The organism is Kaistella jeonii (genome assembly GCF_000812865.1).
GTDB classification, from domain to species: domain Bacteria; phylum Bacteroidota; class Bacteroidia; order Flavobacteriales; family Weeksellaceae; genus Kaistella; species Kaistella jeonii.
In genome coordinates this window covers 1-57,501 of the sequence record NZ_JSYL01000014.1, presented here as the reverse complement: position 1 = coordinate 57,501, position 57,501 = coordinate 1, and the positions used below count along the sequence as shown (strand labels likewise).

Annotated in this window: 56 protein-coding genes and 2 pseudogenes (1 of these 58 only partly in view); 29 read left to right on the top strand and 29 right to left on the bottom strand. The window is 34.8% G+C overall.

Going from position 1 to position 57,501, the window contains the following annotated elements; genetic code table 11:
* The 8 genes from OA86_RS13860 to OA86_RS13825 form a co-directional block, all read right to left on the bottom strand.
* Window positions 1-137 carry the 5' portion of a hypothetical protein gene (locus OA86_RS13860; RefSeq protein ID WP_039354447.1) on the bottom strand. It extends 121 nt beyond the left edge of the window, so the window shows 137 of its 258 coding nt (coding positions 1-137); its start codon is at window positions 135-137; the stop codon falls past the left edge of the window.
* A gap of 7 nt (window positions 138-144) precedes the next feature.
* Entirely contained in the window at window positions 145-870 is a 726-nt protein-coding gene (locus tag OA86_RS13855; protein ID WP_039354445.1) for a DUF3667 domain-containing protein, read from the bottom strand.
* 2 nt (window positions 871-872) lie between these two features.
* Entirely contained in the window at window positions 873-1,121 is a 249-nt protein-coding gene (locus OA86_RS13850; protein ID WP_039354443.1) for a hypothetical protein, read from the bottom strand.
* A gap of 87 nt (window positions 1,122-1,208) precedes the next feature.
* A complete protein-coding gene (locus tag OA86_RS13845; protein ID WP_082017338.1) occupies window positions 1,209-4,706 on the bottom strand; it encodes a type ISP restriction/modification enzyme in 3,498 nt (1,165 codons plus the stop codon).
* 121 nt (window positions 4,707-4,827) lie between these two features.
* Window positions 4,828-5,172: a DoxX family protein gene (locus tag OA86_RS13840; protein WP_039354441.1), complete on the bottom strand. Its 345-nt coding sequence runs from the start codon at window positions 5,170-5,172 to the stop codon at window positions 4,828-4,830.
* 2 nt (window positions 5,173-5,174) lie between these two features.
* Window positions 5,175-5,519 carry a DoxX family protein gene (locus OA86_RS13835; protein WP_039354439.1) on the bottom strand — a complete coding sequence of 115 codons (345 nt, stop codon included), beginning with the start codon at window positions 5,517-5,519 and terminating at the stop codon, window positions 5,175-5,177.
* A 148-nt stretch (window positions 5,520-5,667) separates the two neighbouring features.
* The gene (locus OA86_RS13830; protein WP_039354438.1) at window positions 5,668-6,087 is read right to left on the bottom strand and encodes a hypothetical protein; all 420 of its coding nucleotides are present in this window, start codon (window positions 6,085-6,087) and stop codon (window positions 5,668-5,670) included.
* A gap of 144 nt (window positions 6,088-6,231) precedes the next feature.
* Window positions 6,232-8,010, bottom strand: a complete 1,779-nt coding sequence (locus OA86_RS13825) for an AMP-dependent synthetase/ligase (RefSeq protein WP_039354435.1) — start codon at window positions 8,008-8,010, stop codon at window positions 6,232-6,234.
* 243 nt (window positions 8,011-8,253) lie between these two features.
* Between OA86_RS13825 and OA86_RS13820 the strand changes: the two genes are divergently transcribed.
* The 3 genes from OA86_RS13820 to OA86_RS13810 all read left to right on the top strand — a co-directional run bounded on the left by OA86_RS13820 (window position 8,254) and on the right by OA86_RS13810 (window position 10,178).
* Complete coding sequence (locus OA86_RS13820) at window positions 8,254-9,402, top strand: acyl-CoA dehydrogenase (RefSeq protein WP_039354433.1); 1,149 nt, start codon at window positions 8,254-8,256, stop codon at window positions 9,400-9,402.
* Window positions 9,403-9,417: 15 nt separating this feature from the next.
* A complete protein-coding gene (locus OA86_RS13815) occupies window positions 9,418-9,783 on the top strand; it encodes a hypothetical protein (protein ID WP_039354431.1) in 366 nt (121 codons plus the stop codon).
* Between the two features lie 140 nt (window positions 9,784-9,923).
* Complete coding sequence (locus OA86_RS13810; protein ID WP_039354429.1) at window positions 9,924-10,178, top strand: hypothetical protein; 255 nt, start codon at window positions 9,924-9,926, stop codon at window positions 10,176-10,178.
* Window positions 10,179-10,202: 24 nt separating this feature from the next.
* On the opposite strand, the gene OA86_RS13805 is transcribed toward OA86_RS13810, so the two are convergent.
* Together OA86_RS13805 and OA86_RS13800 are read right to left on the bottom strand one after the other, a co-directional pair.
* Window positions 10,203-11,351, bottom strand: a complete 1,149-nt coding sequence (locus OA86_RS13805) for a DUF4349 domain-containing protein (protein ID WP_039354426.1) — start codon at window positions 11,349-11,351, stop codon at window positions 10,203-10,205.
* Between the two features lie 336 nt (window positions 11,352-11,687).
* The gene (locus OA86_RS13800) at window positions 11,688-13,283 is read right to left on the bottom strand and encodes a peptide chain release factor 3 (RefSeq protein ID WP_039354424.1); all 1,596 of its coding nucleotides are present in this window, start codon (window positions 13,281-13,283) and stop codon (window positions 11,688-11,690) included.
* A gap of 144 nt (window positions 13,284-13,427) precedes the next feature.
* On the opposite strand from OA86_RS13800, the gene OA86_RS13795 reads away from it, so the two are divergent.
* The 5 genes from OA86_RS13795 to pheS all read left to right on the top strand — a co-directional run bounded on the left by OA86_RS13795 (window position 13,428) and on the right by pheS (window position 16,828).
* Window positions 13,428-13,661 carry a hypothetical protein gene (locus OA86_RS13795; protein ID WP_039354422.1) on the top strand — a complete coding sequence of 78 codons (234 nt, stop codon included), beginning with the start codon at window positions 13,428-13,430 and terminating at the stop codon, window positions 13,659-13,661.
* On the top strand, window positions 13,648-13,974 hold the full coding sequence (locus OA86_RS13790) for a type II toxin-antitoxin system PemK/MazF family toxin (protein ID WP_039354421.1): 327 nt from the start codon (window positions 13,648-13,650) through the stop codon (window positions 13,972-13,974). Before OA86_RS13795 ends, OA86_RS13790 begins: the two co-directional genes overlap by 14 nt.
* Window positions 13,975-13,978: 4 nt before the next feature.
* Window positions 13,979-14,812: a CPBP family intramembrane glutamic endopeptidase gene (locus tag OA86_RS13785; protein ID WP_052257538.1), complete on the top strand. Its 834-nt coding sequence runs from the start codon at window positions 13,979-13,981 to the stop codon at window positions 14,810-14,812.
* An 84-nt stretch (window positions 14,813-14,896) separates the two neighbouring features.
* Window positions 14,897-15,472 (top strand): RdgB/HAM1 family non-canonical purine NTP pyrophosphatase, encoded by a 576-nt coding sequence (gene rdgB / locus OA86_RS13780; RefSeq protein WP_039354417.1) that lies wholly within the window; start codon window positions 14,897-14,899, stop codon window positions 15,470-15,472.
* A 345-nt stretch (window positions 15,473-15,817) separates the two neighbouring features.
* A complete protein-coding gene (gene pheS / locus OA86_RS13775; protein WP_039354415.1) occupies window positions 15,818-16,828 on the top strand; it encodes a phenylalanine--tRNA ligase subunit alpha in 1,011 nt (336 codons plus the stop codon).
* A 98-nt stretch (window positions 16,829-16,926) separates the two neighbouring features.
* Here the strand turns inward: pheS and OA86_RS13770 are convergent, their stop codons facing one another.
* Complete coding sequence (locus tag OA86_RS13770) at window positions 16,927-19,350, bottom strand: DUF5916 domain-containing protein (RefSeq protein WP_039354413.1); 2,424 nt, start codon at window positions 19,348-19,350, stop codon at window positions 16,927-16,929.
* A 109-nt stretch (window positions 19,351-19,459) separates the two neighbouring features.
* On the bottom strand, window positions 19,460-20,221 hold the full coding sequence (locus OA86_RS13765; protein ID WP_039354411.1) for a DUF3108 domain-containing protein: 762 nt from the start codon (window positions 20,219-20,221) through the stop codon (window positions 19,460-19,462).
* Between the two features lie 145 nt (window positions 20,222-20,366).
* Here OA86_RS13765 and OA86_RS13760 point away from each other — a divergent pair, with 145 nt between their 5' ends.
* Both OA86_RS13760 and OA86_RS13755 read left to right on the top strand, forming a co-directional pair.
* Complete coding sequence (locus OA86_RS13760; RefSeq protein WP_039354410.1) at window positions 20,367-21,419, top strand: NAD(P)/FAD-dependent oxidoreductase; 1,053 nt, start codon at window positions 20,367-20,369, stop codon at window positions 21,417-21,419.
* Window positions 21,420-21,466: 47 nt separating this feature from the next.
* Complete coding sequence (locus OA86_RS13755) at window positions 21,467-21,799, top strand: 2Fe-2S iron-sulfur cluster-binding protein (RefSeq protein ID WP_039354408.1); 333 nt, start codon at window positions 21,467-21,469, stop codon at window positions 21,797-21,799.
* A 112-nt stretch (window positions 21,800-21,911) separates the two neighbouring features.
* Here OA86_RS13755 and OA86_RS13750 read toward each other — a convergent pair.
* Window positions 21,912-22,350, bottom strand: a pseudogene (locus OA86_RS13750) (DUF4256 domain-containing protein).
* Between the two features lie 253 nt (window positions 22,351-22,603).
* Here OA86_RS13750 and OA86_RS13745 point away from each other — a divergent pair.
* A complete protein-coding gene (locus tag OA86_RS13745) occupies window positions 22,604-23,623 on the top strand; it encodes an SDR family NAD(P)-dependent oxidoreductase (RefSeq protein WP_052257537.1) in 1,020 nt (339 codons plus the stop codon).
* A gap of 97 nt (window positions 23,624-23,720) precedes the next feature.
* Here OA86_RS13745 and OA86_RS13740 read toward each other — a convergent pair whose 3' ends face one another.
* Together OA86_RS13740 and OA86_RS13735 are read right to left on the bottom strand one after the other, a co-directional pair.
* Window positions 23,721-25,163 (bottom strand): aminoacyl-histidine dipeptidase, encoded by a 1,443-nt coding sequence (locus OA86_RS13740; RefSeq protein WP_039354406.1) that lies wholly within the window; start codon window positions 25,161-25,163, stop codon window positions 23,721-23,723.
* 161 nt (window positions 25,164-25,324) lie between these two features.
* Window positions 25,325-25,930, bottom strand: a complete 606-nt coding sequence (locus OA86_RS13735) for an LURP-one-related/scramblase family protein (protein WP_039354405.1) — start codon at window positions 25,928-25,930, stop codon at window positions 25,325-25,327.
* A gap of 111 nt (window positions 25,931-26,041) precedes the next feature.
* Between OA86_RS13735 and recR the strand changes: the two genes are divergently transcribed.
* The 5 genes from recR to OA86_RS13710 are packed head-to-tail and all read left to right on the top strand — an operon-like array spanning window position 26,042 to window position 30,220.
* The gene (gene recR / locus OA86_RS13730) at window positions 26,042-26,653 is read left to right on the top strand and encodes a recombination mediator RecR (protein ID WP_039354404.1); all 612 of its coding nucleotides are present in this window, start codon (window positions 26,042-26,044) and stop codon (window positions 26,651-26,653) included.
* 57 nt (window positions 26,654-26,710) lie between these two features.
* Complete coding sequence (locus tag OA86_RS13725; RefSeq protein ID WP_039354403.1) at window positions 26,711-27,502, top strand: glycosyltransferase family 2 protein; 792 nt, start codon at window positions 26,711-26,713, stop codon at window positions 27,500-27,502.
* Window positions 27,499-28,059 (top strand): acyltransferase, encoded by a 561-nt coding sequence (locus OA86_RS13720; RefSeq protein WP_039354402.1) that lies wholly within the window; start codon window positions 27,499-27,501, stop codon window positions 28,057-28,059. Before OA86_RS13725 ends, OA86_RS13720 begins: the two co-directional genes overlap by 4 nt.
* Entirely contained in the window at window positions 28,056-29,192 is a 1,137-nt protein-coding gene (locus OA86_RS13715; RefSeq protein WP_039354458.1) for an NAD-dependent epimerase/dehydratase family protein, read from the top strand. The genes OA86_RS13720 and OA86_RS13715 overlap by 4 nt, the downstream gene beginning before the upstream one ends.
* A complete protein-coding gene (locus tag OA86_RS13710) occupies window positions 29,189-30,220 on the top strand; it encodes a WaaS/CpsH family glycosyltransferase (protein ID WP_039354401.1) in 1,032 nt (343 codons plus the stop codon). Before OA86_RS13715 ends, OA86_RS13710 begins: the two co-directional genes overlap by 4 nt.
* A gap of 64 nt (window positions 30,221-30,284) precedes the next feature.
* On the opposite strand, the gene secG is transcribed toward OA86_RS13710, so the two are convergent.
* On the bottom strand, window positions 30,285-30,638 hold the full coding sequence (gene secG / locus OA86_RS13705; protein WP_039354400.1) for a preprotein translocase subunit SecG: 354 nt from the start codon (window positions 30,636-30,638) through the stop codon (window positions 30,285-30,287).
* Window positions 30,639-30,840: 202 nt separating this feature from the next.
* Here secG and OA86_RS15425 point away from each other — a divergent pair, with 202 nt between their 5' ends.
* Both OA86_RS15425 and OA86_RS13695 read left to right on the top strand, forming a co-directional pair.
* Window positions 30,841-32,685: a PAS domain-containing sensor histidine kinase gene (locus OA86_RS15425; protein ID WP_052257536.1), complete on the top strand. Its 1,845-nt coding sequence runs from the start codon at window positions 30,841-30,843 to the stop codon at window positions 32,683-32,685.
* A 15-nt stretch (window positions 32,686-32,700) separates the two neighbouring features.
* Window positions 32,701-33,066 (top strand): response regulator transcription factor, encoded by a 366-nt coding sequence (locus OA86_RS13695; protein WP_039354399.1) that lies wholly within the window; start codon window positions 32,701-32,703, stop codon window positions 33,064-33,066.
* 44 nt (window positions 33,067-33,110) lie between these two features.
* Here the strand turns inward: OA86_RS13695 and OA86_RS13690 are convergent, their stop codons facing one another.
* Window positions 33,111-33,371: a hypothetical protein gene (locus OA86_RS13690; protein ID WP_039354398.1), complete on the bottom strand. Its 261-nt coding sequence runs from the start codon at window positions 33,369-33,371 to the stop codon at window positions 33,111-33,113.
* 164 nt (window positions 33,372-33,535) lie between these two features.
* On the opposite strand from OA86_RS13690, the gene OA86_RS13685 reads away from it, so the two are divergent.
* Entirely contained in the window at window positions 33,536-35,866 is a 2,331-nt protein-coding gene (locus tag OA86_RS13685) for an ATP-dependent helicase (protein WP_039354397.1), read from the top strand.
* A gap of 100 nt (window positions 35,867-35,966) precedes the next feature.
* On the opposite strand, the gene OA86_RS13680 is transcribed toward OA86_RS13685, so the two are convergent.
* From OA86_RS13680 to OA86_RS13670, 3 genes are read right to left on the bottom strand one after another with little or no spacing between them, the layout of a single operon-like run.
* Entirely contained in the window at window positions 35,967-36,860 is an 894-nt protein-coding gene (locus OA86_RS13680; protein ID WP_246008067.1) for a restriction endonuclease, read from the bottom strand.
* A 2-nt stretch (window positions 36,861-36,862) separates the two neighbouring features.
* Window positions 36,863-37,246, bottom strand: coding sequence for a DUF3037 domain-containing protein (locus OA86_RS13675; RefSeq protein WP_039354396.1), 384 nt, complete (start codon window positions 37,244-37,246; stop codon window positions 36,863-36,865).
* A complete protein-coding gene (locus tag OA86_RS13670) occupies window positions 37,233-38,015 on the bottom strand; it encodes a HipA family kinase (protein ID WP_039354395.1) in 783 nt (260 codons plus the stop codon). Before OA86_RS13670 ends, OA86_RS13675 begins: the two co-directional genes overlap by 14 nt.
* Here OA86_RS13670 and OA86_RS13665 point away from each other — a divergent pair.
* On the top strand, window positions 38,009-38,359 hold the full coding sequence (locus tag OA86_RS13665; RefSeq protein WP_126340438.1) for a hypothetical protein: 351 nt from the start codon (window positions 38,009-38,011) through the stop codon (window positions 38,357-38,359). The two genes, OA86_RS13670 and OA86_RS13665, sit on opposite strands and share 7 nt — an antisense overlap.
* Before the next feature lie 75 nt (window positions 38,360-38,434).
* On the opposite strand, the gene rlmH is transcribed toward OA86_RS13665, so the two are convergent.
* On the bottom strand, window positions 38,435-38,908 hold the full coding sequence (gene rlmH / locus OA86_RS13660; protein ID WP_039354393.1) for a 23S rRNA (pseudouridine(1915)-N(3))-methyltransferase RlmH: 474 nt from the start codon (window positions 38,906-38,908) through the stop codon (window positions 38,435-38,437).
* A 30-nt stretch (window positions 38,909-38,938) separates the two neighbouring features.
* Here rlmH and OA86_RS13655 point away from each other — a divergent pair, with 30 nt between their 5' ends.
* The gene (locus OA86_RS13655) at window positions 38,939-39,904 is read left to right on the top strand and encodes a YihY/virulence factor BrkB family protein (protein WP_039354392.1); all 966 of its coding nucleotides are present in this window, start codon (window positions 38,939-38,941) and stop codon (window positions 39,902-39,904) included.
* A gap of 88 nt (window positions 39,905-39,992) precedes the next feature.
* On the opposite strand, the gene nhaA is transcribed toward OA86_RS13655, so the two are convergent.
* Together nhaA and OA86_RS13645 are read right to left on the bottom strand one after the other, a co-directional pair.
* Window positions 39,993-41,159: a Na+/H+ antiporter NhaA gene (nhaA, locus tag OA86_RS13650; protein ID WP_039354391.1), complete on the bottom strand. Its 1,167-nt coding sequence runs from the start codon at window positions 41,157-41,159 to the stop codon at window positions 39,993-39,995.
* A 22-nt stretch (window positions 41,160-41,181) separates the two neighbouring features.
* Complete coding sequence (locus OA86_RS13645; RefSeq protein ID WP_039354390.1) at window positions 41,182-43,386, bottom strand: RelA/SpoT family protein; 2,205 nt, start codon at window positions 43,384-43,386, stop codon at window positions 41,182-41,184.
* A 376-nt stretch (window positions 43,387-43,762) separates the two neighbouring features.
* Between OA86_RS13645 and OA86_RS13640 the strand changes: the two genes are divergently transcribed.
* Window positions 43,763-46,267, top strand: a complete 2,505-nt coding sequence (locus OA86_RS13640; RefSeq protein WP_039354389.1) for a T9SS type A sorting domain-containing protein — start codon at window positions 43,763-43,765, stop codon at window positions 46,265-46,267.
* Window positions 46,268-46,397: 130 nt separating this feature from the next.
* Here OA86_RS13640 and OA86_RS13635 read toward each other — a convergent pair whose 3' ends face one another.
* A complete protein-coding gene (locus tag OA86_RS13635; protein WP_039354388.1) occupies window positions 46,398-46,838 on the bottom strand; it encodes a hypothetical protein in 441 nt (146 codons plus the stop codon).
* A 168-nt stretch (window positions 46,839-47,006) separates the two neighbouring features.
* Between OA86_RS13635 and dacB the strand changes: the two genes are divergently transcribed.
* From dacB to OA86_RS13620, 3 genes are all read left to right on the top strand, one after another.
* Complete coding sequence (gene dacB / locus OA86_RS13630) at window positions 47,007-48,380, top strand: D-alanyl-D-alanine carboxypeptidase/D-alanyl-D-alanine endopeptidase (RefSeq protein WP_039354387.1); 1,374 nt, start codon at window positions 47,007-47,009, stop codon at window positions 48,378-48,380.
* A gap of 17 nt (window positions 48,381-48,397) precedes the next feature.
* Window positions 48,398-49,564 carry a sensor histidine kinase gene (locus OA86_RS13625; protein ID WP_039354386.1) on the top strand — a complete coding sequence of 389 codons (1,167 nt, stop codon included), beginning with the start codon at window positions 48,398-48,400 and terminating at the stop codon, window positions 49,562-49,564.
* A gap of 109 nt (window positions 49,565-49,673) precedes the next feature.
* Window positions 49,674-50,609, top strand: a complete 936-nt coding sequence (locus OA86_RS13620) for a hypothetical protein (protein ID WP_039354385.1) — start codon at window positions 49,674-49,676, stop codon at window positions 50,607-50,609.
* Window positions 50,610-50,694: 85 nt separating this feature from the next.
* Here OA86_RS13620 and OA86_RS13615 read toward each other — a convergent pair whose 3' ends face one another.
* Window positions 50,695-52,308: a M1 family metallopeptidase gene (locus tag OA86_RS13615; protein WP_039354453.1), complete on the bottom strand. Its 1,614-nt coding sequence runs from the start codon at window positions 52,306-52,308 to the stop codon at window positions 50,695-50,697.
* Between the two features lie 115 nt (window positions 52,309-52,423).
* On the opposite strand from OA86_RS13615, the gene OA86_RS13610 reads away from it, so the two are divergent.
* The 4 genes from OA86_RS13610 (at window position 52,424) to OA86_RS13595 (ending at window position 55,327) form a co-directional block, all read left to right on the top strand.
* Complete coding sequence (locus OA86_RS13610) at window positions 52,424-53,446, top strand: glutaminyl-peptide cyclotransferase (protein ID WP_039354384.1); 1,023 nt, start codon at window positions 52,424-52,426, stop codon at window positions 53,444-53,446.
* 21 nt (window positions 53,447-53,467) lie between these two features.
* Entirely contained in the window at window positions 53,468-54,226 is a 759-nt protein-coding gene (locus OA86_RS13605; RefSeq protein WP_039354383.1) for a hypothetical protein, read from the top strand.
* 85 nt (window positions 54,227-54,311) lie between these two features.
* The gene (locus OA86_RS13600) at window positions 54,312-54,926 is read left to right on the top strand and encodes a deoxynucleoside kinase (protein ID WP_039354382.1); all 615 of its coding nucleotides are present in this window, start codon (window positions 54,312-54,314) and stop codon (window positions 54,924-54,926) included.
* 53 nt (window positions 54,927-54,979) lie between these two features.
* Window positions 54,980-55,327 carry an ArsC/Spx/MgsR family protein gene (locus OA86_RS13595; RefSeq protein ID WP_039354381.1) on the top strand — a complete coding sequence of 116 codons (348 nt, stop codon included), beginning with the start codon at window positions 54,980-54,982 and terminating at the stop codon, window positions 55,325-55,327.
* Window positions 55,328-55,345: 18 nt separating this feature from the next.
* Here OA86_RS13595 and OA86_RS13590 read toward each other — a convergent pair whose 3' ends face one another.
* From OA86_RS13590 to OA86_RS16055, 4 genes and pseudogenes are all read right to left on the bottom strand, one after another.
* Window positions 55,346-56,239 (bottom strand): TIGR01777 family oxidoreductase, encoded by an 894-nt coding sequence (locus OA86_RS13590; RefSeq protein WP_039354380.1) that lies wholly within the window; start codon window positions 56,237-56,239, stop codon window positions 55,346-55,348.
* A gap of 12 nt (window positions 56,240-56,251) precedes the next feature.
* A complete protein-coding gene (locus OA86_RS13585; protein WP_039354379.1) occupies window positions 56,252-56,560 on the bottom strand; it encodes a DUF493 family protein in 309 nt (102 codons plus the stop codon).
* Between the two features lie 68 nt (window positions 56,561-56,628).
* Window positions 56,629-57,312, bottom strand: a complete 684-nt coding sequence (locus OA86_RS13580) for a DUF4197 family protein (RefSeq protein ID WP_039354378.1) — start codon at window positions 57,310-57,312, stop codon at window positions 56,629-56,631.
* A gap of 35 nt (window positions 57,313-57,347) precedes the next feature.
* A pseudogene (locus OA86_RS16055) lies at window positions 57,348-57,501 on the bottom strand (IS982 family transposase); the annotation flags it as partial.

Genomic DNA, 57,501 nt, shown 5'->3' with positions numbered 1-57,501 from the left:
CCGGTAAGGTTTGACGAAATAGCCCCAAACTTTTTATCCTGCAACACCTCATTTACGTAAAGTTGTTCCCCCGAAAACCAGGTGTTTGTAATTTTAATGGTGTTGTTTTCATAAGTCGCAGTCCAAATACTTTTCATATTTTTTTTAATTTTTTGTGAGGAGATCGATTGTTATTCCTATTAAACCGATGGCAATGAAGAACGTGATAAATCCTAAGATATAAGACAGAAGGGCTTTAAAATAGTTGCTAATTTTGTTTTTCTCAAAGAAATTTCCAACTGCCCAAGTCAAATAAATCATTCCAATAATTCCAGCAACATTAAGAAGTTTAAAATGAGTAAAACCTTCTATCAATGCAAAAAATGCAAAGATTAACATGGAGATTCCCAAAACGAAACACAGCATGATGAGCAATTCGAAAAAATTGTAACCATATTTTTTGAAAAATACCTTGAGCCAAAGCGCAATAAATCCACCTGTCAAAATATTCATATAGCCGTAATTTCCCTGCATCCACGTTAAGATCTTGACAAAAGCCGAATTTGCAGGCAATCCTTCCTGCTTAATATATTCGTCTTCAATATGGAAATAATGACTGATAATCGTATAAATTAAGGAAGTAACGATGATGAAAATAATGGGTTTTACAAGCCGACTTCGATTTTCCGAAATGTATTTTCTAATACTTTGTCCCGGATTGATGAAAAGTTCTTTCACCGTGTACAAAATTCCCCGTTCAAAATGCAGAACATGTTCTATTTCGTGCATAATATAATGACCGTCAATTCTTTTTAATTTTGCGGGTTCTCCACAATTTGGACAGAAGTTCATGCTTACTTCTGTATCGCAAGTTTTACAATAGTGCGCCATAGTTATTTCAGATTTCTTTCTTTTAAAACGATTTCTAACTCTTTATTTTCTTTTGAATCTTTTATTAATTTATAGGCAAATAGTAGTGGAATTATCGTCAAAAGGCCCCACGTATTTTTTATGACACTATACAAGATAATCCCGCCTAAAAACCCAATAAAACCAGCGTTAACAAGTGGTGATAATTTTTCTTCCTTTGCCTTAAGCATAAGTTCCTCATTGCTTAATTTTAAAAGTTCTTCTCTACTCATTTTTTTTAATCTTAATTTTTTATTCTGAATCCTTATACGCGCAAAAATCCTTTTTTTTGGCTTGATATTTTTCTCTTCGTTAAACCTTTACTCAATCTCAATCTCATCGATCTGCTTCATCAAACGATCGGTTTCAGAGAGGGCGACAATTATTTTTTGGTAGTGCAAAATATCCTCAAACTCCAGGGTTCTTCCTTGCCGGTCTTTGAGCCATTTTCGGGCGGGTTGATAGCCACCGATATAGAAATTCCAGGCGATTTCCGGTACATTGTCGAAGTATTGCGTTTCGTTGATATATACTTTGCCATTTTTCGGAGTACTTGCAGCAAAGTTGGGTTTGCTTAATGTTTCATCGGTGTTCAGAATTGGTATATCAGGTGACAGAATTGGTATATCAGGTGACAGAATTGGTATATCAGGTTGCAGAAATGGTATATCAGGTTGCAGAAATGGTATATCAAGGTTCAGAAATGGTATATCAGGTTGCAGAAATGGTATATCAGATTGCAGAACCGGTATATCAGATTGCAGAACCGGTAAATCAGGGTTTGTAAGCTCAAACTTCAGTTTATTTACGCCATTATCGCCATTGATTGGGTATTGCGTGATATAATTTTCGATGACAGGATTTTCTAAAAGATGCAGGGTGCGAATTTCCCCGCCTAATTGTACGAGTTGCCAAAAGGTGTCTTTGTCTTTTGGATAAGGCACTCTGGGGAAATCTATTTTCAAAAACTCTTTGTATTTCTCCCGATAAGTTGGCGAATGTAAAACCGCGTAGATGTAATCTAAGAGATCTATTGGCGCCAGTTCGACAGGCTCACTGACCGCACTTGTTACTGAGCTTGTCGAAATACTGGTTACTGAGCTTGTCGAAATACTGGTTACTGAGCTTGTCGAAGTACTTTTTTCATTGACAAATTGTAAACCTAATTTATCTGCGATTTCTTTTACGATTTCTGGATTTAGGTTTGGAGTTCTTTCTGATGTTTCTTCGAGAGAAAGTTGACCGGAAGTTTCGGGGTAAAGGTAGAGTGGAAATAAATTACCGCCACCTCGATAATATAAATTAAAGTCAGTTATTGAGTTTGTTAGAAAAGCTAGATTCCAAGGCATATCACCAACTACTTGTCCTTGTCGACCAATAACTAAACCTAAATTTTCTCCATTTAAAAGATGTCGCATAATTTTTCTTACTGTGCGCCAAACTAATTTATCTTCATAAAAAATATGCTTATTTTCAAAAGGTCTATATGTGATTGGGTAAATATATTTTGTTAAATCATTTTCATTTTTGATATTATCATATCCGTCTAAAATATTCCACCCGATCTTTTTCTTTACATTGAATTTTTTATGTAAATATTCAGTATCTCTAGGTGCATTTTGAAATTCTTTATAAAATTTCAATAACTCTTCTTTACTGTCTTTAATTACAAAATTATCGTGTGAAGTAGTCATACCAACACCATTTATCAAAAAAAGTTCTTTTATAGAAATCCCAATATTATAGCTGTCTTCGACTTTGAAATCTTTTTTCACCATAAAATAATCTGGTGCTTTGTTTGGTATTTCCTTATATTGAATTGTCTTTAATGAGTTTGCAAATAGAAAATCATATTTAATATCTCTCTTCCCATACAAATCATAATGAAAAACTTTTCCTAATTCATTTGTTTTTTTCTTTCCAGTTTTAATAAAAATATTGATGGAAACTCCTTGCATAATATCAAATACATTTTGATCCACACTTCCATCAGGAGAAACTTCTTTCTTTTTAGAATTTCCATGCAAGTCAATCGTATAAATTTTATCATAAGTCTTCAATAAATTCCAACGCATTCCACGAAAAGTAGGGTTATCTAAAAATCCATGAGGATTAATAAAAGCCAAAACACCGCTTCTGTTTTTCTCTATAAAATGTTGTCCGTAACGCAGAAACTTTACATAATCATCATTGATCCATTTAGGATTTCTTTCTTTCAGTTTCTCTTTTCCACCCGGTTCTTTTTTATAATCTTCCATCAACTTCATAATCCAATCGCCTTTATTGGCACTTTCCCCAGAATACGGCGGATTTCCAATCACACACATCACCGGAGTATCACGCTTAATATGATTGGCTTCATTGGCTTCTGTACTCAACCAATTCGCAAATAAAGTTCCGGTATCGGGATGATGTTCTTCTAAACTATTGGTCAAATAAACGCGGGTTCGTTGCTCTTTGGTGGCTTTGAAACCGGTTTCCTTTAATAATAAATCCAATTGCAAATGTGCCATTGCATAACTTGCCATCAATAATTCAAAACCATTTAAACGCGGCAACAAATTGTTTTCTACATAGCTGCTCCAAATTCCTTCCTGTCCTTTAAATTTTTGGTGAACGTGTTTGATGACTTCCGCCAGAAACGTTCCTGTTCCCGTTGCAGGATCTAAAATCTGTACTTTATGAACTTCTTTTTCTACCATCTTCCCTTGAAAATCTACCTTGATCTTCGTTTTACTGGTGTCTGCTAAACCTTGGGGTAAATCGAATTCAGTCTTCAAAATATCATCAACCGCACGAACAATAAAATTGACAACCGGTGCCGGAGTGTACCAAACTCCACGTGCTTTGCGGAGACTTGGATCATATTCTGCCAAGAAAGTTTCGTAAAAATGAATGATGGGATCTTCCATCTTGGTCGTCTTGCCATAGTTTTTCAGAATCTCTTCTACGTTACAGGCTAAGAATATTTCCGCCAGATTATCGACGATCCATTTGATGCGATCATCAATATCGGGACCTGCGATATACCCAAATAGTTTTCTTAAAAAGGGATTCGATTTTGGAATGAGTTCCGCTGCTTCCTGTCGGCTAAATGTTCCCAAAGAGGCGTCGTGCAAACGTGCCGCAAACATTCCGTACGCAATGGTTTGTGCATAGACATCTGCAAAACCTTTCGGCGTGATGTCGTGGATCAGAATACTTTTGAAAGCTTCCATTTGCTCTTTCAGCGTGCTGTCTTCGTTGTGGGTTTCGTCACTGGTCAAGGCTTTTTCGATAACATCAGAAAGCAGGCGCGCTTTTCCCGCCATCATCTCGGCCAACTTTTTCGGACTTTTTATATTCTGCCCGATGTGTACACAAAAGTCTTTGATGAGATTTTCAAACGTCGCGAAGTTTTCGGGTAGTGGTACAATTTCAAATTTGTTGTCACCCTGAGCTTGTCGAAGGGCTGCAATGGCTATTTTAGTCACAAACTGCCCATCATGGTACAAATGAAAATCGAGATAGTCTGTGAAAATTAAATTATCTAACGAAGCTTTGTAGCGGTCGAACTGTTCTTTGTTAATAGATTTCTTTTTTCCTTCCAGATCTTTGTCACCAATATCTTTTGCTTCAATAAATCCCACCGGAATATCTTTTTTGGTCAAAATATAATCGGGTGCGCCGCAAGATTGCCGCTTCGGTTCATTGGTCGCTCTGATTTCCGGTACCAAACTTTCTATCAATTGTTGTAAGTCGCCCCGAAAAGTATGTTCAGTCGCGTTTCCTAGGAGATATCTCTGGTTGATGTTGGTGATGTATTTTTCTAAGGTCATTTGTGCAAAGTCTTTATTGGAAGAAAGGGAAGGTATTGTTATTTTTTTTGAGACAAAACCTCCGTTTTTTGAGGAGGTTCTTTTATGCAGTCGTGTTAATTTTTACAACACTCTGCGAATTTTATTGATTGCTTCCTAAGTAAAATATAAAGGCGTTTAAAATCATATAAAATGTGGCCGGTAATGAAACTAATAAACTATCTTTTGATTTAATTCTTGTTAGTACCCCAAACATCATTAATAGCGCAAGTCCACCAGATGAAAGGAGCAAAAGAGGTTTGAAAAATAAACCTACCAGCAAACCAATGGCTCCTAATGCTTCCAGGATAATTACATAAATGCCAAAGCCTTTTAAGTTAAACCGTTCAAATTCTTCCTTCATATTCGGTGAAATAAAATAGGAAATAGAATATCCCGCAAAAGAGAGGCTTGAAATCAAAACACAGGAAACCAGTAAATAATTCATATTTAAATGATATTCATTGAAACCAGTGCGATGAAGGCACATAAAATAAGTAAAACAAGCGAGGGCAAATGTTTAATGAATGGGTTTTTAATTTTGAAATGGAAATACTGTGCAGCGACCATGAATAATCCCATCAAAATAGCGGGTATCGCAACTAAGGTGGGAAACCAAATACCGGCGACTAACAGCGTGGCTAAGGAAACTTTGACGGCTCCTACAAAGGTTCGCGTTAAATCACTGAGTCCGAATTGTTTAAATTCTTTGATAATTACGTCGTATCTGAAAATCCAAACGTAGGCTACAGATGCTGCTACAATAATTTGTGCTAAAATTAGAAGATTTGTCATGGTATTTATTTTAGAGGATTATTTTTTTTTGTCTGATGAATACTGTCTTTTTTGTCCGATAATTAAATGAAGGGGACACTACACCAAAAGTAGTGTTTTGGTACTGAATTCACACCAACTGGGATTACTTTTGAATTGTTCATCAATATTAACTGAACGTCGTCAATATCAAGATAAACGTTAAAATACCGATGACCGTTGTAATAATTCCCATTTTTCTTGACTTTGTCCACCCAACTAAGGCAACCATAGAAAGCAAGGATATAATTCCCAACATAAGAGTAGTTGTTCCAAGCAATCGGTGGTAAGTAAATTCGCTGCTTCCAATTTTTTCAGGATATCCTGGAGTCGTCATCATCATAACACCGGTCCAGGCAAAAATTGAAATCAAAAATAAACCCGCCGCTAAAGTCGAAGTCAATAAAACGTATTTTATAAGTTTGGTTTTCAGTTCAGAAACCAAAAGATTTGCAATCACCAAAATTGAAAAACCTCCCAAAAGTGAAGTGATAAAAACGGTTTGGGTAGAAAGTTTGTTCCAGTACTCGAAGCTAATCTCGGTTATCATATTTTTTTTCTTTATGTTTTTGTGAATAGTCAGCTTTCATTTCCTTTCAATAAACATAAAAACACGGCCCAAAAAAACCGTGCTTTTACAATATTTTATTTTTTAAAATCTCACCGCTCGAAACCCGAAACTCGAATCTCGAAATTAATCCTCATGACCGTACATTTTATTATACAGTTTTAAATATCTTTCTTTCACGGCTTTTCTTTTTAATTTCAAAGTAGGAGTGAGCAGTCCCATTTCGATGGACCAAACCTCCGGCGTGAGTTCAAATCTTTTGATCTGTTCCCAGTTACCGAGTTTCGTGTTTAGATAGTCGATTTCTTTTCCAATCCTTTCTTTTAATTCCGGGCTTTTTGAAATTTCTTCCGTCGTAGTTCCTATATTTAATCCTTTTCTTTCTGCCCAGTTTTTTACAAAATTAAAATCAGGCTGTATAAATGCACAAGGCATTTTTTCGCCGTCGCCCACAACCATTACCTGTTCGATGAATTTGGAAGCTTTTGCCTGATTTTCCAGAACTTGAGGAGCTATATATTTTCCACCCGAAGTTTTAAACATTTCTTTTTTACGGTCTGTAATATGCAAATATCCTTCTTCATCAATATGTCCGATGTCGCCCGTTTTGAAAAAACCTTCCGGTGTAAATGCTTCAGCAGTCTGTTCCTCATTTTTAAAATAACCTTTGAAAACAGAAGGTCCTTTTACTGTGATCTCTCCATCTTCCTGAATTTTCACTTCCAGATTATCCAGAACATGACCAACGGTTCCAATTTTTATTTTGCCGAAACTGTTCACCGCGATAACGGGCGAAGTTTCTGTTAAACCATATCCTTCCAAAATAGGGATTCCCGCATTCTGGAACATTTTATTGAGTCGCGGCGACAATGCAGCTGAACCTGAAACGAGGGTGATAATGTTTCCACCAAGACCGTCCCGCCATTTTGAAAATACAAGCTTGTCGGCAATAATTTCCTGTAATCCAGAAGGTTTTCCTAATTTTTGTTTGGCTTTATTTACGCCAAGTGCCCAAAGGAAAATTTTAGATTTTAAACCACCTGCGCTGGTTCCTTTGTCATAAATTTTATCATAAACCTTTTCGATCAAACGGGGTACAACCGACATGATATGAGGTTGAACTTCTTTAATGTTATCACCCATTTTTTCGATACTTTCAGCGAAGTAGATCGAGTAGCCATTGTATTGATAGAGATAAAAAAGCATTCTTTCAAAAATATGACAGATCGGTAAGAAACTCAGGATCTTCACATCGGTATAATCCATTCCCTTCACGCGCGGAATTCTGGAATTCGATGCGATAACGTTGGAAACAATATTTTGATGCGTCAACATGACCCCTTTTGGTTTTCCTGTCGTTCCAGACGTAAAAATGATCGTAGCTAAATCTTCAGAATTAATGCTTTTTGAAAGATCTTCCACTTCATTTTGCGTAGCTTCATCTTTTCCCAGATCCAGTACTTCTTTCCAGTTTGCAGTTCCTTCAATTTCGTCAAAACTGAAAACGCCTTTTAAAGTCGGAACGTTTTGTTTGATCTTCATTACTTTCTCGAGCAAAACTTTATCTGAAAGGAAACAATATTGCACTTCGGCATTATTAAAAATATAATCAAAATCATCTGGAGCGATACTCGGATAAACCGGTACCGAAACTGCACCAATCTGAGAAATACCCAAATCCATTACCGCCCATTCAGTTCTTGTCGCAGTAGTAATCAGGGCAATTTTATCACCAGGTTTAATTCCCAGTTTTAAAAGGCCGCGTGAAATTTGATTTCCAAGATGAAGATACTCTTTGGTAGAAGTTTTTTCCCATTCTCCTGCATATTTCGTGATGAACATTTCATCTTGCGGATATTTTTGTAATGCTTCATGAGCAAAATCGAAAATTCTTTTTATAGACATAGCTTTGTTTTTCTTTGTTGTGCGTAATATTAAGTAAAATTAATTTGCACTTTTGTAAAAATATCATTTTTATTTTAAACAGCAAAAAGTATTTTTGGTTCTAAATTTTTAAGTAAAAAGCGTATATTTATCATTAATTGTTTACATAATTTTCAATTTTAAGAAATATTCATAGACTTGCATAATTAAATTTTTCACCTTTGAGAAATTATGTAAATTTACAGACAACATATAAACTTTTTTATGAATTTTAATTTATCAGAAGAACAGTTGATGATTCAGCAAGCTGCAAGAGATTTTGCTCAAACTGAACTTTTACCTGGAGTTATAGAAAGAGACAACCAACAGAGATTTCCGCATGAGCAAGTAAAGAAAATGGGACAATTGGGTTTCCTCGGTATGATGGTAGATCCAAAATACGGCGGCGCCGGAATGGACAGTATTTCTTATGTTTTGGCAATTGAAGAAATTGCAAAAGTAGATGCTTCTGCAGCAGTCGTAATGTCGGTAAATAATTCTTTGGTTTGCGCAGGAATGGAAAAATTCTGTAATGAAGAACAAAAATTGAAGTATCTGCAACCACTTGCAAGTGGGGAAGTGATCGGTGCTTTTGCATTGTCTGAACCAGAAGCTGGCTCTGATGCCACTTCTCAGCAAACGACTGCTGTAGATATGGGTGATTATTATTTGCTCAACGGTACCAAAAACTGGATCACCAATGGTGGAAATGCTACTTATTATATCGTCATCGCACAAACTGATCCAGAGAAAAAGCATAAAGGAATCAACGCTTTTATCGTCGAAAAAGGTTGGGAAGGTTTTGCGATCGGACCTAAAGAAGACAAACTCGGAATTAGAGGAAGCGACACGCATTCTTTATTATTTACGGATGTGAAAGTGCCAAAAGAAAACAGAATCGGTGAAGACGGATTCGGATTTAATTTCGCAATGGCTGTTTTAAATGGTGGTAGAATCGGGATTGCTTCTCAAGCTTTGGGAATTGCATCAGGAGCTTACGAATTGTCTTTAAAATATGCTCAGGTAAGAAAAGCTTTCAAAACGGAGATCATCAATCACCAGGCGATTGCTTTTAAACTAGCAGATATGGCGACGTCGATCATGGCGGCGAGAATGTTGTGTTATAAAGCTGCAGTGGAAAAAGATGAAGGAAAAGACATCTCTGAAATCGGTGCAATGGCAAAATTATATGCCTCTCAAGTTGCGATGGATGTTTCGATTGAAGCAGTTCAAATTCACGGTGGTTATGGTTATGTAAAGGAATATCACGTAGAAAGAATGATGCGTGATGCAAAAATTACACAGATCTACGAAGGGACTTCTGAGATTCAGAAAATTGTAATTTCCCGTAGTATTGTTAAAAATTCTAAGTAATAAAATAAACTTCCTATGAAATATTTTTGGGTGATTCTGGTTGCAATTCTGCTTTTATTGAGTGGATTTACGTGGTATAAATATTACTTCGTTTTCGGTGAAGGTGTAAAATCCGGAGTGCTGAATTATGCCGTAAAAAAAGGCAACGTTTTCAAAACGTACGAAGGAAAACTTATTCAGCAAGGTTTTGGAGCCAATTCAAAAACGGGAAGTTTAACGAGTTATGAATTCGAATTTTCTATAGAAGATGAAGCCATATTTAAAGAATTAGAAGTAAACAACGGTAAAACGTTTGATCTGCATTACAAAGAATACCACGGCGTTCTTCCTTGGAGGGGAAATACGAATTATGTCGTAGATAAAGTCGTGAATATGAAATAACGATAAAATAATTGGCTTGGAAACACCAGTAACTCTAAAATACGCTGTTGCAAGTGACAAATAAAAAACAGTAAAAATATTCATTTGAAATAAAAAGAAAATCCTTTCAACTATTTGAAAGGATTTCTTATTTTTAGGCCATGAAAGAATTGATATTAAAAAGAGAGCGTATTTTCCATTTCCTGTCTTTGGGACTCGTTGCAGTTTCTCTGTTTCTAAAAGATCCGTTTCAAAAAATGAGTCTTTTGGTTCTTGGGATTTTAGGTTTGCTGCTTTTATCAGTGTTGAAAAAACAAAAGATTTTAATCATCATTTACGTCGTTTTACTGATCTCTGCTGGAATTTTTTTCTACTACATGACCGGCGGAAAGGTAACTTTACCCAAAGCTTTATAATTTCATATTTTTATATATTTCGACTTATTCCTTTGGCAAATATTTGGAATAATCGGTGGGTTCATCAGTTTTGACTTCTTCAGTTTCAGACTGATTTTCTATCGTTTTTTCTTTATTAAAGGTTTCTGATTGAGCAACATTTTTACCATTATTAAAAACTTTTTCAGCTGCTCTTCTTTTATTTCTACGGATGAAGTACCAAACTAATCCTGCAATGATAAAGAGTGGCCAAAAAGGAAGAATGGCAATCATCACCGTTCCTAAAACTTTAAAGCCATCCATAAAAGCATTTGATGATTTCGATCCAAAGGAATCTGGGGTTTTTGCAGACTCATCTTTATTGAAAGTGTTTCCGCCCAGTTTTTCATTTTGAACCAACGTAATTTCAACATCGCACATTTGTTGGGAAACATAATCGATTCCTTCAGATTCTACTTCTTTTGTTTTTAAATTTCCAATCTGTGAAGAAACGTTTCTGACCAATTGATCGAAATTTTGAAGCGGCACTTTTACCGTTACATATGCTCTTTGAAACCCTTCTTTCTGAATGAGATTTTCAGTCACCAAATCTGCATTATTTTCCCGAATTTTCTGCTGTAAAAGAGATTTTGCAGTTTGAAGATCTTCGACCTCAATTTCAATTTTCGCAGTTTTCACCAACGGATTTTTTTCTACAATCGGTGGAATGACTGTATTATTTTGATCCTGTGATTTTGCATTGTTATTTTGGGAAGGATTTGACGGTGGAGTTTGTCTTTTCATTTGGTTCAAAATTTTATCGGCCGTTCTCGTCAAAACTTTAATCGCGCTTTCACCTTTATTCAAAGCGTCGTTTGCGGAATCGAGTGTTTTTACGACTTCGGTTCCAACCACGACATGTTTCGTTATTTTTTCAATTTCTTTATTAATAGAATCGATTTTCCATCCACCAGATTTGATGGTACTGTCGATCGATTTTTTCTGTCTTTGAATTTCAGGGATGATGACTCTATTAGCAATTCCATCAGAATCGGTAATTGTTTTCGAAATGGAATCTAAAGTTTTGTAACCATTATTCGCCTTCGTGAAAAGACTGTCGGCATGTTTGATGGAATCTGTGGTTTGTTGAATGGTACTTTTATCACAGGAAATTATAGCCGCTGAAATAAAGAGACCTAAAAATATTTTCTTCATTATAATTTTAAATTTTTACAATCGGGTAGAATCAAATAGCATTCCCTAAAAAAGAAAAAAAGACTCTTAAATCAATTAAGAGTCTCTATATCTGTTTTTTGCAAATCAATTTACAAGAATTTTACAAGTCAAAACTTCGAACCACAAAAGTCACAAAAGACAATCGGTATAAAACTATTTTAATTTCACAAAAATGGAATGTAATTTAAGAGTCCTACGCAAGATTTAATTACTTAAATCTAATGTGAACCATTAGAAAGAATTTAAATTACCAAATAACTACTGTGTCAAAAATGCATCAAAAAACCTTTATACCTTTTTGTGTTTCAAACAAAACTAATCCTTTTTAAATTCACTAATGAAATGCAGCTTCACATTCGGGAATTTCTCCTGCGTCATGTGAATCGTGAACGAAGAATCCGCTAAAAATACAGGTTGTCCGTATTTATCTTTCGCCATAAATCTTTGTTTCAATCTCGCAAATTCTTTGAATTCATCAGACTTTTCATCCGCCTCAATCCAACACGCTTTATGAATAGAAAGTGCTTCGTAATTACATTTCGCACCATATTCATGTTCCAAACGGTACTGAATAACTTCATACTGAAGCGCTCCAACGGTTCCGATAATTTTTCGGTTATTCATGTCGAGCGTAAATAATTGCGCTACACCTTCATCCATCAATTGATCGATTCCTTTCGCAAGCTGTTTCGCTTTCAATGGATCATCGTTATTAATATATCGGAAATGTTCCGGAGAAAAACTCGGTACACCTTTGAAGGAGATTTTTTCGCCAGCTGTCAAAGTATCACCAATTCTGAAATTTCCTGTGTCATGTAATCCCACAATATCTCCGGGAAAACTTTCGTCCACGATTTCTTTCTTGTCCGCGAAGAATGCGTTAGGAGAAGAAAACTTCATCTTTTTATTATCTCTAACCAATAAATAATTTTCATTTCTCTTAAAGGTTCCGGATACGATTTTCACGAAAGCCAATCTGTCACGATGTTTCGGATCCATGTTGGCGTGAATTTTAAAAATAAATCCGGTGAAATCTTTTTCTTCGGGTTTTACAATTCTGGTCTCACTCTCTTTCGGTTGAGGTTTTGGTGCGATTTCAATGAACGCATCCAAGAGTTCGCGAACTCCAAAATTATTCAGAGCAGAACCAAAGAAAACGGGTTGCAGATCACCATTTAAATAATCTTCCCGATTAAACGGGGGATAAACTGATTGTACCAGCTCGAGTTCTTCTCTTAATTCTGCAGCAGCTTTTTCGCCGATGATCTCATCAATTTTAGGATCAGTGATGTCATCAAACTTAATGGCTTCACCAACTTTCTGTTTTTTGTCTTCTAAGAATAGCTGAATATTATTTTCCCAGATATTATAAATTCCCTGAAAATCACTTCCCATTCCAATCGGCAAAGAAAGCGGAACCACGGTTAAACCTAATTTTTGTTCTACTTCATCCAACAGATCAAATGCATCTTTTCCTTCACGGTCTAATTTATTAATGAAAACCAGCATCGGAATATTCCGCATTCGGCAAACTTTCACAAGTTTTTCCGTTTGTTCTTCGACTCCTTTTGCTACGTCGATCACAACGATCACAGAATCAACGGCAGTTAAAGTTCGGTAAGTGTCTTCCGCGAAATCCTTGTGACCGGGAGTATCGAGGATATTTATTTTATGATTTTTATATTCGAAAGCCAAAACTGAAGTCGCCACAGAAATCCCTCTCTGTCTTTCGATCTCCATAAAATCGGAAGTTGCTCCTTTTTTAATTTTGTTCGATTTTACCGCACCTGCTTCCTGAATCGCCCCCCCAAAAAGAAGCAACTTTTCTGTAAGCGTAGTTTTTCCGGCATCGGGATGCGAGATAATTCCGAAGGTTTTTCTTCTTTCTATTTCTTTGAGGAGTTCTGACATAATAAATTTTGAGACTGCAAAAATCGTTTATTTTTATCGAAAATGAAAATGCACATCAACTTTGCCTCTATTGAAGCAGGAGTAAAACTCTTTATATTTTGACTTGGTGGTGAAAAAAATTATCTTTGTTTAAAATTTAAGGCAATGGAAAGAGTGAGCTTTATCGAAAAAACAATCAAGATCATTAATCAACTTCCCGAAAATAAGGTAGAAGAGATTTCTGATTTTGCTGCTTTTATTTTGAAAAAATATGAAGAAAGCTTATTGAAAGATAATATTGCTGAGCTTATTGAACAAAGTAAATCGTATGATTTTTTGAGAGAAGACGAAGTGATATATTCGATTTCTGATGTTAGATTAAAATATGGAAATGAATAAAGGAGATATTGTTTTAATTCCTTTTCCATTTACCGATTTGTCGGGCAATAAGTTACGTCCTGCTGTAATTTTATTCTCAAAAGAATCCGATATAATGGTTTGTTTTATTACTTCAAACATGAAATGGCGGGATTTTTCGGATATTGAAATAAAAAAAACCGAAGCTAACGGGCTTAAAGTAGATTCAGTTTTAAAGGTTTCAAAAATTGCAACACTAGATAAATACTTATTGGTGGGAAAATTAGGGATTTTAAATTCTTCTGAAATCGCCGAAATGAATAAAATCTTGGAAAATTTGCTTAAATTAAAATAAATTGATGGATCAAAATTCTCTTAAAAAAAATTATATTTTCAATTGGCAAGGCGCTCTCGCTTTAATTGGCGGAATGATTGTCGGCAGTTCAATTGTCGCCATCGCAAATGTGATCTCTATTTTCGCCTTTAATGAAAATCTGCAGTACAAAGATTTTTATTTATTAATTGCCAATGCGGCGGGATTTTTGGGAGCTATTTTCGCTTTTGATTATTTTATTGCAAGACCACAAACAGGTAGGAAATTAAATTTTAATTTTTCTCCGACCAATTTAATGACTTACCTTTTGATCTTTCCGATGATGTTTGGAATGATGATGATCGGCGAATTTATTACGGCTCAAATTCCTGTTAAAGGACCTGTCTTCGGGAATTATTACGAGTACTTTTCTAAATTAATGGATCAAATGACAAATGATCATGCAACTTTAATTGTACTCGCCGTCATCATGGCGCCGATTTTTGAAGAGATCGTTTTTCGTGGAATTATCCAGAAAGGTTTAATGAATAAAGGCGTAAAACCTTGGAAAGCAATTGCAATCTCAGCGCTCGTTTTTGGATTGGTTCATGGAAATCCTTGGCAATTTGTAGGAGCGGTTTTGCTCGGTTCAGTTTTAGGACTGGTTTATTACAAAACAAAATCTTTGCTTTTATCAATGCTTTTGCATGCTTTTAATAATTTAGTTTCTTCAATTCTCATCTTTTACGGAAAAACGGAAAGTTTTGCAGAAACGTTTCATGTTTCAGAATATCTCATTCTAGGCTTCGGAATTATTTTATTCAGTGTTTTTTATTACCTCTTTATGAAAAAATATCGCGTTCATTATTCTGAAAATTAATTCACTTTGTCAAAGTTAAAATCTTTGACAAAGTTTAAAAAGGAAATTGTTGTAATTTCATCCATCATCCATCATCCATCATCCATGCAAAAAGAAATCCTCATCGCCACTCACAATCAGCACAAAAAAGAAGAAATTCAGCAGATTTTAGGCGATCACTATAAAGTCACTTCTTTAACCGATTACAATATTCACGACGAAATTGTAGAAGACGGATTGAGCTTTCATGAAAATGCGCTTATTAAAGCAAAATATTGTTTCGAGAAAACTGGAAAAGCAAGTCTTGGTGATGATTCCGGTTTGGTTGTCGAAGGTTTAGATGGAAGACCCGGAATTTATTCCGCGCGTTATGCAGGAGATCACGATTTTGCGAAAAATATGGCTAAAGTTCTGGAAGAATTAAAAGGTCAGGAAAATCGAAAAGCTTATTTCGTAACCGTGATGTGTTTGGTTGATGAAAGTGGAACCAATTATTTTGAAGGACGGATTTACGGTAATTTAACGCAGGAAATTCGAGGAGAGAAAGGTTTTGGTTACGATCCTATTTTTATTCCAGAGAACTATGAAATTACTTTTGCTGAAATGAAAGCCGAAGAGAAGAATAAAATCAGCCATAGAAAACAGGTGATTGAAAAGTTTTTGAATTTTATGGAGAATTAGTCATCTTAAAAATGAACCACAAAGGCACAAATTTTTTAAAATATTATCGTTGAAACTTTAAAGATTCAACCATTAAGTTTGATGAAGAATTAAGAATATTAAGATTTCCTTCGGAATCACTAATGTGCACTTTCCAAATCAATAAAAAACTCATGTGACTTATGTGTTAAAAAAATACAGCAACGCTTTTGTGACTTTGAAGTTGAAAAAAAATGTAGTGTAAGATTTTTGCGGTTTAATTAGATATACTTATTGTATTACTATTCTTTAAAATAAATTTAGTTATTCTGCACTAAAATTTTTTAGAGGAAAAATCGTATTTTTGCAATCTATTATAATTTAAAGATGTTAGAAAAGATTGAGGAATTATTGATTGAAGTAGGAAATTTCAGTACGATAAGTAAGGATGAAATCGAACAGTTCCGAATAAAATTCAGTGGTAAAAAAGGTTTGATCAACGATATTTTGGCACAGTTCAAAGAAGTTCCGAACGAACAGAAAAAAGAATTTGGCCAAAAAATCAATATGCTGAAGCAAGCAGTTGAAACAAAGCTGGAAGATCTAAAAGGAGCGACAACTTCTAAAATCATTCTGGAAAAAGAAGATTTAACAAGACCAGGATTTCCTTCCGAACTAGGAACGCGCCATCCAATTAATTTGGTACGAAATAGAATTACAGAGATTTTTAAATCCATCGGTTTTGCAGTTGCAGACGGACCAGAAATTGAGGACGACTGGCATAATTTTACAGCGCTGAATCTACCTGAGTACCATCCAGCAAGAGATATGCAGGACACTTTTTTTATCGAAACTGCTCCGGATATTTTGTTGAGAACGCATACCTCTTCCGTTCAAATCCGATATATGGAAGAAAATGAACCTCCAATTAGAATTTTATCTCCGGGAAGAGTTTTCCGAAATGAAGCTATTTCTTCGCGTTCACACTGCATTTTTCATCAAATCGAAGGTTTATATATAGACGAAAATGTAAGTTTTGCCGATCTCAAACAAACGATTCAGTTTTTCACCACCGAACTTTTCGGAAAATCAAAAATCAGATTGAGACCTTCGTATTTTCCTTTCACAGAACCTTCTGCGGAAGTTGATGTTTACTGGGGTTTGAACTCTGAAACCGATTACCGAATTACAAAGGGAACAGGTTGGTTAGAAATTATGGGTTGCGGAATGGTGGATCCTGCGGTTTTAAAAAACGTCAATATCGACGCCGATAAATATTCAGGTTATGCTTTTGGAATGGGAATCGAAAGAATCGTAATGTTGCTGTATCAAATGAGCGACATTCGAATGTTCTTTGAAAATGATAAGAGAATGTTGGAGCAGTTTAAGAGCCTTTAATTCAATAAAAATTAAAGATTCTATCTGAATCCTTTTAAGATAAATAGAAAAGCTTCCGAAATATTACGGAAGCTTTTTTTTATTAATAACTGAGGAATTTAGCTCTTCTTCTTGAACCAGTTTTTCGCCTGGTTATAATCGATGTAATAAGTAACTTTTAAACTGACCGTATTGTTCATCGGCTCATCAAACAGATTACTGAAATTATTTTTGAAATTAATTTTTGAATAGTTCAGATAGTTTTGCGCGGCATTTTGATAGAGTAGCGTCAACTGACTTCCGGGCGCAAACCACCACGAATAGCGCAGATCAACATTCCAGGAATTGTAAGTTTGGTTGCTTTTTGAAAAATTATTGGTTGGTGAAACACTTCCGTCATCTTGTAAAGTTCCGAAACTTTTGTAATTCACTTCCGTGTAATAATGTCTCAAATTAAAACTAAGTGCCATTTTATTGTTGATCGTGTACTGAGAACCGATCTCATTGATCACGGTATTTCGATTTCGATTTCCGATGTAGATATTGGTGGCATCTTTTCCTGCAAAACCTTGGTCCTGGTTACTGATATTATAAGTTACAGCGTAACTCACAGAATAATGGTCGGAAACCCGGTATTTTAGTGCAATTTCATTATCAAATTGATTTCTTCCAGTCTGATCAAAAGCGTAATAATCTAAACTCAAATTATAAGTAAATTTTTTACGGTTGTCCGAATTGAAATTAATCCATGGATTTACATAAGAAGGAATGGCTAAATATTTTCCGAAAACACGTGGTTCATACAAGTCGTTTTGTCCATTTGGAGTAATTTCTAAACCACCACCGTAGTTTCGGAACTTTTTATCTTGAAAATTAAAGTTTAAATTAACTTTAAAATTTTTAAATAAATCCGTATCTAATCTTCTTGCGTAATCTAAATTTATATTCAGATTAATATTATTGAAATTTTTGGTAGGTTGCAAAAGGCCATAGTGGTAATTTGCGTTGTAATGAATTTTATTTGTTTCACCGGTGTAGCCCAGATCATCGATGTTATAATTTTTCGTGATCGCTTCGAAACCTATTTCATAATTGCTTTTTCCGAATATTTTTTTGACTCCGCCATTAATGTTGGTGCCAAAATTACCAGTGCCATCTTTCACATAACTGCCGCGGAAACCTCCATAGAGATTGTATTTGTTTTTCTTATCGGTCAGATCTGCCAGTAACGCAGTTGCATTTGCATCTCTAAAATTTCCGGCTCTGGTTACATTCGTGTTGATCAAAGAGACTGAAGAATTTCCATTAAATCGCTGATCAAAAACCAAAACATTATAATTTGCTAAAGGTTCGATGGTTTCAAAACGGGTTTGTCCTGTAATATCATTTTTAATTTCTACGTCAGTTTTCTTCGTAACGCCGTTGAAGAAGCCGATTCCCAAACCTTTATTGGTTCGTCCGGAAATTTTGGTGGCGTTTAGTAATTTTACTTTCTGAATGGTTCCTACCAAAGATTCATTTTCTCCGATGTTAGGTTCTCTGGAAGGATAATCTCCAACTCGGCGTGAATAAAATAAGTTGCCTTTGCTGAATAATTCTGTGCCTTCTGTAAAAAAGGAGCGCTTCTCTGAAAACTGCTGTTCGAAGGGTCCTAAATTTAAAATATTATCATCAAAAGCAGTTTGACCAAAATCTGGAATTAAAGTCGTGTCCAAAGTAAAAGCATCGTTAATACCGTACTTAACGTCCATTCCACCATTTATACTGGTTGTTGTTTTGCTGTCGAAATTATTGATGTAAGTAGAAAAATAAGGTAGGAAGGAAAGTCTAGTCGGAGGTTTTATATTTTCAATTCCTTTTAAAACTCCGTCGTACAGATTAAAAGAACCTTTTTTGTTATCGATGAAATTCCACGTCGTTTTTATTTTAGTTCTTCTGATTATTCTCACAAAATTAAGTCCCCATTCCTGAATATCTTTTTTCGGAAAACGTAATTCTGAATAGGGAATTTTCATTTCCACGGTCCAGCCTTCGTTGTCGATTTTTGCTGCGCTGTACCAAACTGCACTCCAGTTGGAATCTTCGCCATAATCGTTGGTCATTTTTGCATCAAACTGAACGCCATTTGGCAAGACCATAAATTCTAAACTTTGCTGTTTATCATTATAACCGTTTAAGACAACATCAAAAAAATCATCATTTCCGACATTATCGCGCTCCACCAATTCTTTTGCGATTTTGTCAGGTTCCGGATCGTACATTTTTGCACCAAAATAAACTCCGGTATCGTCGTACAATATTTTTACTTCCGTTCTAAATTCAGGTGATTCCGCTTTACCATTTTGTGGTTGTAATTCTACAAAGTTTTTAGCAGGTGCTGCATTTTTCCAAACTTCTTCATCTAAAATCCCATCTATTTTTGGAGGCGTTGTGATCTTTTGAGCGGTAACAGTTTTACGAACGATAGAGTCTTTCTCAATTTTTTGCGAGAAATGCAGTCCGTAAATGAAGAGGGTTAAGGTCGCTAATAATCGGGATTTCATGAAGTTATTTGTTTTCTTAGAAATAAGACAACTATTTAGCACACTTTGTTACATCAAAATAAAAAAAATCGACCGAAGCCGATTTATATAATGATTGTTGAAATTTTATTTAAAAGTTCAGCGGATATTTTACGTTTTTGTAAGAGTCTAAACTGGCTTTTAAAGAACCAACAGCCAACTCTGCTTTCACAGCAATTGGAATTAGATTTCTATCGTTGCTCACCCAAAGCGTAACGCCTTCTTTATCTTTAAAAACACGACCGCTAATTACTTGCGGTACAATTTTTAAACAATTGATCGTTCCAAATTTTGTAGTAACATTTTCTGATCCAACCACTTTTAACTGGAAAGGGAAGAGTTCGTCATCGATCCACACATTCAGTTTCTTTACACTTCCAACTTTTAATTCATCCGGACTCAAACCTCTTAAATAATAAAAAGCCGAGATCATATCCTGAACATCTTTTACCGTTTTTATAACTCTGGAATTGTTTTTCTCTTTATCGGTTAAGATCAGCGTATTATTATCGTGGTTAAAAACCGTTTCAAAATGCTGCGTATAACCGCCTTCCTGCACATTACGAACATAAAAACTTGGTAATCCTGTATTATAATTGATGAAACTTTCGTAGTTGTCTTCTACTTTAAAGAAAGCGCGAACCGCACCGGTTGTTCTTCCGTAGCCTTTAACGTAAAAGTGAGGTTTTCCCTGATAGGTAGTTTTCAACGTGGTCAAGGAGGCAGTTCCTGCATTTAGAAACCCATAATGAATTCTATAATTTAAAACTTCGCCGGATTGAATGTTGTTGAGTTTTTGAGAGTGTCCCAAGACGAAAAACAGTACGATAAATAAACTAAAAATCTTTTTCATGGCATTGACTTTGCAAAAATTTTGCCACAAATATAAAACATTGAATTCAATGGGATTTAAAATGATATTTGTCAGTATTATGCAATCCGCCGTTCTTTTATTTTTCTTAAATTTGTGCAACTAATTTTCTAAATAAAATCATCGAATGATTACAACGGATATATTGATAATAGGAGCCGGACCAACGGGACTTTTTGCAGTTTTTGAAGCAGGTTTACTCAAAATGAAATGCCACTTGATCGACGCACTTCCTCAAACTGGTGGACAACTGACCGAATTGTATCCTAAAAAACCTATTTTCGATATTCCAGGTTTTCCTTCCATCAATGCGGGAGAATTGGTGAATAACTTAATGGAACAAATTAAGCAGTTTCAGCCAGGTTTTACCTTAGGTGAAACCGCCCAAACTTTGACTAAGCTGGAAGACGGAACTTTTGAAGTGATCACCAATAAAGGAACGGTTCATCATGCAAAAGCAGTCGCAATTGCAGGTGGTTTAGGAACTTTTGAGCCAAGAAAACCAGCGATTGAAAATATTGCAGATTACGAAGAAAAAGGCGTTGAATATTTCATCAAAGAGCCGGAGCATTTTAGAAATAAAAAAGTAGTGATTGCCGGTGGTGGCGATTCTGCCTTGGACTGGAGCATTTTTCTTGCAGAAATTGCAAGTGAAGTTACTTTGATTCACCGAAGAAATGAATTTCGTGGCGCTTTAGATTCTGTTGAAAAAGTTCAGGCTTTAAAAGATCAGGGAAAAATTAAGATGATGACGCCCGCTGAAGTAACAGGAATTAAAGGCGAGGGAAAATTATCCGCCATTACCATCGAAAAAGATGGCGAAACTTTTGATCTGGAAACCGATTATTTTATTCCGCTTTTTGGACTTACTCCAAAATTGGGTGATCTGGCAAATTGGGGTCTCGAAATTCAAAAAAATGCAATCGTGGTGAACAATGCTCTGGATTACCAAACAAATATTCCGGGGGTTTACGCGATCGGTGATATCAATACTTATCCGGGAAAACTGAAACTGATTTTATGCGGTTTCCACGAAGCAACTTTGATGTGTCAAAGTGTTTATAATATGTTGAATCCGGGAAAAAAGTATGTCCTGAAATATACAACGGTAAGTGGCGTTGATGGTTTCGACGGGAGCCGAAAAGAAGCTGAAAAATCAGTCGTTAAAAAGATTGATTAATTTTTTTATACTTAAGTAAAATTTAAAAAGAGCCTAGAATATAAGCAATGCAGGATATTAAACTAAAAATTACCGACCGGAACGGAGATACGCATGAAATCATGGCGCCGACTGATATGTCGATGAATTTGATGGAAGTTATTCGATCCTATGAATTGGCGGAGGAAGGAACGATCGGCGTTTGTGGTGGTATGGCGATGTGCGCTTCCTGTCAGGTTTATGTTGTAGAAGGTTCTGAAAAATTACAGGAAATGGGCGACGAAGAAGATGCAATGCTTTCTGAAGCTTTTCATGTTGAAAAAAATTCTCGTTTAGGTTGCCAGATTCATATTACCAAAGAAATCGATGGTCTGGAAGTTGTGGTTGCGCCGTATCCTTAAATTTTAAGAGCTAAGTAAGAAGATAAAAGAGCCAATTGAGCAAATATTATAAATAAAAAATATAAATCCTGAATTTTTCAGGATTTTTTTTTGGGACTTGAAGTTTGAAAAATTAAACTTTTAAAACTCCGCGGAAACCTCTTCCTCGGTAATATGATTCGGCACCATTGTGATAAATGAAAATGGTATCAAAGCGAAAATCTGCGAAAATAGCACCTCCTAATTTTCTGATATTTTCTGGTGTTTTTAGCCAACTCGAAGTTTTCGTATCAAAGTTTCCGAGCGTTTGTAGATAACGATATTCCTCTTCTGTCACAATTTCTATTTCCATTGATTTTGCAGATTCGACAGCATTATTCTTTGATTTATTTTCTTTTTGGAGTTTCCACAGCGCAATCATAGAAGTGATATTCTCCCGGTTTTTCATCAAATTTGATCACATCTGCTTCACCGCCACTCTCTTCCATTTGTCTTAATGATTCTAACTTTTCAGGATTTTTTTCTAATTTAATTAGAATTTCTTCCCATTTCATATCTTCATGTCGATTCATATTAGATTCGAAACGCTCTTTTAATATTTGAGAAGATCGCTATCATTATGATTTGAAACCATTGTTTTTAAGTTTAAATTTTTTCGAATTGTAAAAGACGGTAAATTTCTATTCTTTAAATTAGAATATTTTTTTAAATGAGATCAGATTTAGTGATAAAATCCTTTAACCCAATAAAGTTTCTAAATAAAATCCTGCTTTAAAGCGAATTGCATAATAATTGATAGCATATAGAAGAATCAAAATAAATAAAATGGATAAAATACAGCAACAAGAAAGAACATTTAAAGTACTCTCCGGAAAAACAGTCGTCATTACGGGCGGAACAAGCGGAGTAGGAAGAGCGGCTGCTGAAGCTTTTGCTTTGGAAGGTTGCAATGTCGTGATAGGCGCTCGAGGACAAAAAGGACTTGATGAAACGGTTTCACTTTGCCATGATTTAGGCGCAGTTGCGTTGGGTGTACAAACTGATGTTTCGAATATGGAAGAAGTGAAAAACCTTGCAGAAAGAGCTTTACAGTTTAATGGAAGAATTGATTTCTGGGTCAATAATGCCGGAGTCATGGCAAGTGGAAAATTTGAAGATATTCCGGAAGAGACTTTAGATCAGGTTGTGAAAACAAATCTACTGGGTTATCTTCATGGTTCTTACGCAGTGCTGCCGATTTTTAAGAGACAGAAAGAAGGTGTTTTAATCAACAATGTTTCTATCGGCGGTTGGATGCCTGCTCCTTATTCCACCGTTTATTCGAGTACAAAATTTGGAATCAGAGGAATGGTAGAAGGATTGCAGGGTGAAGTTTCCGATGAACCGAATATCCATATCGTAGGATTGTATCCAGGAATTCAGCGTTCAACGGGAAATATGCATTCCGCAAAATATTCTGGACTTGATTTTAAAATCCTACCTTTTTCTTCAGATCCACGAGAATTGGCAGCGCAAATGGTTGAAGCAGCAAAAAATCCAAAGAAAAGTGTGATTACCGATGGTTACGCGCAAGTGATGAAAGTTTTATACGGATTATTTCCAAGAGCAATTATCAACACGGCTTCAGCTGCGATGAGGTTGGTCATGAAAAAAAATGCAGAATCCGATACCGATGGAAATGTAAAATATCCGTCAGAATCTCCCATGAGAATTTATGGTGAACTGGCAATTCCCGTTCCTTCAAAAAGAACCCAAACAGTGATGATGATGGTTCTGGGAGTTGGACTCGGCTTTTTATTCACAGCATCATCAAAGAAAAAAGATAAAAAGAAAATTGCTAAATAAGCGTATTCGAAATTTTATAATTCTTAATAGTTACTATTAAAAAAATATCCAAAAAACAATTTTGCTTTTTGGATATTTTATTTTTCCTATTTAAATTTTACTTCACGGGAATATCTGCTAAAATCTCTTTCAAAAATCCCCAGAATTTCTGAACGGAAGCAATATTTGCTCTTTCATCAGGTGAATGGGCGCCACGAATTGTAGGACCGAAACTCACCATTTCCATTTCAGGATAATTTGCTCCGATAATTCCACATTCTAAACCCGCGTGACAAGCTACAACCATTGGTTTTTCACCGAAATCTTTTTCGTAGATCTTCTCCATTAATTTCACGATCTCTGAACCTGGTTTCGGTTTCCAGCCTGGATAAGATCCGGTGAATTCTACGTTCATTCCTGCTAATTCAAAAACAGATTTTAGCTGTTCTGCAACTGCAGATTTTGTAGAATCTACAGACGAACGGGAAAGATTCATAATCTTCAGCTCACCATTTTTTAATTCTACGCGTGCAACATTATTTGAAGTTTCAACCAAATCTGCGACATCGGGTGACATTCTATAAACACCGTTGTGCGCTGACTTCAAGGCTAAAATTATTTTTTTAGAATCTGCTTCAGAGATTGCTTTTTCAGGTGTTGAAAAAGTTTCTATATTTATTTGAAGATCTTTTTCAATATCAGCAAATTCTTCCAGAATTGAAGCTTTCAAACTGTTTGCTCCATCAATAAATTCTACTGAATTTCTCACAGATAAAACTGCGTTTCCTTCTCTCGGAATCGCATTTCTCAAACCACCTCCATCAATTGAGATCAGCTGAATATTTTGGTTGTAAAGTCCGGTATACAAAAGTCTCCCTAGAATTACATTTGCATTTCCGAAACCTTTGTGAATATCCATTCCAGAATGGCCACCTTGTAAACCTTTTACAGTAATTTTAACAATTTGACCTTTAGAATCTTCGAGATCATATTTTTGAGAAGCCGTCACATCAATTCCTCCTGCGCAACCGATATCGATTTCATCGTCCTCTTCTGTATCTAAATTTAATAGTATTTGTCCGTGAAGTTGGCCTGGTTTTAAACCCATTGCTCCCGTCATGCCGGTTTCTTCATCGATGGTGAAAAGTGCTTCCAGATCTGGATGTGCAAGATCATTACTTTCTAAAATACTCATAATCGAAGCAACACCAATTCCGTTGTCTGCTCCCAAAGTAGTGCCTTTTGCTTTTACCCAATCGCCGTCAACTTCCATTTGAATTCCCTGCGTTTCAAAATCAAATTCAATATCACTGTTTTTCTGACAAACCATATCGAGGTGCGATTGCAAAACGATGGCTTTTCGATCTTCCATTCCTTTGGTTGCAGGTTTTTTGATGATGACATTTCCGACTTCATCTACGGTCGTTTCCAATCCGAGATTTTCACCAAATTTTTTAATAAATTCAATTACTTTTTCTTCTTTTTTTGAAGGTCTTGGAACTGAATTCAATGCGGAGAAATTCTTCCAGATCAGTTGAGGTTCCAATTGTGATAATTCCATTTTTTGATATATTTATTTCAAATTTACAAATAAAAAAACGCTCTCGAAAAATTCAAAAGCGTAAATTATTAATTTTAATAGTATTTAACAGCCTTATTTTGGAAGTAAGAAAATATTTTTTAACATTTACATCATCCATCATTCATCATTCATCATCCATGCTAACCTCTGGCTCTTTCTAACAGCACCATCATCAAAAAACTCAAAACAACCAAGGATTCGTCTTCATCTGGAATGTCGATTAGTCGGTCGAGTTGAAATCTTCTTCCTATCAATGAAGGCATTTTCTTTAATCTGAAAAATTCTTTTCCAGAATTGTCTTTTACTGTGTAAGAAGGATTCAGAAAATATCCTGTAAACATTCCCACAATAGGAATTTCTCCAACAAAACCGTCCAAAACTTTTATCCAGCCATTGTCTTCATTAATTTGATATTTCAACTGATCGTTTTCATCTAAAATATTGTATTGTGATTTCCAGAAAGAGCGCATTCCTTTTCTGGCGAGTCTTCCAAAGTTTTTTCCATTCACTAAATCGGTCATGGAAAAAGAAGCATTGAAATCGATCCACTGATTGGCTTTGATCCGAAACAATTCCTGTGATTTGCTTTCATCATTAAAAATGATAACATCATCTTTCAGTTTGAAAATTTTCTGTCTCACGTACGCGACATAATTTCCGTTTTTGTCGGTAATATTAAAATCGCTGGAAAGAGTGGTTATTTTAAATTTAAAATCGAGTGGATAATTGAGGTTTTTAAGTATCATTTTTTTAGTTTTTTCAAAGGTAATTTTTTTTAGTGAATTTCTTTTGAGGAAATTTTTAGATTAACGGTTAACCAAATTTATAAATTGACCCTAAAATATTATCTTTGCGAAATGGATTATCCGAGTAAAGTTTTGGGCAAAGCAGTAGAAGAAATTTCAGGACTTCCCGGAATTGGTAAAAAATCAGCATTGAGGTTGGCTTTGCATTTATTGAAGCAGCCTCAAAGTCAAGCAATTGCTTTAGGTGATTCTTTAAAAAAATTGGTTACCGAAATTAAATATTGCAAAGACTGCCACAATTTTTCAGATTCAGAAATTTGCGATATTTGTGCAAATCCGAAAAGGAATGAAGAGATTTTGTGTGTCGTAGAAGATGTTCGAGATGTGATGGCAATTGAAAATACAGGAAAATTTCGTGGGAAATATTTGGTTTTAGGTGGTAAGATTTCACCTATGGAAGGAATTGGTCCCAATCAGTTAAATATTTCATCTATCGAAAGAAAATTGGAAAATAAAGAAATTAAAGAACTTATTTTCGCTCTCAGTGCTACAATGGAGGGCGATACCACCGCTTATTATATCTATCGAAAATTCAAAAATTTTGAAGTTAATTTTTCCACAATTGCACGTGGAATTTCAGTTGGTGATGAATTGGAATACGCGGATGAAATTTCTCTCGGTCGCTCAATTCAGAACAGATTGCCTTATAATGAAAAGGATTAAATTTAAAAGGAATTTCTTATTTTAGCAATTGGTTAAAAATATAAAGATTCAAAAAGCGTGATTTCTGTAATAATTCCAGTTTATAATGCCGAAAAGAGCATCGAAAATTCTTTAATTTCCATAAAAAATCAAACTTGGAAAGGAGTTTTTGAAATTATTTTAGTGAATGATGGTTCTACTGATGGAAGTAAAAGTATCATTGAAAATTACCAAAAAAAAAATCCTGACCAAAATATTATTCTAATTAATCAGGAAAATGGCGGTGTTTCGAAAGCGAGAAATATAGCTTTGAAAATTGCAAAAGGCGAATATATTGCGTTTTTAGATTCTGATGATGAGTGGTTTCCTGAGAAAACAGAAAAGCAAATAAGTTTTTTGGAAGATAAAAATTTAGATATCGATTTTATTACTTCCTTATGGAACGACGAAAATATATTGTTTCCTTACAAACTCCTCCCACAAAATAAACTTGTTAAAATTACTTTAAAAAAGTTGTTATTTAAAATTACCGGACAAACTTCAACAGCAATTTTTAAAAGGAAAATTTTAGAAAACACAGGCTTTTTTGATGATAATCAGAAATATTCGGAGGATGCAAATTACTGGATGAGAATTTCTGAGAAAAATAAAATGTGCCTTTTAGCAGAGAAATTAGTAATTGCAGGAGATGGTAAAAAACCCTTCGGAATTTCAGGTCTTTCCGCTAATTTAAAAGAAATGGAAAAAGGAATTCAGAAAAATATCCTGGAAATGTATCAAGCAAAAAGAATTAATCTCCCAGAATATCTGTTTTATTTTGTAATTTCAAAACTGAAATATGCAGTACGGCCTTTAAGAGCAAAATTATGATCGAAAAAATGTTTTGGGGATTAAGAGCACTTTTATACGCGCCATTTTTTGGCAAATTTGGGATGCCTTCTTATCTGGGAAAACCTATTTTTTTAAAGGGAATTCGCAATGTATTTATTGGTAATAAAGTTCGGATTCTTCCGCATCTTCGCATGGAAACTCAAGATGGAGGAACGATTCATATTCAAGATAATGTCGTGATCTCTCAAAATGTTCACATTACTTCAGCGGGGAATTTGACGATAGGAAAAAATTCGCTTATTTTAGGTAATGTTTTTATCACCAATATCGACCACGATTACACAGAAGTTGGCGTTCATGTTCTAAAACAAAAAATTACAGTGAAAGAAACCCGAATTGGCGAAAACTGTTTTATTGGAATGGGAGCAGCAATTATGGCAGGAACAATTTTAGGTAAACAGTGTGTTGTTGGTGCGAATTCTGTTGTGCGAGGAACCTTCCCGGATTATTGTGTTATTGTGGGTTCGCCTGCAAAGATTATAAAAAAGTTTAATTCAGAAACCCAAATTTGGGAAAAAATAACGGAGCAAAATTGAAAAATATATTAATCACAGGAGGAGCCGGTTTTATCGGAAGCAATCTAGCTTTGAAACTAATTCATAAAGGATATTCTGTGACCGTTTTAGATCTTCTTTCGGAACAGATTCATGGTAAAAATCCTGAGGAAAATTCATCTTTATTTTTAAGTATTACAGGGAAAGTAAATTTCATAAAAGGCAATATCACAAATCGAATTGATGTAGAAAAATCGATCGAAGGTCAAGATGTAATTATTCATTTAGCTGCTGAAACTGGAACAGGACAATCCATGTATCAAATCGAAAAGTACAGCCAAGTCAATGTTTCCGGCACTGCTTTGCTTCTGGATATTTTGGTGAACAAAAAAAATGTAGTTAAGAAATTTATATTAGCTTCTTCCCGAGCAGTTTATGGCGAAGGAAAATATGAAAATATACTTTCAGAAATTGCTTATCCCGAAGAGCGAAATGTTGAATTAATGCAGAAGGGAATTTTTGAAATGACCAATGAAAAAGGGAATTTTCTTAAACCACTTCCGACCGATGAAAATTCAAAACTTCACCCAACCTCGTTCTACGGAATTACCAAACTTCAGCAGGAAGAAATTGTAAAACATGTCTGCAAATCGATTGGAATTGATTTTGTAATTCTGCGTTACCAGAACGTTTACGGAGTTGGACAATCACTTTTGAATCCTTATACTGGAATTTTATCAATATTCTCTGCTCAAATTTTAAGTGGAAAAAACATTAATATTTTTGAAGACGGATTGCCTACAAGAGATTTTATCAACATTGAAGATACGGTAGAAGCGACGGTTCGAAGTTTGGAAATGGAAAGTGCGAATAACCAAATTATCAATGTGGGAACCGGAACTGCTACTTCTGTTTTGTCTATTGCTGCGCTTTTGGTGGAAAAATATGGAAAAGAAACTGAAGTCAAAGTTTCCGCGGATTTTCGACTAGGAGATATCCGACATAATTTTGCAGATCTTTCCAAAATGAAAGAATATTTAAATTTCGAACCAAAAGTAAATTTAAAGCAGGGAATTGAAGCATTTACTAATTGGGTTTTACAACAACCACTTCAAGACAATAATTTCGATGAATCTCTGGAGGAAATGAAGCAAAAAGGCTTTTTGAAATCATGAATTTAGCTGGCAAAAGAATATTATTTTTATCTGCCAATTTTTTTGGTTACGAAAAAGCGATTGTCAAAAAACTCACGGAATTAGGAGCAGAAGTTGATTTTTACAACGAAAGACCTTCAAATTCTATTTTTTCTAAAGGTATAATTCGGGTCAAAAGTGATCTTTATCGAAGAGTAATTAACCGATATTACCAAAGGATTTTCAAGGAAATAGCGTCTAAAAAATATGATTTTTTTCTTTTAATTAAAGGAGAAACAATTCCTTTTCTTTTTTTGGAAAAATTTAGAGAAAGAAATCCAACTGCAAAAATGATATTCTATTCCTATGACAGCACAGTAGAATATCCAAAATTTATTAAATTATATTCTTACTTTGATTTAAATTTCACTTTCGAACCAAAAGACGCCATCAATTATGATCTTCATTTTCGACCGCTCTTTTTTTTGAAAGAATATAGTTTTATAGAACAATCTGGAGCACGAAAATATGATATTGCTTTTGTCGGAAGTGCTCATACAGATCGATATTTAATTGGTGAAATAGTAAGGGAACTGATTGGAAAATTAAACTTGAAATCCTATTTTTATTATTACGCTCCCGGAAAAACTGCATTTGCATTAAAGAAAATTTTTGATAAAACTCTAAAACATTTTGACTTTAAAAAATTGAGTTTTAAAAAATTAACGCATTTAGAAATTGCTGAGATTTATAAGAATTCATTTGCAGTTCTGGATATTAATAAACCGTTTCAGTTTGGTTTAACCATGCGAACTTTCGAAGCTTTGGCTTCCGGAAAAAAATTATTGACCACCAATCCTGATATTAAAAATTATCCTTTTTATTCGGAAGAAAATATTCATATCCTCAATAGAGATGAAATTACAATCGAAAATCTTTTTTTTCAAACTCCGTTTCAGAAAATTGATCTAGAAATTCTTGAAAAAATGTCGCTCGACAGCTGGATTTCTTGTTTATTTTTTGAGCAACAAGATGACTTTTGGCTAGTTTCAGACTGGAAATTCGTATAGGTTCATAAAAAAACGGCTTAGAAAATTTCTAAGCCGTTCAGTGTTTTTTATTTAAAAGTTGCTCTTAGTTTCCTGCAGGGAGAGGCGTTTTTATAGGAACTGTTGTGGTATTATTTGTCCCAGGTGCCGTTTGAGGAGCCGGAGCTTCTTTTTTCGCTGGAGCTTGTTGTAGTTTTGAACTTGGTTTTGCTGTTAAGATAACGCTTATCAGAATTAGAACAACGATGATTGCACCTAAACTCCAGGTTGCTTTCTCCATAAAATCATTCGTTCTCTGAACGCCAAACTGCGCAGAAGATGTTCCGCCAAAAGTTCCAGAAAGACCTCCACCTTTTGGGTTTTGTGCCATAACAATAATGATGAGTAAGATACTCGCAATCATGATAAGGATCATGAATAATGTAAATATTGTGTCCATTTTTATTTTAAAGTTTTCGAAGTGCAAATATAATCATTATTTTTAAATATTTATGACAAAGCGAGCATCAAAGCATAAAAATTCAATATAATTAGAAGCTTTTTTATTAAATTGATTATTCTAGAATTTTTTGAAGAGAGTTTAGGGTTTAATGATAAAATAATTAAGCTCCTTTTAACATAATTTTTTTAATTTCGTACTTATGAAAAAAATCCTGGAGAATACAATAATTCTAGAATCACTTACTTCACTATTCAGCCAAGCACCCGTCGGACTCGCTATATTAATGGGAGAGAATCTCGTGATCGAAAATGCGAATCAACAGGTTTTAGATTTTTGGCAGAAGGGAAATGAAATAATAGGTCTTCCATTGCTGGAAGCTTTACCAGAAATTGCGACGCAGGAATTTCCGACTATTTTAAATGAAGTTTTTGAAACAGGAGTTGCGTTTAAAGGCTCGAAGGTTAAAGCATTATTAGAAAAAGATGGCGTTTTAGGTGCCCGTTATTTTGATTTTATATATGCACCTGTTTATTCCGGAGATAAAATAATTGGTGTTTCTATAGTCGCCACAGAAGTTACAGACCAGGTTTTAGGTGAAAAGAAACTTCATGAGAGTGAGTTGCGTTTTAAAGAACTCATGGAAATTTCAGATTATTCTGTCGCTATATTTAAAGGCGAAGATTTGTACATTGAGTTCGCAAATGATCAAATGATAAAAAGTTGGGGTAAAACTCGGGCTGTAGTTGGTCAGAAGCTAGAAGAAGCAATTCCGGAGCTAGAAGGTCAACCATTTTTTCAGATTCTCCGTAATATTTTTCAAACAGGCGAACCTTATATTGCGACAGAAGACAAGGTTGATTTAGTAGTTGATGGTATTTTACAACAATTTTATTATAGTATTTCTTACCGACCGCTTCGCAATGCAGACGGCGAGATTTATGCTATTTTGAATATGGGATTGAATGTGACTGAATTAGTTGAGTCCCGACAAAAAGCGCAGAATGCAGTAAAAGAATACCGAGATTTGGCAGAATCAATGCCACAAATTGTTTGGACGACCGATAAAGAGGGAGTATTTGTTAACTTTAATGAAAACATGCTGAAGTTTCTGAATATTGAAAAAGATGAAATGCCAAATTTTGATTTTTCGAAAATTCTGAGTCCAGAAGATTTTGTCCAATTAAAAAGAGTCTGGGCAAAAGCCGAAGAAGAAAAAAGTAAATTTGAACTCGAATTGCGTTTCCTCGATATTAATATAGGCGAATATATTTGGTTTCTAAATAAAGCGACTCCCGTTTTTGATGAGGATAGAACTATAAAAAAATGGATAGGAACAAGTACCAATATTAACGATTTTAAAATTCTCGCAGCTCAAAAAGATACCTTTTTAGGAATTGCAAGTCATGAATTGAAGACTCCATTAACTTCTCTGAAATTATATGCACAAGTTTTAGAACGGATGTTGCGCAAAACCGGAGATGAAAAAAATGCAGAATTTGCAAAAAAAATGGATGTGCAGATCATAAAATTAACTTCACTAATCGGTGATTTGTTAGATGTTACAAAAATTAATTCAGGAAAAATTTATTTAAACGAAATTCAGTTTGATTTTGAAAAATTAGTGATAGACACTGTTGAAGAACAGCAATTATCAACCGATTTTAAAATTGAAATACATACTGAACAAGGAGGTATGGTTTTTGCAGATAGAGATCGTGTAAGTCAGGTTATTACCAATTTTATTTCCAATGCCATCAAATATTCACCTAATACAGAACATGTAATCGTACGGGTTGAAAGTGTTGAAAATGATGTTCAGTTTTCTGTTCAAGATTTTGGAATAGGTATTCCTGAAGACAAAAAAGACAAGGTATTTGAACAATATTACCGTGTGAGTGGCGACGAACAAACTACTTTCCCAGGATTAGGTTTGGGATTATTTATTTCCGCTCAAATTGTAGAACGTTCCAAAGGTAAAATATGGGTTAACAGTATTTTAGGAAAAGGATCCTCTTTTTGTTTTTCATTACCTGTTGTTGAATAGTAAAAAGTAAAAAAAATGAATTCAAAGAAAATATTCATAGTCGATGATGACGTTGCAATCCTGGATTCTTTAGGAACAATTCTAGATTTTGAAGGGTTTGAAGTAAATACCTTCTTACGCGGTTCCGAAATTTTCAAGGTGGTAGACGCAGATTTAAAACCAAATCTAATTCTTTTAGATATGTGGTTATGTGATGAAGATGGTAGAGAAATCTGTAAAAAATTAAAGGCGAACGAAAAGACAAAAGATATTCCGGTGGTTATCATGTCTGCAAGTAGAGGATTGGCAGAAACTGCTCTGCAATCGGGAGCAAATGCTTTTATTGCAAAGCCATTCGAAATTGATGAGATGATGAATAAACTTAATCAACTTACCGCATAAATAAAAAAAGACAAACCGAAAAGTTTGTCTTTTTTATTGAAGTTTTATACGCGAACAACTTCAAAATTAAAGTCGTGCGAAAAATTCAGCTGAAAGTTTGAATTTAATCTAAATCGCAGTTTCTTCGATATTTCTGTGAGATAAGATTTATTATCGAAAGATTTATCTTCTATAAAACTAGAAATTTTAGAATTCTCATTCGTTTTAATTCCGTTTTCATCAAACCTCAAAAATTCTAAGCCACATTTGGTATGAAGATTCTCAAGAAATTTAAGATCTTCAATAGATAGTATATTTTCTGACATTGTGCTTTTGTTATTATATTATTAATGCAATATTTACAAATATTATGCCTTTTCTTTTAGGTTTTAAGATTTATTTTTGAAAACTTTTTACTTTTCCTCAATGCTTATTTTGGAGTTCTTTTCTTTAAATTTTCCGTAAATTTGACACTCAATTTTTTATACGAATGGATTACTTAAAAGGATTAAATGAAGCACAATATGAAGCCGTAACCGCATTGGAAGGACCACTCATGGTTCTTGCAGGAGCTGGTTCGGGGAAAACGCGGGTCCTTACCATGCGAATTGCTCATTTAATTACCAACCTGGTTGATCCTTTCAATATTTTAGCGCTCACCTTTACAAATAAGGCGGCAAAAGAAATGAAAATCAGGATTGCGAAAGTGGTCGGCGACAGTGAAGCGCGAAGTCTTTGGATGGGAACTTTTCACTCTGTTTTTGCGCGGATCTTGAGAAGTGAAGCGCATTTTCTTGGTTTCCCTTCTAATTTTACGATTTATGATTCTCAGGATTCTTTGAATGTCATTAGAAAGGTATTGAAAGAATTGAACATAGATGCTGATCTTTACAAGCCAAAAAAAGTTCAGGCGAGAATTTCAAACTATAAAAATAATCTGATCACCGTTAAAGCCTACTTCAATAATCCAGAATTGATTGAAGCTGATGAGCGTGCAAACATGAAACAGATCGGTTTAATTTATCAGAAATATGTTGATGTTTGTTTCCGAAATGGTGCGATGGATTTTGATGATTTATTATTAAAAACCAATGAATTATTAACGAGATTTCCCGAAATTTTAGCAAAATATCAGGATAGATTCCGATATATTTTGGTTGATGAGTATCAGGATACCAATCATTCGCAGTATTTGATTGTAAAGGCTTTGGCGTCCAAATTTGAAAACATTTGTGTTGTCGGTGACGATGCACAGTCGATTTATTCCTTTCGGGGTGCGAATATTTTGAATATTCTTAATTTTAAAAAAGATTATCCCGACGCTAAAACCGTTTCCCTTGAACAAAATTACCGCTCTACGCAAAATATTGTGAACGCAGCAAATGTGGTAATTTCTAAAAACGTACAGCAGTTCAAAAAAAATGTGTTCAGTGAAAACGAAAAAGGGGAAAAGATAAAAGTCTACCGTTCCCTTTCTGATGCGGATGAAGCGAATTTCGTAGCCTCAAATATTTGGGAGATGCATAATTCTGCGCAGCGAAAATTTACCGATTTTGCTATTTTGTACCGAACGAACTCTCAAACACGAGCTTTTGAAGATGCATTAAGAAGAAAAAATATTCCCTATCGCGTTTACGGCGGATTATCCTTCTACCAAAGGAAAGAAGTGAAAGATCTGATCGCATATCTTCGACTTTTGGTGAATGAAAATGATAGTGAAGCTTTAACAAGAATCATTAATTATCCCGCTCGTGGAATTGGAGAAACCACTCAAAATAAATTGATCGTTTTTGCCGATTCTCAAAATATTTCTGTCACTCAGGTTTTAGATAATCTTGGGTTTTACGCGCCGAGAATGAGTTTAAATAACGGAATTCTAACGAAACTTTCAGATTTTTGGTCGATGATCAAAGCATTTCAGGTAATGTTGAAAACCGAAAATGTGTACAGCGTTACGATGGAGGTTGCGAAAAGAAGTGGACTCATTAAATTTTTGAAAGATGACCAAACTCCGGAAGGAATTTCACGCGTAGAAAATGTACAGGAATTAATGAATTCGATGCAGGGATTTCTGGAAGAACAGATTCAGTTGGATGATGGAGATGCGTCGCTTTCTAATTTTCTGGAAAACATTGCGCTTTCTGCGGATACTCAAACTGATAAAAACGACGATGATACCGATAAAGTTTCTTTGATGACGATTCACCTTTCAAAAGGTTTAGAGTTTCCAATTGTTCATTTGGTTGGTTTGGAAGAAAATTTATTTCCCAGTTTTATGAGTTCTTCAACCAGAGAAGAAGTTGAAGAAGAGAGGCGATTATTTTATGTGGCTTTAACGAGAGCTGAAAAGCAGGCTTTTTTTACTTATGCAATTTCGAGATTTCAGTGGGGAAAAATTACTGATGCAGAACCATCGAGATTTTTAAGTGAAGTCGACGCTCAATATTTAGAATTTATAAATCCTGCGATCGAAAGTAGATTTGTAAATCATTCCGGAATTACCTCCAATATTTTCGATGATCTACCGAGCGAACCGAGATTTTATAAAAAGAAAGAGGAGAAGAAAACGCTTCAGCGAGATGAGCCGGTTGCAATACCTCAAAATTTAAAACCTGTTGCTACGGCAAGGATCATTAATCCAAGCGGAAATTCTTCCCAAGATATTGAAGTGGGTGACAAAGTTCGTCACGACCGTTTTGGGGTGGGCGAAGTAATTTTTCTGGATGGTACAGATGCGCAAAACATTAAGGCGAAAGTGAAATTTCAGCATGAAGGCATGAAAAATCTAATTTTGAAGTTCGCCAAACTGACGAAGATTTAATTGATCACTGCATTGATTTTTACCATAAAACTTCATCGAAATCTGAAAGTGAATTAGCCGCAAATATTTTTATTAAGGTTGAGAAATAGATATAAAATAACTATTGCTCATAAAAGAAATCTTCATCTAATTGTTTGACTTCATAAATGTTCTTAATCTGAATTCCTACATTAAATTCGTACATCAAATCAACTAATTTGTTGCCATCAATTAAAATAATTTTGTGATGTGCATTTTTCGCTTTTTCAACTGCATGTAAATCAAACATAGAAGTTGTAACAAATACGCCTTTATTCGTGTCACCGCTCATCGCTCCAATAAAATTTCTAATATCTTTTTCACGCACTTTATTTTCAGAGAATCTTTTCGCTTGCATGTAAATCTTGTCAAGACCTAATTTATCTTCGTTGATAATTCCATCAATTCCACCGTCAGAAGATTTTGAGGTTTCAAAAAAATCACCATAACCCATCTTTTTTAATAGAATTAATATTACTTTCTCAAAATAGTAAGGATCGATCCCTTTCAATTTGCTTAACAGATCATTTTTGATTTCAAATTCAATTTGTTCGAATCCCTTATCTATTAAATCTTGAGGAGAAGCATTATCAATTTTTTCAATATTTATTTCGTGCGTTGATTTTGAGTTTTCTGGAATGTAAAAATTAATTTCGCCTTCCTCGCCAACAACAGTTTTTAGATCTAGTAAAGAATTTTGTTTTAATCCCTTTTCTGTTATTTGAACAAAACCTCTTTCAGGATAATTGATATAACCACCTTTTTTTAAATATGATTTTCCCCACGCAATTCTGTTATTGATTAATATTTCTCCGGATTTTGTTTTTTCTTTTAAAAATTCTTCTGGCAGATTTGAGTAAAATTTTTCAATTACAAGTCTTTGCATTTCACGACTATGAATTTTCTCTCCATTTTTTAATATTTCAAGAATTGGATTAAATGTTTCGTGGAATTTTGGTATTTCTGTAATCATCATTTTTATTTTACTAGTTCATTAAAAAGTCTCTCAAAAGTCCCATCCAAATCTTTCGTTTTCCCCGGATGTGGTCGAGAAGTTTGTACGACTGAACTTCTAACTGCAGTCAACCATCGAAATCTTTCCGGAATGTCAAGTTTTGCAATTTCTCCGCCATCTTTTGTACCGTTGGCAACTTTTTCAAAACTTTCCAGATTTTGCTGAATGTCTTCGAAATCCATTTTGCTGTGCATCAATTCAAATTTTTTCGGACAAATACTGAATTCAATTCGAATATATTTTTCTTTTTTCGAGAACATAACAAGACCGATGTTGAAAAATTCTTCTCTCTCCACCTTTGGAACCAAGCGTATTACAGCGTATTCGTATAATTTATCCTCTTGCATTTTGGGCTTCATTTAAAAAGATTTCTGAATTCGCTAATCGTGTTTTCAAGAACTGAAAATATATTTCTCTAATTTCTTCCGGATTTTCATCGGCATCGTTCCACTGCAACCAATCATCAGGAATTAGATTTACTAAACTGCGGAAAAATTCGTCGTTTAAATGTTCTTTTGCAAATTGATCTGCTTGAATGAGTTCACTGGCTTGTGAAAGCAAAACATGGTCTTTCACATATTTGAATGGAGTTTTTGCAGAAGCGTCAAAATTTTGCCAGGAATGATGAAAATAAAAAGAAGCTCCGTTATCGATGATCCATAATTCTTTGTGCCACATTAAAAGATTAGTATTCTTGAAAGTCCGGTCAATATTTGTAGTAAAAGCATCTAACCAAACAATTTTCGAAGCGAGTAGTGCATCAACTCTGATCGAAGAATCGTAAGCGATCGCACCGGAAAGAAAATGCAAACCTAAATTCAAACCTTCGGAAAATTTCAGCAAGTCCTGAATTTCTTCGTCGGCTTCCATTCTTCCAAAATCCACATCCAGATTGGCGAAAACGAGTTCCGGAATTTGAAGTCCTAATTTCAGGGCGATCATTCCACCCAATAATTCGGAGATCAGCATTTTCACGCCATGTCCGGCGCCGCGAAATTTCAAAACATATTTAAAATCGTCATCAGCTTCGGCAAGCGCAGGAAGAGAGCCACCTTCTCGCAAAGGCAAAATGTAACGCATCACCGTAACTGTTCGCAGAGATAAATCGTTTGTCATGTCGCAAAAATACAAAAAAGTGTCGGGTTTCGAGTTTCGTGGTTCGAGATGCAGGTTTTCTTTTTGCAGGTGATAGTATCAATTTTGCGTGTGGTAGTATTTACTTTGCGTGTGGTAGTATTTACTTTGCGTGTGGTAGTATTTACTTTGCGGATGGTAGTATTTACTTTGCGGGTGGTAGTATTCTCTTTGCGGGTGGTAGTATTCTCTTTGCGGGTGGTAGTATTCTCTTTGCGGGTGGTAGTATTCTCTTTGCGGGTGGTAGTATTCTCTTTGCGGGTGGTAGTATTCTCTCTGCAGGTGGTAGTATTCTCTTTGAGGGTGGTAGTATTCTTTTTGCTTAAAAAAGTTGTTCGTTTGCGGATAATATTTTAAAGATTAAATAGGTAAATTTTAAACTATCAACTATCAACTATATTTCAGTCGTTATGATAAGGTTTTCCCTGAAGAATTTGATCTGCTCGATACAATTGTTCCACAAAAAATAAACGGATCATCTGATGCGTAAAGGTCATTTTTGAAAGTGAAATTTTTTCATTGGCTCGTTCGTAAATTTCCTCTGAAAAACCATAAGCACCGCCAATAAAGAAAGAAAGCTTTTTTACGGAAGAGTTCATCCAGTGATCGATTTTAGCAGAAAATTCGCGACTCGTAAACTGTTTTCCTTTTTCATCCAGAAGAACAATAAAATCTGAATTTTCGCTTTGATTTAAGAACAATTTTCCTTCTTCTTTTTTTAATAATTCTGGTGAAAGATTCTTTGCATTTTTCACGTCGGCGATTTCTGTCAGATCAAAATTCCAGTGTTTCGGCAAACGATTTTGGTAATATTTAATGAGATTTTGAATTTCCTTATCATCGGTTTTACCAATACATACTAAATTGATTCTCATTTGTTATCTTTGTGTTGCAAATATAGATTAATGGGTCTGAAAACTCCTAAATTCCTTCTCAAAATACATGGATTTCTTAATGATATTCATATTCCTTTTTTAGGGATATCGCTTTGGGAAATGTTCGAAATTTATGGACAAGGTGTTTTTAAAATGCAGATTGGTAGAATCGCCGCAAGTATTTCCTGGAGTTTCTTTTTGAGTTTATTTCCGTTTATTCTTTTTTTACTTTCGCTTTTGCCCTATTTGCCTCACTACGACAAGCTTCAATTCTATATTTTCGAGGTTTTAATGCACAATGTCTTTCCGTCGCATATTCAAAATGATGTAACTGGTTATATCAAGGATTTTATTATTCCAAATATGAAAAATATTAGCAATCTGACCATTATTTTTGCGATGGTTTTTGCAGTAAATGGGACACATTCTTTAATTAATGGGTTTAATCTGAATACCAATTTACAACGCGGCGTTGTGAAAGAATATTTCGTTGCGTTCGGTATTACGATTGCTTTTATATTTTTGATAATCGCTTCATTGTTGGGAATATATTACAGTGAAGTTGTTCTGAAACTCTTCACGCCACAAATAAATATTTCCTGGTTGGTAGATAATATGGCGAAAATCATTGGATTTATTTCGTTCCCAATTTTCTATTTTATTTTGCTTGCTCTTTTTTATTGGGTGGGTTGTTTGAAGATCACTACATTCAAACAGGCGATGCCCGGAGCAATTTTAACTACTGTGCTATTTATGTTGTTGACGTATTTCTTTGCGATTTATGTAAAAGATTTTGCGAAATATAATGTGCTTTACGGTTCCATCGGTTCCATTATTTTGGTGATGGTTTGGGTAAATGTCAATATTATTTTAATTCTTCTGGGGAATGAATTGAACATTGCAATTAAGAAAGTGCGGGTAGAAAAAATGATTACAGATGAGATGAAATCGAATAATTTGGAATACGATTCTAAAGTTCTTCCTGATTTAGATTGAAGATGGTAAACCCCGCTTTGTCCTTATAAAATAACCATCAGATTTTGAGAATTATTATTTCAAAAGTTTCGAAGAATTGCAATCACGTTTATTCTCTGTTTAATCTTCTTTTTCCGACAAACTTTAACAAAGAATATCCGGAAATTCCTGCAATAATGGAAGCAACAAGAATCGCAAATTTCGCTTCATCCTGAATTTCGGGATGATTTTTAAAGGAAAGTAAAGCGATGAAAATTGACATTGTAAAGCCAATTCCGGCCAAAAGTCCGGCTCCCAACATTTGACTCCAGGAACTTTTATCGGGCAAACTGGATATTTTTAATTTAATGAAAATCCACGAAAATAAATTAATTCCTATTATTTTACCTAAAATTAATCCTAAGATAACTCCGTAACCGAAATTGCTGAATAACCCATCAACCATTCCTTCTTTAAATTTAATATTGGTATTTGCAAGTGCAAAAAGTGGCATGATCAGAAAATTGACCGGAATATGAAGCTTCTGTTCCAGTTTTTCGAGTGGTGAAATTTCGGTTGTCGAAATATTGGTAGGAATTGTAAATGCGAGCAAAACTCCCGCAATCGTAGCATGAATCCCAGAATGGTGCATAAAATACCAGAGAAAAATTCCTGGAATTAAATAAAAAATATGCTTTTTGAAATTGAGAAAATTTAAGATCGCTAAAATTGCCACCATCAAACCACTTAAAGCCAGATAATTCCAGTGAATTTGATCCGTATAAAAAATTGCGATGACCACGATTGCTCCCAAATCATCAACAATTGCAAGCGCTGCCAAAAATATTTTCAAAGAAAGCGGAACTTTTCGTCCCAACATCGAAATTATCGCCAAAGAAAAAGCAATATCTGTCGCCATGGGAATTGCCCAACCTTTTGCGTAATCTGTCCTGTAATTAAAGGCATAATAAATTAATGCAGGCACAACCATTCCACCAAGCGCCGCGACGATTGGTAATGAAGCACTTTTAAAGGTAGAAAGTTCCCCTTCGACAATTTCCCGTTTAATTTCTAAACCGACGAGCAGAAAGAAAATTGCCATTAAGCCATCATTAATCCAAATACTTAAAGGATAATTAAGATGAAAAATTTCGGTTCCAATTTTTTGATTTAATAATTCTTGAAAAGAAGCACCCATCGAGGAATTAGCAATCATTAATGATAAGCCTACACAAACAATTAATACAATACCGGAGGATTGTGAACTGTGGAGGAATTTTCTAAAATAATTGGTCATAACCTTGAATTTTTTTCTTTTTTTAAAGACGTTTTACACGAGAAACGCCATTGATATTTTTGAGTTGTTTAAAAGTTTCTTCAAGCTGACTTCTGTTTTTCACTTCGAGCGTGATGGTTCCCAAGAATATTCCGTTGTTAGATTCGATCGACATGCTTTTCATATCCATGATCATCGAATTACTGATGACTGCGGTGATATCATTGATCATTCCCATTCTGTCTAGACCTTCAATTTCAAATTTTATTCTGTTTTTGAAACTTTCTTCGTTCACCCATTTTGCGGGCAAAACTCTGTAATCGTATTGCGCACGAAGATTAATTGCATTTGGACAACTGTCGTGATGAACTTTTATACCATCTGAAATTGTGATAAATCCGAAAATTTTGTCTCCAGGAATTACGGTGCAGCATTTCGCAAAGGAGTAATTCATTTTCTGCTCATCTTTCCCAAAAACGATCATATCGAGATTGGTTTCGGGAGTTTCTATGAAAAGTTCGTTTTTGTTGGGAGACTTTCTGAACCGATTTAAAATATTGCCAAAAATTCCTTTTCCTTCCGTGTATTTTTTAATATCACCCGTATCTAAATTTCCATTTTGGAAACTTAAAAATAATTCCTGGGAAGTTTTCAGCGCAAAAAATTTCTGCATCTTATTGATCTCCTCGTCATTGAAATTCAATTTTGCATGACGCATTTTTCTTTGCAAAATTTCTTTTCCTTGTTCAACCAGGTGATTATTTTCGGAATTTAAAACTGCTTTGATTTTTGATTTTGCTTTTGAAGTTACCACAAAATCCAGCCAATCTACTTTAGGTTTTTGGTTTTGAGAGGACAAAATATCGATCTGATCGCCATTTTGCAGAACATAGGATATCGGGACCAACTTTCCGTTCACTTTCGCGCCAAGACATTTCATTCCCAGATCGGAGTGTACAGAAAATGCAAAATCGAGTGCCGTAGAACCAATCGGTAAAATTTTAATTTCTCCTTTTGGTGTGAAAACAAAAACTTCTTTGGAATAAAGATTAAGTTTTATATTATCTAAAAGTTCTGTCGTGGAAAGTGATTGCTGATTTTCTAAAACCTCGCGGATCTCTGAGACCCAGGTTTCAAAATTTTTCTCATCTGAATTTTGGCGAAAACCTTCTTTGTATTTAAAGTGAGCTGCAACGCCTTTCTCTGCAATATCATCCATTCGATCGGACCGAATTTGAACTTCGATCCATTTTTTATCGGGACCAAGAACGGTTAAATGCAGACTTTCATACCCTGTAGATCGAGGTTGCGAAATCCAGTCGCGCATTCTTTGCGGATTGCTGTGATAAAGATCTGTAACGATGGAATATATTTTCCAGGCGAGAAATTTCTCGTTCTTTGCGTCGGATTTATAAATAATTCGGATTGCGTAATTATCGAAAACTTCATCAAAAGTAACGCTTTGCTTCAGCATTTTTCTATAGATCGAAGAAATGGCTTTTGCTCTGCCTTTGATGGTAAAATTCAGACCTTCCTCGTTCAGCTGTTCTGAAACTTCTTTTTTGAATTCTTCGACATATTTTTCCCGGCTTTCTTCTGCGAGTTCTAATTTTTCAGAAATTTCGATATAAACTTCGGGACTGTTGAATTTTAAAGATAAATCCTCCAGTTCTGATTTAATGTTATAAAGTCCGAGCCGGTGTGCAAGAGGTGCGTAAATATAAACCGTTTCTGAAGCAATTTTTTTCTGCTTTTCTGGCGTCATACTATCCAGTGTTCGCATGTTATGAAGGCGATCTGCAATTTTTATTAAAATAACGCGAAAATCTTCGGAAAGAGTAAGTAAAAGTTTTCTGTAGTTTTCGGATTGAATTGATATATTCTGATGGTTCATCACCGAAATTTTGGTGAGTCCGTTGACAATATCTGCTATTTTTTTCCCAAAAATTTTATTGAGATCTTCATAAGTATAATCTGAATCCTCGATTACATCGTGTAACAAGGCACATGCAATTGAGGTTGCACCTAAGCCGATTTCGTTGGCAACTATTTTCGCAACTTCGATTGGGTGGTAAATGTAAGGTTCGCCGGTTTTTCTACGCTGATCTTTGTGTGCATCCAAAGCAATATCAAACGCTTTTCGGATGAGTTTATTCTGTTCCTCATCTAAAGCGCGATAGGTATTCGAGATCAAATCTCTGTAACGTGCGAGTATTTCTTTGTTTTCCTGTTCTAAATCGTAAACCATTCAAAATGCCAATTAAGACACGAAAATACGAAAATTTGAGTGATTTTATTCGGATTAATTTAAAATATTTTCGAGTATGAAAGTTGCTAATATGTCTATTTTCTGCACATCAATAATTGGAAAATGATGCGATTGATAATTTTAATCCTGGAAAGAAATGGTCATAATTTTAAAATAGAAAGCAATAAATGACTAAAGTATAATTATGAATATAATGTTAATTTTATCTAGAAAGCTTGTCGATACTGAAGTTTTATCGGGTAAATGCAATTCATTAAATAGTAAAATATAAACATTTTTAAATTTTTAATAATTTACCATCTGTTTTTTAAAATAAATTCTTAATTTCGACTTACTAATTACAAACATTTATACTATGAAGAAAATTTACTCGGGTTTAGCAATCATTTCGATGGTTCTCCTCTCCAATTCGGCATTTTCTCAACAGAAAATCTCGGCGGATCAAATTCAACCTGTTTTAGACAAGTTGGAAACATTAGGTAAACAAAATCCTTCTGGGGCGATTCCGCTTGATAAATTATCTAAAGAAGAATTTGCTATGTATAGAACATACAAATCTCAACAAACTGCCACTAACAGAAATCTTAAAACTTATGCGTACGGAATTACAGAGCAAGATTTAAAAGTTAAAGTTTCACAAACTGAAGTACAACCCATTTTGAATAAGATCAAAAATTTGGGAGATTCACCACTTGCTTTTCCTGAGCATCTTTTTACGCAGCAGGAATTAAAAACTTTGCGAATTTATGAACTTCAGAATCTCAAAACTCCAAAAGGGTCTTCTCCGGCATCTGGTGAGAAACTTTTAAATAAGGCGTATGCTTTAAATGGAAGAAATGCAGCGCGACCTTTTGGCACGATGCCGCTTACACCACCAAATACATTAACCCCTACAGGAGCAATACCACTTCCTCGAGCAATTTTTGCGGATGAGATAGCTGGTAACGGAAAATTGTATGCTTTGGATAACGCAAGCAGAAATTTAATTTCTGTAAATAATACCGGAGTTACTACCGATATAGGTCTTGTAAATCCTATTCCTGCTGCTTCTACTTTATCTGGATTATCCTGGGATAGTACAAAAAGCAAAATGTTCGCCATTGCAATTGGCGCAACTGGAGGAGAGTTATATACCATTAATTTAACCACTGGAGCTGCAACTTTAGTTGGTGCGATTACAGGAATGACAACACCGATATGGCTGGAAATTGATAATGCAGGAAATGCTTTCTCCGCAGATATTACCAGTGATAAACTGTATTCTATCAATTTAGCGAATGGAGCTGCGACTGAAATTGGAGCTTTAGGAGTTAACATGCAATTTGCGCAGGATGCAGATTTTAATAAAGATACAAACGTTCTTTATGCGGCTTCTTACACAGGAGGCGGCGTTGGTGGAATTTATACCATTAATACAACAACAGGTGCTGCGACTTTAGTTGGAGATACAACGCCTGATAATGCTGAATATACCATGTTCAGTATCGCAAATACAACGGAACCAGTTCTGGATAAAGCGTTTACTAAAAACTCTAATCCAAATGTTCCAGTCGTTTTTGGTACCATGCCTTTAACTCCACCGAATACATTAACTACCATCAATCCTTTATCAAACCAGTTGTTTGCTGATGATATGGCAGGAGATGGAAATCTTTATGCCCTGGATTATGGCGCGCTTAAGTTGGTTAAAATTTTCAATGATGGAACAATTCAAGCAGTTGGACCACTTACCAATTTACTAGTAGGTGACGGAGTAACAGGATTATCCTGGAACCGTGCAAACAATAAAATGTACGCGACGTCACTCAACAATACAGCAGCCACACTTTACACCGTAGATTTAGCAACGGGTACACTTACGGTTGTCGGAACAATCGCAGGTTCACTTGCACCAATATGGTTAGAAATTGATAACGCGGGTCTTGCTTACATTGCAGATGTTTTAACAGATAAATTATATTCTCTTAATCTAACAACTGCTGTTGCGACGGAAGTAGGAAGTTTAGGAATAGATATTCAGTACGCTCAGGATGCTGATTTTAATATCTCAAACAATGTTCTTTATATGTCAGCGTTTTTAAGCAGCCAACTAAGTAATCTCTATACCGTAAATACTACGACTGGTATCGCAACTTTGGTGGGAGATACTGCTGCTAATGAATTAACTACGTTTACGATTGCTGATACGCTACCGAATGCTCCTCTTGTTCCGCCACTAACATGTGGTGATACCTTCCTTGATTCTGGAGGCGCTAATGGAGATTATTCTAACAGTGAAGATATTATTTATCATTTTGCACCAACAACAGCGGGACAAGGTGTTAAAATAACTTTCACGCAGGTTGAAATAGAAAAATCTTCTGGTACTGGAACTGTTGGAGGATGTTGGGATTATTTATCATTCTACAATGGACCAACGATTAACTCTGCTGTTTTAGCAGCTGTAAAATGCGGTGAAACAAGCGGACCTCCATCTGTTCCTGCAAGTTCATTGCTTGTCGGAGATTCTTTCACTTCAACTGATCCAACCGGACAATTGACCGTAAGATTCCGTTCAGATTCAAGTTTGCCAAAAGCAGGTTGGTCTGCAACGATCACTTGTGCAAGTTTAGCAGTAGATAATGTGAATGGAAGTAAATTCAGTTATTATCCGAATCCAACTACAGGAATTTTAAATATTACAGCTTCTGGTAAAATAGAAAATGTAGAAGTTTATAATTTGGTTGGACAAAAAGTAATGAGTTTTTCACCAAAAGCTGATAAATCAGAAATTAATATGTCATCTTTAGCAAAAGGCGTTTACCTGGTAAAAGCACTTGTTAACGGTAAAGTGGTTACCAATAAAGTAATCAAACAATAATGACTGATAATTTCTAAAAAGTATATTAATTAAGAACCCTTCAAATTTTTGAAGGGTTTTTTCTTTCTAATTGATGTTTTGGAAGTTAAAACAGAAAATATTTCTGTAATAATGAGAATCAGCTTTTTACTTATGAATTTTTTCCAAATAAAACTTCGGAATTGATACCTAACAATTTGCCATGATGGTTAATGTCAGGTGAAGAATAGATTAACGCTTTGGCACGAATGGCCGCAATTTTTTTTAAATATCCCAACGACTGCGCATCTTTCATTGTAACATTTTCTAAATAATTTTGATGGCGAACCTCATTTTTCTTGAAGATTTCAGTTACTTTTTCTTCCTCCATCGGCGATGTAACTTTTACACTTACAACTAAACTGTCGTCTTCCAATTGGGTCTTATCATGGAAAAAAGAACGCCAGATCGATGTTTTAATTTCTTTGGAAATTGGTTTCTCATGCAGGTACATAATGAAAGTTGAATCATTGAAACCTGCACTTTCTAAATCTGCAGCTATTTTTGCAGACTGTTCTTGGCTGTGAAATAAGCCTGTGATGATTGAAGACATAATTTCGGTTTTTGATTATAGTTTCTTTACAAAGTTTACGAAAATAATGTCATATAAACAAGTTTTTGGAGCGGTTTAAAGTTTTATCTCAATAATAATATAATTGAGTTGCGGTTCATTTTCATTATTAAAAATTTTATTTCGTTATATTTGAAATCAAAAAGTTCGATGTACAAATTTGTTGCTCTCCTTTTACTTTCTTCAAAAGTTCTTTTCGCTCAAAATTTGGCGCAGAAGTTAGATGTTGCCACCAAAAATTTACTCAATACTTCACCCGCTTATTCTGCTAATCTTTCAGTTTATATCGCTGATGAAAATGGAAATTTTATTTACGAATATCAGGGAAATCAAGGATTATCAACGGCTTCGACGCAGAAGATTTTTACCGCAGCCGCAACTTTAGAAACTTTAGGGAAAAATTATCAGTTTACGACAACTTCCTCTTATTCCGGCTCCATTAATGGCGGGAATTTATCTGGTAATCTTTACATTAAATCTAATGGAGATCCTACTTTAGGAAGTTGGCGCTACGAAGGTTACAAACCTGAAAACTTTAAGCAAAAATTAATTGCTGCTTTAAAAGAGAAAAATATTTCTAAAATTTCTGGGGATTTGATAATTGATGATTCTTATTTTGACTTTCAAAGTACGCCCGGAGGTTGGCCATGGAACGATATGGGCAATTATTATGGAGCGGGAGTTTTTGGAGTGAACTGGCGTGAAAATCAGTTTGATATCAATATGAATGGTAAGGAAATGAAAGGCTTTAATTTAGATTTACCCAATGTAAAATGGGTCAATAATTCAAAGACTGGCGGAAGTTCTGATCAGAGTTTAATTTATACAGCGCCATATTCTGATGTAGCATATATCAATGGAACTTTACCTGCAAAAAACATCACTGTTTCTGGCGCAACACCAAATCCGCCGCTTGCTTTTGGTACTGAAATTCAATCGTGGTTAAAAGAAAATGGAATTGATTTTAAAGGAAATATTACTTCCACTTCGATGCAGGAAATAAAAGGCGAAAAGATATCAAATGCTCCTAAAAATAATATTATTATGGAATACAAATCGCCAACCTTAGATAAAATTATCTTTTGGTTTATGCGTAAAAGTATTAATTTCTATGGAGAAACTTTGATTAAAACTTTAGGAAAGGAAAAGAAAAATGAAGGCAGTTTCGAAGCCGGAGTATCTTATCTAAAAGAATTTTGGAAAAGCAAAGGAATTAATCCTGCGATGATCAATTTTGCTGATGGAAGCGGACTTTCCCCTCAAAATTATGTTTCTGCGAGAGCTGAAGTTCAGTCTTTGGTTTGGAGCAAAAAACAATCCTGGTTCAATGAATTTTTTGAGGGTTTCCCAACACAGGGAAATGGGATGAAAATGAAAAGCGGAACCATGAAAGATACCAAATCTTTTGCAGGATATCATAAATCCAGCGACGGGAAAAAATATGTTTTTGCAATCATTATCAATAATTATCAGGGTGGAAATATAAGTGATGCATTGTATAAAGTTTTAAATGTTTTGAAATAATTCCAGAAAAATAATCAATGAAACGCAGAAGTTTTTTTACTAAAATAAATAATTGGGTCATTTACATCTTATTGACTTCGGCGGTTGCAGGAGTAGTAATTGCATCAATTGTATTGATCGATTATTTACGAAAAGAGGAAATTAAAAGAATAGAACTTTTTGCAACTGCCATCAAATATCAGCAGGAAGAAATCATTGAAGATCCTATTGCACTGGATTTATTATTGCAAATCAGTAAAACGAATAATACGATTCCTGTGATCGTGACCGACAAAAATAAAATTCCAATTGGTCCTGATTTCCAAAAAAATATTCCGGAAAAAATACAGCAAGATCCGAAGAAGATGTTGGCATTGCTTCGAAAAATGGAAGGTTCTTACCGTCCGATCGAACTTCAAATGCCTGATGGAAATAATCAATATGTTTTTTACACCAACTCTAATCTGCTCAATAATTTACGTTATTCTCCCTATATTTTAGGATTACTGATCCTGGCGTATATTTTCTTCTCCTTTTGGTTTTTACGAACCATTAAAAAAACCGATGAAGGTTATGTTTGGGCAGGTTTGGCAAAGGAAACAGCGCATCAGATCGGAACACCGCTTTCTTCAATGATCGGCTGGATCACAATATTACGCATGGAAAATGAAAACAGTGAAGGCGTGAAAGAAATTGAAAACGACATCAACCGACTTAAAACAATTTCTGAAAGATTCTCTAAAATTGGATCAGTCCCGGAACTTAAAGATTTAAACATCAATGAAACTTTACAGCAGAATTACGATTATTTGAAGTCCAGAATTTCAAAAAAAGTGATTTTCAGGTTGATATTGCCGAAGCAGGAAATTTTGGTTCCACATAACCGAATTCTCCTCAGTTGGGTCATGGAAAATATTGTAAAAAATGCGGTCGATTCTATGAAAGGAGAAGGGAGATTAGAAATTGAACTTTACGAAAAAAATAAGTATACGGTCATTGATTTCAAAGACTCCGGTGCGGGAATGACGAATTATCAATCCAGAAATGCTTTCAAGCCTGGATATTCTACAAAAAAACGTGGTTGGGGTTTAGGACTGTCTTTGGCAAAAAGAGTTATAAAAGAATATCACAACGGAGATATTAAAATTGCGCAGACCGAAGTTGGAAAAGGAAGCACTTTTCGAATTATCATTAAAAATTCTTAAGTTGCTATTAAGGTATTGAGACAAAGATAATTGGGTTAAAACACGGTAGAAATTTCAAATTTTTTCAGGATTTATTGTTTAATTTAGTACACTCAATAAAACCAATATCATGAAAAAAATTCTAGTCACTTTTTCGCTGCTTTTTATTTTTGCAGCGAATGCCCAAATTATCGATTTCTTAAAAGATAAAGTTAAAGAAAAAGCCACATCAGTGGTAGGAGAGAAGCTCATCGGAAATTTAACAACTGAAGCAATTACCACTAATTTTAAAGATTGCAACAAAACAGACGTAAAAAATGCCGACTTCGGAAAAAACGAAAAGTACACCAATCTTTGCAGTACTCAATTTTCTCAAAGTTCAGGTTACGCCTTAAAACCGGGATATTATACGCTTAATCTAAAGAGTTTTTGTTTGAAAGCCGGAACTCACGCACCGAGTAAAGGTGACGGCTATTTATATGCTCCCGTGAAAGGTCCAAAGAAAGAAATTATAAATTCCCTCGTAAAAAACTGGTATTTACATCAGGAAATTCCGCAACAGACAGTACAAGCTTTGGTTTGGGGAGTAATCGCGAAATCCAGTTTCAAAAATATGAGTCCGGATCTGCAACTCGCTGCTGCAACACTTCTTACTAAAAGTGAATTGTTTCAATTATCGAAAATGGGACTCGATTTTGTTCCTGATAATTTAATGTCTAAAGCAAAAAGTAATCTACCACAACCGGTTCAGGTGGCTTTAGACGCGGAGAACAAGATCCGAAATTTCTTTAGTTCGTCTTCCTCAAATTATGCAGATCTGGAACGTTTGGCAATGCTCGGCGGGGTAAATCCCCAAACTTCTGAAATTTCGTATGGAACATGGGGACTTCATCCCAAAGGATACTATGTTTCTTACCAACCTCATGGTTATCGGGAAATGACGGTAAAAATTTATGTTCCAAATACGATAACCAATACTACTTTTATTCCGTCAGATGATGTCGCAGTTCCCGCAAATACTGGAAGTCAGAGATTAATGGTTTCTGATGTTTTAAATTGTAAATAGATTTATTTTAAATAAAAAATGTCATTTCCAAGAGAAGTGGCGTTTCTTTTATGAGAATATTTTAAAATTAAATTTCTTGTGATTTTTAGGTTTGGTTCTTGTAATTGATGTAATAATTCTCATCAAATTGCACCGGTTTACTCGAATTCAATTTCACAGTCTGCCATTTTTCTGTCGGTGAGATTTTCTGCGTTCCATTAATCCTAATTGGTAATTTTAAATTCATAACAATATTGGTATAACGGAATTTAAAAATATTTCCAATTTGAGAATATTCTAAAGTTGGAATTTTTGTTGTTCTTAAATATTGATTAAAAACGGAAGAAAAATCAATCCCCGATTTTTTAGAAATATAATCTTCGACTTGTTTCGTAGTCACTGTTTGGTGGTAAAAATCTTTATTTAAACCCCGTAAAATTTGTCTGAACTTCTCATCATTATTAATAACCTGGCGAATCGTGTGAATCATGTTTGCACCTTTATAATACATATCGCTGCTTCCTTCGTTTCTTACGCCGTATTTCCCAATAATTGGTGAGTCATTTCGAATGTTTTTTCGGATTCCGATGACATATTTTTCTGCGGATTTTTTATCCATATAATCTTCAACAAAGAGCGTTTCCGAGTAATTCGTAAAACTTTCATGAATCCACATGTCGGCTTGATCTTTTGCCGTGATATTATTCGCAAACCATTCGTGGCCGCTTTCGTGAATAATGATGAAATCCCAGTTTAAACCAACTCCGGTTCCGGACAGATCGCGTCCCAAATATCCATTTTCAAAATGATTTCCATAGGCTACAGAACTTTGGTGCTCCATTCCCAAATAAGGACTTTCTACCAATTTATAAGAATCTTCGTAAAAAGGATAAGGTCCAAACCAATGCTCAAAAGCTTTCATCATCGGTTTAACCTGTGCAAATTGCTTTTTTGCTTTCTCCAGATTATAATCCAGTACCCAATAATCCAGATCGAGCTTTCCTTTCTCACCATTGTACGTTTCTTTAAAATTTACATATTTCCCGACGTTAGGAATGATAGAGTAGGTGTTAATGGGGTTTTTGACTTCCCAGGTGAAAATGTTTTTATTATTTTCTGTTGTTTGAGAGATCAATCTTCCGTTTCCTACACCGACCAGATCTTTTGGCGTAATGATTTTCATGATCATTCCATTGTCAGGTTCATCGCTCCAAATATCTTTAGTAGGGAGCCAAACCGACGCACCTATTCCTTCCTGTGCTACAGAAATCCAGGGATTATTATTTTTATCTTTTGTGAAAACCCAACCTCCATCCCACGGAGCATTTTTTGCAATCGTAGGATTTCCGAAAAACTGAATGGTGAAAGAATGTGTTTCGCCCTTCTTGTAATTTCTTTTAGTTTCAATAAAAATAAAATCGCCATCTCTTTTTGAAGTGCATAGTTTTTCGTTAGAATTAATGATCTTATAATTCATCGGTTGTTGCAGATCGATCTGGAAAACAGGATCAGTAACATCTTTCGTAATTTCAAAAGTAATTTTATTGGTGCCTGAAACCGATTTCTCCTCAAAGTTCGGTTCAACCGTAATTTCGTATTTTTTTACATCCCAGAAATTTCTGAATTGAGTGTCAGAACCTTTTAGAGAATCCTGTTTGGTAAAATTTTGGGCAGGGGAAATGCCGGAAAGTAAAATTAGAAAGAGTGCGAATTTTTTCATAGTAATAAAGTAAGAGAAACAAAGATAATTATTATTTGCATTATTAAATTTTGGAAACATAGGTTTTCCTTTATTTGTGTCGTTAAAAATCAGTATTTTTGGCAAAATTACTTTAATGAAACTTAGAACGATCATACCAATTCTAGCCTTTGCTTTTTTAATTTCATGTAACAAAGACAAGGAAATTCTCAATACTTTAAATGATTACAATACTTCGATGGAATCTAAAGGTTATCATTTTGGTGACCCACTCAATTTACCGAAAGAAGTAACCAGTAATGCAGAAAGTGTTTCCATCAGTTTTGGGGATAAAGAAACGTCAAGTTTGGTTGTTGATCCGAAATTTTTCACATTAGGCGATAATGCGGTTACGTTTATCATCAAGAAAAAAGGTGGTGAAACGCTAAATCAGGATGCAACGATCAATGTGTTTGCAAAAAATCCGGAAGCGACGTTGAACTATGATATCATAAAAGAATATCCACACGATCCCAAAAATTTTGTTCAGGGTTTTCAGCTCGAAGGCAATACGATCTATGAATCTGACGGGCAACTAGGAGAATCCCGAATTTTGAAATATACGTTGGGAAGTACGACTCCAATTGCTGAAACGAAGCAACCGTCTGATATTTTTTCTGAAGGCTGTGCAATAGTTGGCGATAAAATTTACCAGTTGACGTGGCAAAATAAAAAAGGTTTCATCTACGACAAAAATTCTTTGAAATTACTCAGCGAATTTCCATACCCTAATGTCATGGGCGAAGGTTGGGGTTTAACGTATGACGGTAAAAATCTGGTCGCTTCTGATGGAACTAAAAATATTTATTTTCTAAATGCTTCGGATCCCTCCAAAATGGTTCGTTATATCGCTGTTGCGGGAAATACAGAGGCCTTCGATCAACTAAATGAGCTGGAATATCATAACGGATTTATTTACGCAAATGTTTGGCAAAAACCCATTATCTTAAAAATTAATCCCGCCAACGGTGAAGTTGTCGGTAAATTTGATTTCACTGAAATTGCGAAAAAAAATACCACAGGAAATGATGATGTATTAAACGGAATCGCTTTTAAAGGAGAAAATATGTTGATTACGGGAAAAAATTGGTCTAAAATTTATGAAGTTGCGATTAAATAATTGAATGCTAAGAATTGAAATTTGAAAATTTGTAAAATCATATTTCTATTTTTAATTTGCTCACTTTCTGCGCAGAAAAATCTCGCATTCGATTCTTTGAAATTAAAAGAGGTTCGGGATTTATTTGCTGATGATTACGGAAATATTTATCTCTATAAAAACAAAGATTTCAGCTTTACCAAATACGATTCTCTCGGAAATCAGAAAGGGAAATTAATGTTGACGCTGCCCTTTAAAATTCAGTCCGTTCAGAATCCGTTGAATATTCCGTCTTTCTCTGAGAATGCGCAGGAATTGAAATTCTTTGATCAAAACCTGAATGAAATTCAAACCGTCAATTTTCGACAGAAATTCGGATTTATCAGAATGGTTTACGCCGAAGATCTGCAGCAACTTTGGCTCCTTGATGAAAGTATGAAACGGCTTATTCAGTATAATTTCCGGGATAATAAGATCGTTAATTCTTTTCCTTTCGATATAAATTTTGAAGATCTGACTGACTTCTTGGTATTTGAAAGTAAGGTCTATTTTCTAGGACGAAACCAGTTTTCTGTTTATAATTTTAAAGCTGAAAAAATTATTGAGCAATCATTCAAAAATGGAAGAAGACTTCGGCGCGAAAATCAAAATATTCTAATCATGAGCGAAAATTCAGTTCAGAAATTTGAGGATTTTACTTTAAAGACGATTTTTTCTTCGCAATATTCGCAGATTGTGGATAAAAACTCTGCAGCTTATTTTGTTATCAAAGACAACAAACTTTATCTTTACAAACCCTAATTCAGAAGAAATAATTGATGGAAATCATTTATTCAAAGGGATTAAGAGACATATTTAATCATTAATCATCAATTAAACTTAGGAAATGCACATTGCTGTTACAGGAAATATTGGCGCCGGAAAAACAACTTTAACTACCATGTTATCAAAACATTATGGTTGGGATGCGCAATTTGAGGACGTAGATCATAATCCCTATCTGGAAGATTTTTATGCCGATATGGGTAAATGGAGTTTTGCACTTCAAATTTACTTTCTGGGAAGCCGTTTTCAGCAGGTGAAAGAGATTCGCGATAGTGGAAAAAACATTATTCAGGACAGAACTATCTATGAAGATGCGCACATTTTTGCAGAGAATCTGAATGATATGAATCTTTTGACAGATCGCGATTTCAACAATTATTCCTCTGTTTTTAATTTGATGAAGAGTTTTGTTTCGGCACCGGATTTGCTGATCTATCTGAAATCCGACGTTCCAAATTTGGTTAAGAAGATCTACAAAAGAGGTCGTGAATATGAAGCGACGATCAGTATTGAGTACCTTTCAAAACTGAATCAGAAATACGAAAAATGGATCTCTACTTATAAAGAAGGAAAGCTTCTGATCATCGAGGTTGATGATTTAGATTTTGTAGAAAGACCCGAAGATTTCGGTTTAATTTTGGAACGGATCGAAACTGAATTGCATGGATTGTTTTAAGTGAACAATTCTTATTTGCTCATTTCTATTTATTCACCTTTAATCTAAATGCCATGATAAAAGTACTTCACAATAATTCATGCTCCAAGTCCCGTGCTATTTTGGAACATTTAGATGAGAACAATGTTGCTTTTGAGATCATTGATTTTATAGAGCATCCTTTAACGGTTGTAGAAATGAAAACGGTTTTGAAGAAACTTCACATGTCTGCAGAAGAACTTATCCGTAAAAGTGAACCTTTATTTAAGGAGAAATTTGCAAATCAAACGCTTTCAGAAGACGAATGGATTGATGTGTTGGTTGAAAATCCATCTTTAATTCAAAGACCAATTTTAATCAAAGGAGAAGTTGCAATGGTTGGAAGACCTATTGAAAATGTGAAATATTTTATTGATAATTAAGAAGCTCGAACGCAAACTTTATACTAAATCTTTAAAGGCTTTTCCAAGCTCACTATATTTAAAATCAAATCCCTGCGATTTGATTTTTTCGTTTGAAGCACGCGTTCCTTCCAAAATAATAGAACTCATTTCGCCAAAAATCTGTTTTAACATAAAAGCAGGAACATTAATAGGAAGGAAAAATTTGCCGGAGATCTTTGCTAACTTTTTCATAAACATCTTGTTCGTCGGTAACTCATCTGCAACAGCGTTGAAATCACCCTTAAGTTCTGAATTTTCCAGGGCAAAAACATACAGGTCAACCAGATCGTCAATATGGATCCAGTTCATCCATTGGTTTCCAGTTCCAACTCCTGAGCCGATATTTAGATCCACTGTTTTTTTAAGAAGAGGGAAAGCTCCGCCGTCTTTTGCCAGAACAACTGATGTTCGCAAGCATACGATCCGATCGGAAATATCTGAAAAATGATACGCTGCTTTTTCCCAGTCTTCGCAAAGAGTGGCCAGAAAATCTGGATGTACAATGCCGGAATTTTCGTTTAAAATCTGATCAGAAGTGAAAGTTCCGTAATAATTGATTCCAGACGCTGAAATGAATGATTTTAGATGAACATTATTTGCAATGCAATATTCTTTTAAAAGGTTTGCAGTATCGATCCTGCTTGTAAAAAGTTCTTTCTTATAATCATCTGACCACCTTTCGCTGATCGTTGCACCCGCCAAATGTATGATCGAATCTAAATCTTTGAAAGCGTTTTCATTGATGAACCCATCTTCAAGATTCCAGTAAAATTCGTTTGGATCATCAGATTTTTTGCGGGTTATAACTCTTACTTCATGACCTTTTTGTCTCAGTTTTTCAACCAAGGGTTTTCCGATCAATCCAGTTCCGCCGGTAATTAAAATATTCATTTATTTTTTTGACTAAAGCATTATTACGCCTGGAATTTTACCAACTTCTTTATAAATTCTGATGACCTGATCTGCATCTAAAACGAAAGCACTTATACTGATAGAGGTGTACTTGCCGTTTTTACTGTCTCGCGTTGTCAATGTGAATTTCACATCGTCGAAAGCACGGTATATCTCAGTTATTTTTGCCTCTTCATTGGTAATGATAAATTTATAGAGATAATCCTCGGGGAAATTATGAGTTCCTTCCAGTTTTTCTTTCAGCGAAGCGTAAAATTCCTCGGGGTTTTTACCTCCTTTTTCACTTTCTAAATTGTCCATTTTGTAGGTTTTTACAATGAAAAAATTCCGAAATACTCGGAATTCAAATATAATTAAATTAAAACGAATTATTTCATCCCCGTCAGTGAATTCATAATTGCGCTTTTATTTTGTTGCTCATGGTTTTGAATGATACTGAATAGTCCGTTCACCATTTGTTCTGAAGCAAATCTGCTTATTCCCCCAGTTACTGCACTTGTAGAATTCTGTCCGCCAAAAAGATTTCCTAAAATGTTGGAACTTCCAAGTGCTGCGTTCAAAGTTTTCACAATTCCAAATTCGTTCAGTTTCGCATCAACCTTTGGTGCGATGGCAGCCATCAATTGTTGCGAAGTTCTTTCTTTAAGGATCTGCGTCGCAACACCGGTTCCGCCTTGAGCGATTCTCACTGCATCTTCCGTCGTAAGATTATTCACTGCATTCACTAAGATTGGTCTTGAAGTATCAACGGTGAACTGCGCCGCCTGTGCGATATAATCTTTCTCTTTTTGAACTAAATTGCTTAATCCCAGTTTTTGTAAAGTGCTGTTAACATCTTTTAATTGCTGTGGCATTGCAGCATCGATCAACTGATTCGCCAGAAAACTGTCTTTATTACTGAAGATATTAAGTCCCTTCGTAATTCCACCTAATAATATTGATTTTAAAACTGCTAAACCAACACTAGATGTGGCCAAAGCGACGCAGGATTGGGTGACCGGTGCAAGAGTAACTGCTGTTACTGTCGCTATTAGAAAGGTATTTCTGCTCATGATAGATTTTTGTTAAGTTAACCCGTAGTGCATTATTAAATTATTGAGATTTTAATATTGTTCATATTTCTTTTAAAGACAAATACGTTTACAAGTTGGATAAATGTTAATGCTGTTATTTTACTTAATATTCTGGTTTTAAAACCATTAAAAGATTTTGCATAATTATTTCTGATTTTAAATTGATCG

What these genes read in the sequence shown, in the direction of transcription:
- OA86_RS13595 (WP_039354381.1), top strand. Translation starts at nt 54,980, where the DNA reads ATGATAAAAGTACTTCACAATAATTCATGCTCCAAGTCCCGTGCTATT.
- OA86_RS13620 (WP_039354385.1), top strand. Translation starts at nt 49,674, where the DNA reads ATGAAAAAAATTCTAGTCACTTTTTCGCTGCTTTTTATTTTTGCAGCG.
- OA86_RS13820 (WP_039354433.1), top strand. Translation starts at nt 8,254, where the DNA reads ATGAATTTTAATTTATCAGAAGAACAGTTGATGATTCAGCAAGCTGCA.
- OA86_RS13855 (WP_039354445.1), bottom strand. Translation starts at nt 870, where the DNA reads ATGGCGCACTATTGTAAAACTTGCGATACAGAAGTAAGCATGAACTTC.
- OA86_RS13685 (WP_039354397.1), top strand. Translation starts at nt 33,536, where the DNA reads ATGGATTACTTAAAAGGATTAAATGAAGCACAATATGAAGCCGTAACC.
- OA86_RS13805 (WP_039354426.1), bottom strand. Translation starts at nt 11,351, where the DNA reads ATGAAGAAAATATTTTTAGGTCTCTTTATTTCAGCGGCTATAATTTCC.
- OA86_RS13590 (WP_039354380.1), bottom strand. Translation starts at nt 56,239, where the DNA reads ATGAATATTTTAATTACCGGCGGAACTGGATTGATCGGAAAACCCTTG.
- OA86_RS13670 (WP_039354395.1), bottom strand. Translation starts at nt 38,015, where the DNA reads ATGACAAACGATTTATCTCTGCGAACAGTTACGGTGATGCGTTACATT.
- OA86_RS13795 (WP_039354422.1), top strand. Translation starts at nt 13,428, where the DNA reads ATGGAAAGAGTGAGCTTTATCGAAAAAACAATCAAGATCATTAATCAA.
- OA86_RS13845 (WP_082017338.1), bottom strand. Translation starts at nt 4,706, where the DNA reads ATGACCTTAGAAAAATACATCACCAACATCAACCAGAGATATCTCCTA.
- OA86_RS13655 (WP_039354392.1), top strand. Translation starts at nt 38,939, where the DNA reads ATGGGTCTGAAAACTCCTAAATTCCTTCTCAAAATACATGGATTTCTT.
- OA86_RS13585 (WP_039354379.1), bottom strand. Translation starts at nt 56,560, where the DNA reads ATGGACAATTTAGAAAGTGAAAAAGGAGGTAAAAACCCCGAGGAATTT.
- OA86_RS13840 (WP_039354441.1), bottom strand. Translation starts at nt 5,172, where the DNA reads ATGAATTATTTACTGGTTTCCTGTGTTTTGATTTCAAGCCTCTCTTTT.
- dacB (WP_039354387.1), top strand. Translation starts at nt 47,007, where the DNA reads ATGTACAAATTTGTTGCTCTCCTTTTACTTTCTTCAAAAGTTCTTTTC.
- OA86_RS13740 (WP_039354406.1), bottom strand. Translation starts at nt 25,163, where the DNA reads ATGGAATTATCACAATTGGAACCTCAACTGATCTGGAAGAATTTCTCC.
- OA86_RS13770 (WP_039354413.1), bottom strand. Translation starts at nt 19,350, where the DNA reads ATGAAATCCCGATTATTAGCGACCTTAACCCTCTTCATTTACGGACTG.
- OA86_RS13615 (WP_039354453.1), bottom strand. Translation starts at nt 52,308, where the DNA reads ATGAAAAAATTCGCACTCTTTCTAATTTTACTTTCCGGCATTTCCCCT.
- rdgB (WP_039354417.1), top strand. Translation starts at nt 14,897, where the DNA reads ATGCAAAAAGAAATCCTCATCGCCACTCACAATCAGCACAAAAAAGAA.
- OA86_RS13825 (WP_039354435.1), bottom strand. Translation starts at nt 8,010, where the DNA reads ATGTCTATAAAAAGAATTTTCGATTTTGCTCATGAAGCATTACAAAAA.
- OA86_RS13635 (WP_039354388.1), bottom strand. Translation starts at nt 46,838, where the DNA reads ATGTCTTCAATCATCACAGGCTTATTTCACAGCCAAGAACAGTCTGCA.
- OA86_RS13755 (WP_039354408.1), top strand. Translation starts at nt 21,467, where the DNA reads ATGCAGGATATTAAACTAAAAATTACCGACCGGAACGGAGATACGCAT.
- OA86_RS13760 (WP_039354410.1), top strand. Translation starts at nt 20,367, where the DNA reads ATGATTACAACGGATATATTGATAATAGGAGCCGGACCAACGGGACTT.
- OA86_RS13835 (WP_039354439.1), bottom strand. Translation starts at nt 5,519, where the DNA reads ATGACAAATCTTCTAATTTTAGCACAAATTATTGTAGCAGCATCTGTA.
- pheS (WP_039354415.1), top strand. Translation starts at nt 15,818, where the DNA reads ATGTTAGAAAAGATTGAGGAATTATTGATTGAAGTAGGAAATTTCAGT.
- OA86_RS13815 (WP_039354431.1), top strand. Translation starts at nt 9,418, where the DNA reads ATGAAATATTTTTGGGTGATTCTGGTTGCAATTCTGCTTTTATTGAGT.
- OA86_RS13680 (WP_246008067.1), bottom strand. Translation starts at nt 36,860, where the DNA reads ATGATGATTACAGAAATACCAAAATTCCACGAAACATTTAATCCAATT.
- OA86_RS13710 (WP_039354401.1), top strand. Translation starts at nt 29,189, where the DNA reads ATGAATTTAGCTGGCAAAAGAATATTATTTTTATCTGCCAATTTTTTT.
- OA86_RS13580 (WP_039354378.1), bottom strand. Translation starts at nt 57,312, where the DNA reads ATGAGCAGAAATACCTTTCTAATAGCGACAGTAACAGCAGTTACTCTT.
- OA86_RS13610 (WP_039354384.1), top strand. Translation starts at nt 52,424, where the DNA reads ATGAAACTTAGAACGATCATACCAATTCTAGCCTTTGCTTTTTTAATT.
- OA86_RS13690 (WP_039354398.1), bottom strand. Translation starts at nt 33,371, where the DNA reads ATGTCAGAAAATATACTATCTATTGAAGATCTTAAATTTCTTGAGAAT.
- OA86_RS13735 (WP_039354405.1), bottom strand. Translation starts at nt 25,930, where the DNA reads ATGATACTTAAAAACCTCAATTATCCACTCGATTTTAAATTTAAAATA.
- OA86_RS13695 (WP_039354399.1), top strand. Translation starts at nt 32,701, where the DNA reads ATGAATTCAAAGAAAATATTCATAGTCGATGATGACGTTGCAATCCTG.
- OA86_RS13675 (WP_039354396.1), bottom strand. Translation starts at nt 37,246, where the DNA reads ATGCAAGAGGATAAATTATACGAATACGCTGTAATACGCTTGGTTCCA.
- OA86_RS13790 (WP_039354421.1), top strand. Translation starts at nt 13,648, where the DNA reads ATGGAAATGAATAAAGGAGATATTGTTTTAATTCCTTTTCCATTTACC.
- OA86_RS13800 (WP_039354424.1), bottom strand. Translation starts at nt 13,283, where the DNA reads ATGTCAGAACTCCTCAAAGAAATAGAAAGAAGAAAAACCTTCGGAATT.
- OA86_RS13600 (WP_039354382.1), top strand. Translation starts at nt 54,312, where the DNA reads ATGCACATTGCTGTTACAGGAAATATTGGCGCCGGAAAAACAACTTTA.
- secG (WP_039354400.1), bottom strand. Translation starts at nt 30,638, where the DNA reads ATGGACACAATATTTACATTATTCATGATCCTTATCATGATTGCGAGT.
- OA86_RS13645 (WP_039354390.1), bottom strand. Translation starts at nt 43,386, where the DNA reads ATGGTTTACGATTTAGAACAGGAAAACAAAGAAATACTCGCACGTTAC.
- recR (WP_039354404.1), top strand. Translation starts at nt 26,042, where the DNA reads ATGGATTATCCGAGTAAAGTTTTGGGCAAAGCAGTAGAAGAAATTTCA.
- rlmH (WP_039354393.1), bottom strand. Translation starts at nt 38,908, where the DNA reads ATGAGAATCAATTTAGTATGTATTGGTAAAACCGATGATAAGGAAATT.
- OA86_RS13850 (WP_039354443.1), bottom strand. Translation starts at nt 1,121, where the DNA reads ATGAGTAGAGAAGAACTTTTAAAATTAAGCAATGAGGAACTTATGCTT.
- OA86_RS13785 (WP_052257538.1), top strand. Translation starts at nt 13,979, where the DNA reads ATGGATCAAAATTCTCTTAAAAAAAATTATATTTTCAATTGGCAAGGC.
- OA86_RS13810 (WP_039354429.1), top strand. Translation starts at nt 9,924, where the DNA reads ATGAAAGAATTGATATTAAAAAGAGAGCGTATTTTCCATTTCCTGTCT.
- nhaA (WP_039354391.1), bottom strand. Translation starts at nt 41,159, where the DNA reads ATGACCAATTATTTTAGAAAATTCCTCCACAGTTCACAATCCTCCGGT.
- OA86_RS13765 (WP_039354411.1), bottom strand. Translation starts at nt 20,221, where the DNA reads ATGAAAAAGATTTTTAGTTTATTTATCGTACTGTTTTTCGTCTTGGGA.
- OA86_RS13625 (WP_039354386.1), top strand. Translation starts at nt 48,398, where the DNA reads ATGAAACGCAGAAGTTTTTTTACTAAAATAAATAATTGGGTCATTTAC.
- OA86_RS13830 (WP_039354438.1), bottom strand. Translation starts at nt 6,087, where the DNA reads ATGATAACCGAGATTAGCTTCGAGTACTGGAACAAACTTTCTACCCAA.
- OA86_RS13720 (WP_039354402.1), top strand. Translation starts at nt 27,499, where the DNA reads ATGATCGAAAAAATGTTTTGGGGATTAAGAGCACTTTTATACGCGCCA.
- OA86_RS13640 (WP_039354389.1), top strand. Translation starts at nt 43,763, where the DNA reads ATGAAGAAAATTTACTCGGGTTTAGCAATCATTTCGATGGTTCTCCTC.
- OA86_RS15425 (WP_052257536.1), top strand. Translation starts at nt 30,841, where the DNA reads ATGAAAAAAATCCTGGAGAATACAATAATTCTAGAATCACTTACTTCA.
- OA86_RS13745 (WP_052257537.1), top strand. Translation starts at nt 22,604, where the DNA reads ATGGATAAAATACAGCAACAAGAAAGAACATTTAAAGTACTCTCCGGA.